General features: G+C 39.2%; 49 protein-coding genes (1 of these 49 running past the window's edge). 23 read left to right on the top strand and 26 right to left on the bottom strand.

What is annotated here, in order from left to right; genetic code table 11:
* The 4 genes in view from HQN86_RS02505 to HQN86_RS02490 are tightly spaced (at most 48 nt apart) and all read left to right on the top strand, a layout consistent with a single transcriptional unit that may run on beyond the window.
* Positions 1-35, top strand: the 3' end of a protein-coding gene (locus HQN86_RS02505; protein ID WP_172659465.1) for a hypothetical protein. Its footprint begins 1,195 nt before the window's first position; 35 of the gene's 1,230 nt are visible here — the last part of the coding sequence; the start codon falls outside the window, past its left edge; it ends in the stop codon at positions 33-35.
* A 48-nt stretch (positions 36-83) separates the two neighbouring features.
* Positions 84-1,034, top strand: coding sequence for a hypothetical protein (locus HQN86_RS02500; RefSeq protein WP_172659463.1), 951 nt, complete (start codon positions 84-86; stop codon positions 1,032-1,034).
* An 18-nt stretch (positions 1,035-1,052) separates the two neighbouring features.
* Complete coding sequence (locus HQN86_RS02495; RefSeq protein ID WP_172659461.1) at positions 1,053-2,141, top strand: winged helix DNA-binding domain-containing protein; 1,089 nt, start codon at positions 1,053-1,055, stop codon at positions 2,139-2,141.
* A gap of 29 nt (positions 2,142-2,170) precedes the next feature.
* The gene (locus HQN86_RS02490) at positions 2,171-2,722 is read left to right on the top strand and encodes a YfiT family bacillithiol transferase (protein WP_172659459.1); all 552 of its coding nucleotides are present in this window, start codon (positions 2,171-2,173) and stop codon (positions 2,720-2,722) included.
* Here HQN86_RS02490 and HQN86_RS02485 read toward each other — a convergent pair.
* Both HQN86_RS02485 and HQN86_RS02480 read right to left on the bottom strand, forming a co-directional pair.
* Entirely contained in the window at positions 2,715-3,935 is a 1,221-nt protein-coding gene (locus HQN86_RS02485; protein WP_048907082.1) for an ABC transporter permease, read from the bottom strand. The genes HQN86_RS02490 and HQN86_RS02485 overlap by 8 nt on opposite strands.
* Positions 3,936-4,039: 104 nt before the next feature.
* Complete coding sequence (locus HQN86_RS02480) at positions 4,040-7,504, bottom strand: patatin-like phospholipase family protein (RefSeq protein WP_216854306.1); 3,465 nt, start codon at positions 7,502-7,504, stop codon at positions 4,040-4,042.
* A 337-nt stretch (positions 7,505-7,841) separates the two neighbouring features.
* Between HQN86_RS02480 and HQN86_RS02475 the strand changes: the two genes are divergently transcribed.
* The 3 genes from HQN86_RS02475 to HQN86_RS02465 are packed head-to-tail and all read left to right on the top strand — an operon-like array spanning position 7,842 to position 11,552.
* Positions 7,842-8,921 (top strand): AI-2E family transporter, encoded by a 1,080-nt coding sequence (locus HQN86_RS02475; RefSeq protein ID WP_172659457.1) that lies wholly within the window; start codon positions 7,842-7,844, stop codon positions 8,919-8,921.
* Complete coding sequence (locus tag HQN86_RS02470; protein ID WP_246269389.1) at positions 8,918-10,243, top strand: paraquat-inducible protein A; 1,326 nt, start codon at positions 8,918-8,920, stop codon at positions 10,241-10,243. The genes HQN86_RS02475 and HQN86_RS02470 overlap by 4 nt, the downstream gene beginning before the upstream one ends.
* Positions 10,230-11,552 carry a paraquat-inducible protein A gene (locus tag HQN86_RS02465; RefSeq protein ID WP_172659456.1) on the top strand — a complete coding sequence of 441 codons (1,323 nt, stop codon included), beginning with the start codon at positions 10,230-10,232 and terminating at the stop codon, positions 11,550-11,552. The genes HQN86_RS02470 and HQN86_RS02465 overlap by 14 nt, the downstream gene beginning before the upstream one ends.
* A 2-nt stretch (positions 11,553-11,554) precedes the next feature.
* Here the strand turns inward: HQN86_RS02465 and HQN86_RS02460 are convergent, their stop codons facing one another.
* The 7 genes from HQN86_RS02460 to HQN86_RS02430 form a co-directional block, all read right to left on the bottom strand.
* Entirely contained in the window at positions 11,555-12,091 is a 537-nt protein-coding gene (locus HQN86_RS02460) for a pyridoxamine 5'-phosphate oxidase family protein (protein ID WP_172659454.1), read from the bottom strand.
* 87 nt (positions 12,092-12,178) lie between these two features.
* Positions 12,179-13,405: a PAS domain-containing sensor histidine kinase gene (locus tag HQN86_RS02455; RefSeq protein ID WP_172659453.1), complete on the bottom strand. Its 1,227-nt coding sequence runs from the start codon at positions 13,403-13,405 to the stop codon at positions 12,179-12,181.
* A 6-nt stretch (positions 13,406-13,411) separates the two neighbouring features.
* Positions 13,412-13,708: a circadian clock KaiB family protein gene (locus tag HQN86_RS02450; RefSeq protein WP_172659452.1), complete on the bottom strand. Its 297-nt coding sequence runs from the start codon at positions 13,706-13,708 to the stop codon at positions 13,412-13,414.
* Positions 13,698-14,006: a circadian clock KaiB family protein gene (locus tag HQN86_RS02445; RefSeq protein ID WP_172659451.1), complete on the bottom strand. Its 309-nt coding sequence runs from the start codon at positions 14,004-14,006 to the stop codon at positions 13,698-13,700. Before HQN86_RS02445 ends, HQN86_RS02450 begins: the two co-directional genes overlap by 11 nt.
* Complete coding sequence (gene kaiC, locus HQN86_RS02440) at positions 14,006-15,730, bottom strand: circadian clock protein KaiC (protein WP_172659450.1); 1,725 nt, start codon at positions 15,728-15,730, stop codon at positions 14,006-14,008. The genes HQN86_RS02445 and kaiC overlap by 1 nt, the downstream gene beginning before the upstream one ends.
* 274 nt (positions 15,731-16,004) lie before the next feature.
* Positions 16,005-16,778, bottom strand: a complete 774-nt coding sequence (locus tag HQN86_RS02435; RefSeq protein ID WP_172659449.1) for a DUF72 domain-containing protein — start codon at positions 16,776-16,778, stop codon at positions 16,005-16,007.
* Between the two features lie 31 nt (positions 16,779-16,809).
* A complete protein-coding gene (locus HQN86_RS02430; protein ID WP_172659448.1) occupies positions 16,810-17,091 on the bottom strand; it encodes a hypothetical protein in 282 nt (93 codons plus the stop codon).
* A gap of 239 nt (positions 17,092-17,330) precedes the next feature.
* Between HQN86_RS02430 and HQN86_RS02425 the strand changes: the two genes are divergently transcribed.
* From HQN86_RS02425 to fmt, 4 genes are all read left to right on the top strand, one after another.
* Complete coding sequence (locus HQN86_RS02425) at positions 17,331-17,882, top strand: YciE/YciF ferroxidase family protein (RefSeq protein WP_172659447.1); 552 nt, start codon at positions 17,331-17,333, stop codon at positions 17,880-17,882.
* 227 nt (positions 17,883-18,109) lie between these two features.
* A complete protein-coding gene (locus tag HQN86_RS02420) occupies positions 18,110-19,384 on the top strand; it encodes an exo-beta-N-acetylmuramidase NamZ family protein (RefSeq protein WP_172659446.1) in 1,275 nt (424 codons plus the stop codon).
* A 35-nt stretch (positions 19,385-19,419) separates the two neighbouring features.
* Positions 19,420-19,632 (top strand): hypothetical protein, encoded by a 213-nt coding sequence (locus HQN86_RS02415; RefSeq protein WP_172659445.1) that lies wholly within the window; start codon positions 19,420-19,422, stop codon positions 19,630-19,632.
* 60 nt (positions 19,633-19,692) lie between these two features.
* Positions 19,693-20,601 (top strand): methionyl-tRNA formyltransferase, encoded by a 909-nt coding sequence (fmt, locus tag HQN86_RS02410; protein WP_172659444.1) that lies wholly within the window; start codon positions 19,693-19,695, stop codon positions 20,599-20,601.
* A 5-nt stretch (positions 20,602-20,606) separates the two neighbouring features.
* Here fmt and HQN86_RS02405 read toward each other — a convergent pair whose 3' ends face one another.
* The 6 genes from HQN86_RS02405 to HQN86_RS02380 are packed head-to-tail and all read right to left on the bottom strand — an operon-like array spanning position 20,607 to position 29,321.
* A complete protein-coding gene (locus tag HQN86_RS02405) occupies positions 20,607-21,590 on the bottom strand; it encodes a 2-hydroxyacid dehydrogenase (RefSeq protein ID WP_172659443.1) in 984 nt (327 codons plus the stop codon).
* 59 nt (positions 21,591-21,649) lie between these two features.
* The gene (locus HQN86_RS02400; RefSeq protein WP_172659442.1) at positions 21,650-22,018 is read right to left on the bottom strand and encodes a YybH family protein; all 369 of its coding nucleotides are present in this window, start codon (positions 22,016-22,018) and stop codon (positions 21,650-21,652) included.
* Positions 22,019-22,068: 50 nt separating this feature from the next.
* A complete protein-coding gene (locus HQN86_RS02395) occupies positions 22,069-23,310 on the bottom strand; it encodes an alkaline phosphatase family protein (RefSeq protein WP_172659441.1) in 1,242 nt (413 codons plus the stop codon).
* A 6-nt stretch (positions 23,311-23,316) separates the two neighbouring features.
* Complete coding sequence (locus HQN86_RS02390) at positions 23,317-24,240, bottom strand: metallophosphoesterase family protein (RefSeq protein WP_172659440.1); 924 nt, start codon at positions 24,238-24,240, stop codon at positions 23,317-23,319.
* Positions 24,241-24,273: 33 nt separating this feature from the next.
* Positions 24,274-26,064: a RagB/SusD family nutrient uptake outer membrane protein gene (locus HQN86_RS02385; protein ID WP_172659439.1), complete on the bottom strand. Its 1,791-nt coding sequence runs from the start codon at positions 26,062-26,064 to the stop codon at positions 24,274-24,276.
* A gap of 35 nt (positions 26,065-26,099) precedes the next feature.
* Positions 26,100-29,321, bottom strand: coding sequence for a SusC/RagA family TonB-linked outer membrane protein (locus HQN86_RS02380; protein WP_172659438.1), 3,222 nt, complete (start codon positions 29,319-29,321; stop codon positions 26,100-26,102).
* A gap of 190 nt (positions 29,322-29,511) precedes the next feature.
* Between HQN86_RS02380 and HQN86_RS02375 the strand changes: the two genes are divergently transcribed.
* Entirely contained in the window at positions 29,512-30,138 is a 627-nt protein-coding gene (locus HQN86_RS02375; protein ID WP_172659437.1) for a TetR family transcriptional regulator, read from the top strand.
* On the opposite strand, the gene HQN86_RS02370 is transcribed toward HQN86_RS02375, so the two are convergent.
* From HQN86_RS02370 to HQN86_RS02350, 5 genes are all read right to left on the bottom strand, one after another.
* Complete coding sequence (locus HQN86_RS02370; protein ID WP_172659436.1) at positions 30,106-30,369, bottom strand: CBU_0592 family membrane protein; 264 nt, start codon at positions 30,367-30,369, stop codon at positions 30,106-30,108. The two genes, HQN86_RS02375 and HQN86_RS02370, sit on opposite strands and share 33 nt — an antisense overlap.
* A gap of 63 nt (positions 30,370-30,432) precedes the next feature.
* Complete coding sequence (locus HQN86_RS02365) at positions 30,433-33,801, bottom strand: gliding motility-associated C-terminal domain-containing protein (protein ID WP_172659435.1); 3,369 nt, start codon at positions 33,799-33,801, stop codon at positions 30,433-30,435.
* Positions 33,802-33,931: 130 nt separating this feature from the next.
* A complete protein-coding gene (locus HQN86_RS02360) occupies positions 33,932-34,888 on the bottom strand; it encodes a sugar phosphate isomerase/epimerase family protein (RefSeq protein WP_172659434.1) in 957 nt (318 codons plus the stop codon).
* Between the two features lie 61 nt (positions 34,889-34,949).
* A complete protein-coding gene (locus HQN86_RS02355) occupies positions 34,950-35,981 on the bottom strand; it encodes a fasciclin domain-containing protein (protein ID WP_172659433.1) in 1,032 nt (343 codons plus the stop codon).
* Between the two features lie 71 nt (positions 35,982-36,052).
* Entirely contained in the window at positions 36,053-36,973 is a 921-nt protein-coding gene (locus HQN86_RS02350) for a DUF6263 family protein (protein WP_172659432.1), read from the bottom strand.
* A gap of 155 nt (positions 36,974-37,128) precedes the next feature.
* On the opposite strand from HQN86_RS02350, the gene HQN86_RS02345 reads away from it, so the two are divergent.
* The 5 genes from HQN86_RS02345 (at position 37,129) to HQN86_RS02325 (ending at position 44,942) form a co-directional block, all read left to right on the top strand.
* Positions 37,129-37,713 (top strand): TetR/AcrR family transcriptional regulator, encoded by a 585-nt coding sequence (locus tag HQN86_RS02345; protein WP_172659431.1) that lies wholly within the window; start codon positions 37,129-37,131, stop codon positions 37,711-37,713.
* A gap of 42 nt (positions 37,714-37,755) precedes the next feature.
* Positions 37,756-39,102 carry a TolC family protein gene (locus HQN86_RS02340; protein WP_172659430.1) on the top strand — a complete coding sequence of 449 codons (1,347 nt, stop codon included), beginning with the start codon at positions 37,756-37,758 and terminating at the stop codon, positions 39,100-39,102.
* 21 nt (positions 39,103-39,123) lie between these two features.
* On the top strand, positions 39,124-40,290 hold the full coding sequence (locus HQN86_RS02335) for an efflux RND transporter periplasmic adaptor subunit (protein WP_172659429.1): 1,167 nt from the start codon (positions 39,124-39,126) through the stop codon (positions 40,288-40,290).
* A 19-nt stretch (positions 40,291-40,309) separates the two neighbouring features.
* Complete coding sequence (locus tag HQN86_RS02330) at positions 40,310-43,483, top strand: efflux RND transporter permease subunit (protein WP_172659428.1); 3,174 nt, start codon at positions 40,310-40,312, stop codon at positions 43,481-43,483.
* 136 nt (positions 43,484-43,619) lie between these two features.
* Positions 43,620-44,942, top strand: coding sequence for a sulfatase-like hydrolase/transferase (locus HQN86_RS02325; protein ID WP_172659427.1), 1,323 nt, complete (start codon positions 43,620-43,622; stop codon positions 44,940-44,942).
* Between the two features lie 96 nt (positions 44,943-45,038).
* Here the strand turns inward: HQN86_RS02325 and HQN86_RS02320 are convergent, their stop codons facing one another.
* Both HQN86_RS02320 and HQN86_RS02315 read right to left on the bottom strand, forming a co-directional pair.
* Positions 45,039-45,878, bottom strand: coding sequence for an aminotransferase class IV (locus HQN86_RS02320; RefSeq protein WP_172659426.1), 840 nt, complete (start codon positions 45,876-45,878; stop codon positions 45,039-45,041).
* Complete coding sequence (locus tag HQN86_RS02315) at positions 45,879-46,910, bottom strand: RluA family pseudouridine synthase (RefSeq protein ID WP_172659425.1); 1,032 nt, start codon at positions 46,908-46,910, stop codon at positions 45,879-45,881.
* 299 nt (positions 46,911-47,209) lie between these two features.
* Between HQN86_RS02315 and HQN86_RS02310 the strand changes: the two genes are divergently transcribed.
* From HQN86_RS02310 to HQN86_RS02300, 3 genes are all read left to right on the top strand, one after another.
* A complete protein-coding gene (locus HQN86_RS02310; RefSeq protein ID WP_172659424.1) occupies positions 47,210-48,085 on the top strand; it encodes a 1-aminocyclopropane-1-carboxylate deaminase/D-cysteine desulfhydrase in 876 nt (291 codons plus the stop codon).
* A gap of 147 nt (positions 48,086-48,232) precedes the next feature.
* Positions 48,233-49,564, top strand: a complete 1,332-nt coding sequence (gene lat, locus HQN86_RS02305; RefSeq protein WP_172659423.1) for an L-lysine 6-transaminase — start codon at positions 48,233-48,235, stop codon at positions 49,562-49,564.
* The gene (locus HQN86_RS02300) at positions 49,564-49,968 is read left to right on the top strand and encodes a hypothetical protein (RefSeq protein WP_172659422.1); all 405 of its coding nucleotides are present in this window, start codon (positions 49,564-49,566) and stop codon (positions 49,966-49,968) included. The genes lat and HQN86_RS02300 overlap by 1 nt, the downstream gene beginning before the upstream one ends.
* Here the strand turns inward: HQN86_RS02300 and HQN86_RS02295 are convergent, their stop codons facing one another.
* The 4 genes from HQN86_RS02295 to HQN86_RS02280 all read right to left on the bottom strand — a co-directional run bounded on the left by HQN86_RS02295 (position 49,969) and on the right by HQN86_RS02280 (position 53,243).
* A complete protein-coding gene (locus HQN86_RS02295) occupies positions 49,969-51,330 on the bottom strand; it encodes an acyl-CoA dehydrogenase family protein (protein ID WP_172659421.1) in 1,362 nt (453 codons plus the stop codon).
* 69 nt (positions 51,331-51,399) lie between these two features.
* Positions 51,400-52,116: a bacillithiol biosynthesis deacetylase BshB1 gene (bshB1, locus tag HQN86_RS02290; protein WP_172659420.1), complete on the bottom strand. Its 717-nt coding sequence runs from the start codon at positions 52,114-52,116 to the stop codon at positions 51,400-51,402.
* A 27-nt stretch (positions 52,117-52,143) separates the two neighbouring features.
* A complete protein-coding gene (locus HQN86_RS02285) occupies positions 52,144-52,620 on the bottom strand; it encodes a glutathione peroxidase (protein WP_048907111.1) in 477 nt (158 codons plus the stop codon).
* 5 nt (positions 52,621-52,625) lie between these two features.
* Complete coding sequence (locus HQN86_RS02280) at positions 52,626-53,243, bottom strand: DUF4294 domain-containing protein (protein WP_172659419.1); 618 nt, start codon at positions 53,241-53,243, stop codon at positions 52,626-52,628.
* A 314-nt stretch (positions 53,244-53,557) separates the two neighbouring features.
* Here HQN86_RS02280 and HQN86_RS02275 point away from each other — a divergent pair, with 314 nt between their 5' ends.
* The 3 genes from HQN86_RS02275 to HQN86_RS02265 all read left to right on the top strand — a co-directional run bounded on the left by HQN86_RS02275 (position 53,558) and on the right by HQN86_RS02265 (position 57,635).
* Positions 53,558-55,765 carry a RelA/SpoT family protein gene (locus tag HQN86_RS02275; protein WP_172659418.1) on the top strand — a complete coding sequence of 736 codons (2,208 nt, stop codon included), beginning with the start codon at positions 53,558-53,560 and terminating at the stop codon, positions 55,763-55,765.
* A 63-nt stretch (positions 55,766-55,828) separates the two neighbouring features.
* Positions 55,829-56,320, top strand: coding sequence for a Fur family transcriptional regulator (locus HQN86_RS02270; RefSeq protein WP_048907113.1), 492 nt, complete (start codon positions 55,829-55,831; stop codon positions 56,318-56,320).
* A gap of 37 nt (positions 56,321-56,357) precedes the next feature.
* Entirely contained in the window at positions 56,358-57,635 is a 1,278-nt protein-coding gene (locus HQN86_RS02265; RefSeq protein WP_172659417.1) for an adenylosuccinate synthase, read from the top strand.
* The last annotated feature ends 36 nt before the right edge of the window (positions 57,636-57,671 follow it).

Here is a 57,671-nt window from a genome sequence, read left to right as displayed (position 1 = left end):
TGAACCTGAAATTAAGTTTGGGTGGCAAGAAATAGTTGTTAAATTTGATAGTAGATTTACCATCTATCTTAAATTACATCTATATGAAAAAGACCTCTCCAATCCTGATCTTGCTATTACTGGTTTGTTGTGTTAATGCCAATGCACAATTCGGCAAATTAAAAGATGCGTTAAACACCGCCGCAGGTAGCATCCTTAATAACAAACAACTTAAGCTACTTCAAAGTGACCCTATAACCACCAACTTTGACGATTGCAACAAGACCGAAACAATGCCTGTAGACTTTGGCGCTGACTCGGTTAAAAAGAAACTTTGTGATTTAACCTCAAGCTATACATCGGCACAGGGCTTTACTTTAAAACCGGGTTTTTATACCGGAACTTTTAAAAGTTTTTGTTTAAAAGCAGGTACCCACGGGCCGGGTAATGGCGATGGCTACTTGTATGCACCTTTGGCAGGCCCAAAAGAAACGATTGCCAGAACGCTTATCTCGAATTGGGAGCAGCATCCAGAGATTGAACAAAGCAAAGTACAATTGCTTTTATGGGCAATAATTGCAAAAACTAACTTCAGTAAGCTCTCGCCTGATCTTCAGCTTGTAGCCGCTAAATTGCTTAACAAAAATGATTTGTCGGCCTTAAGCAGCAGCATAATGGATTATTTATCAAGCGAAGCGATGTTAAAGATAACTGCAAACCTACCTGAGCCTGCCAAGACCATTGTAGAAATTGAGAACAAAATGAGAGGTCTGTTATATCAGGCCAATTCATCGTACGATCAAATTGAGCAATTGGCAATGCTTAGTGGCAGTGCTGCTCCAAATACAGATTTCCCAAGGGGGATATGGGGTCTGCATCCTGATGGTTATTACATTAAATACCTGCCTCATTCTTATACCAGAACGGAAGTGGTTATTTATGTACCTAAAACAATTGCAACAGTAAATTATCTGCCTGTTGGCATGGTTGCCGTGCCTGCAAGCAGGGGTTGTCAGCGTTTAGGGCAATCTAATTTATTGGCCTGCGAGAATTAACATCGTACACATTTCTATATGATTGTTTCTGACATTATTAATTACCGGCTCTTTAATCAGCAAATTGCCAAAACTTCGTTTAGTACTCCTCAGGAAATCGTGAGATGGATGGTGGCCATGCAGGCGCAGGAATATGCGATGTCGAAATGGGCAATTGGTTTGCGGTTAAACAATGTTACCGATGCGGATGTAGAAAAAGCCTTTAATGATGGCCAAATACTAAGGACTCACTTGCTTCGCCCTACCTGGCATTTTGCAACTCCAGAGGACATTAGATGGTTGCTTGAGCTTACTGCTCCCAGAATTCGTAAAGCCATGGCTTATTACGAAAGGGAGCTTGAACTTGACAGCAAGCTTTTTAATAAATGCAATGATATTATTGGTAAGGCATTAACCGGTGGCCATCACCTTACTCGACTTGAGTTGAGTGATCTGTTTCAAAATAATGGGATCAGTTTAAATGGCAGACAAATGGGTCATGTAATGATGAATGCGGAGATGGACTGTTTGGTGTGTAGTGGCAGGCGCGAAGGCAAACAATTTACTTATGCTTTATTTGATGAAAGAGCGTCAACTGCGATCTCGATAGCTAAAGATGAGGCTTTATTATTGCTAGCCGAACGATATTTTACAAGCAGAGGGCCTGCTACACTTAAGGATTTCTCAGTGTGGTCTGGCCTAACCATTACCGATGCAAAAAAGGCTGATGCTATGCTTGATAGCAAGGTATTTACCAAAGAGGTATTTGACGGTAATGAATACCTGCTAAAAAGGGAAACATTAGAGTTGGCATTGGATGCTTCTTTAGCTAAAAAGATTCAAAAGAGTTTCCTGATGCCTGATTACGATGAGTATGGCATGGGATACATTGATCGCACTGCAATATTTAATCCGATAAAATTAACCAGTGAGTTTAGGAAGAAAAACCCTGTGTTCGACAGAATGATTATTGTTGACGGCATAATTGAGGGGACATGGAAAAGGACTATAAAAGGCAAATCTGTAGTTGTTGAGACTTGTCTTTTTAGGGAATTAAACAAAGCAAAATCAGAGGCTGTTAAGAAATCGGTAAACAGATTTGTTAAGTTTACTGGTAGTAGTGAATGATTTGCATTAGATATAAATAAACCGCCAAAATGACTTCAACTGAGTTAGAAAAATTACGTTACCCAATTGGAAAGTTCGAGCAACCTGCTCAAATCACTAAAGCTTTATTGGATGGTTATATTGCTACTATTGCTTCGTTTCCTGAAGCTTTAAGGAAAGAGGTAGCTCATTTAAGTGATGCACAACTAGACACTCCTTACAGGCCAGGAGGCTGGACAGTTAGACAGGTGGTTCATCATTGTGCCGACAGCCATATGAACAGCCAGATAAGACTGAAATGGGCTTTGACCGAAGATAGCCCTGTAATAAAGGCTTATTATGAAGAAAGATGGGCTGAACTAGCGGATAGCAGGGGGTTGCCAGTTGAATCGAGTCTGAGGATTTTGGAGGGACTTCATCAGCGATGGGTGTTTCTACTAAATTCACTTACTGCAGAAGAATTGGAAAGGGATTTTATACATCCGGAACATGGCAGAAGTATAAAGATTAATGAAAATACCGGTTTGTATGACTGGCATTGCCGTCACCACCTTGCTCATATTACTGAATTGAAAAAGAGGCAAGGCTGGCTTTCTATTTAAACCTGATTGCTTTTAAAGGACTTATCCTGCTCACCAATAACGAAGGTATAATAAGTACCACAAAACAAATTACAATTGTAGAGATGTTTAACAGTAACACATCGGTAAATTGTATTTCAATTGGCACATACGCCAGGTAATAAGACGTTTGATCTAATTTAAAAATATGGGTATGGGTTTGCAGAAAGGCTAAGCCAAGCCCCAGAACATTGCCCAATATTACTCCAATTCCTACCAGGTAAAGGGCATTATAGAGGAATATTTTCATTACACTAAAATCTGTCATACCAAAGGTTTTTAGCATACCGATCATATTGGTGCGTTCCAGTATCATGATTAATAAAGCGGTAATCATATTGATTACGCCTACTACCATCATTAATGCAAGGATAATTTTTGTGTTTACATCTAACAGGGATAGCCAGGTAAATATTGCCGGAAAATAGTCTTGAACGGATTCTGACTTCAGCTTTGTTTCCAGTTCTGTGTAAATATTTGTTGAAACGGTTTTAAGATTGGCAAAATTCTTAATTCTGATCTCTATACCCCCTATTTCATTAGGCTTCCAGTTGTTTAAACGGCGGATCAGATTAAGATCGCCCATTACAAAGCCTTTGTCGATCTCTTCTACACCAATATCATAAATTCCGACTATTTTAAATGGTCGCCTGCGAGGAGGATCCTGTACGAAATGCATGATAAAGTCGTCGCCTGTTTTTAGTTTAAGGCGGTTGGCAGTAAATTGAGAGATCATGATCTGCTTGGTGGCGGCAGCACTATCGGCAAAGTTTATAACTGTTCCGCTTACCAGGTGTTTACGTATATAATCCCAGTTAAAGGTCTTATCTATGCCTTTAAAATTTATGCCTTCAACTTCATCATTAGCAGAAATGATGGCTGGTTTTGTTGCATAGGGTTGAAAATATTCGATATCGGGATTGCTTTTAAGCTTGGCTATAGTTTCGGGTTCAGGTACAAAAGGCGACAGTTCAAATGAATTGTTAAGATCAAACTTAAAGATTCTCACATCGCCAATGTAACCTCTTACTTTTTCCTGTATCTCGCTTTTAAAGCCTTTAATAATCGCAACAGAAAGCATCATTACAGCAAGACTGAGCATTACCCCTGCTATAGCAATACGAACTATTAGTTTTGAGAATGTGCGCTCAGATTTTACTGCTATGCGCCCTGCTATGAAATATTCTGTATTCAACCTCTTGCAATAAATTGTAACGTAGCAAAAATGCATTTTTTATTTCATTAATATTCTGTTTATTCTTTAATGAATAAAAGACATGAAGGTTGACTTGTTATTGATTATCCATTGGGAAGGTATAGTTCCTTCAGATCGTCTATGGAATGATAGCCCAGTTTTCGGTAACTTTCAAACTGAGCCTCGTCAAAAAACTGGTCGCCTGTTGATTGGTGGGGGAAATCCGTATTTGCTAAGGCATATTCGCGGATATCCACCGGTTCATCGCCTGTCAGTGATGCTTTGATGTAAATCAATGTTCCTTTCTTCTGCGCATATCCGGGATAGGTGATATAGCCTCTTGCAATGTGTGCCGAATCCCTGTCTTTTAACTTGCTGGTAATGTTTTTCAGGTCAATATTGATCTCTACACCAAAATCAATACGACAACGCCTGATTGCATTTGCAAATCCTTCACAGGTTCCTTCCTGATCCTGTTCTCCATCTCCTATCAGGATATAACTACATCGCCTGCGTACCAGTTCATAAAGCCCCATGTTGTCAAAATGGCCCCCATCTGATAGGCATACGTATTTCATATCTATATCGGACTTCCCGACCAAGTCTCTCAACAAGTACAGTAACCCGAGTTTCGGATCCTGCATTTTCCAGCGATCACGTCTTGGATTGCCTATCCACCAGCCCAGCCGTACATTGAACAGGGTCATTAAAAATGCCATGGTTGCAGAGGAATGATATCCCCAGTTTGGGCTTACCGCAGCACCTGATATGGCCATGGCTGTTCCCAGGGTGGGTCCTCCGTTTTTATTGGAAAATTTTTCAGTCGGCCGGTAACCATATTCATACACATTGTCAATGTTATAGGTCGATGAGCGGGTTGGACTAAAGTCATAGCCGCAATATAATGGAGAAAAGATAAAGGACTCAGCCATCCGGTCCTGACGGTCCAGCGCTGATACCACTGTTGAGTTTAACGCGGCATTGATGATCGGAAAAGGACCGAAATAGCCGTTTTCTACTTTCATAGAGGACAATATGATGTCATCGTTGGTATCAAACCCGGTAAATGGATTGGCCGTTTTAACCCGATCTTCCCTTGTACGGGTTGCACCAAGGAAAGCCCTGATCAGCCGGTTGCGGTAAAAGTGATGCAGAGAGAATTCATTGACACCCACACGCCAGCTTAAAACCAGGGTCAATGCTGCCAGAATAACAGTAATATAAAGGTTTTGCCCGTAGAAATCATTTGAATATGCGCTGGTCTCATGTCTGATCCCTTCGTTAATCCAGGAGCCGATCAGCAAAATACCAATCATAAACAGAAAGGGTACAACCTTGATCAGTACACTGATAATGTTCGCAGACTTACCGGATTCTTCATCCCTGGATTCAAATGCCTTTTTCACCCCCCAGCCAATAATGCCGGCCCATCCTCCCCAAGCCACGGGAATCATTGCACTGGGTTTTTCGGGCCATAGGTCAGGCATGATCAAACAGGCAAAGGTTACAATTATCCAGAGCAGCATGAAACGGTGGATGTAACCTCCTAACCTGCCCCACCATTCACGCCTGTAATCTGGAAACAGATTGCCCATCAGCGCCATCCTGGTGATCACTGCGACAGAGAAGATTTCCATTACTATTGGGGCGCCCAATACCAACATTATTTTTTGAGGTGCAATCTTGGTGAATGAAGGCGCAACACGGTAAAAGTAAGCGACGAATTCCCAGAATAATATTATCAGTAAGGCGAACAATGCAGAGGCCACTGCCGATGAAAGCAGTATGGCAATGACCGTTGGACTGGAAATCCGGGGCACATTTTCTGTTCTTCCTTTAACATTGGCTTTACCCAGCTCGATCAGGTCTTCCCGTTTATGATAATTACCCCAAATCGCAAGCCATAAAAAGGCCAGAAAAGCGCCTAAAGAAAGTGCCAGCATCAACCATTTTCGCTGCCCGGTGTCATCAGTATATGGGTATATCGCATTAAAATAGATGCTGATTGCCAGAGCACAAATGCTCGCCCAGGCAACTAAAATATTTGGAATGATTCTTTTTATTTCGGTTAGTGAGGAGAAGCTAAGCGACAGTTTCTCCCAGATGCTTCTGAGCACCCCTTTATGTGCCTGCTTATCCCTCTGGTAAAAAGAACGCATCGCAATTGCGGCCAGTACCGACCCAATAGCGAGCATGATAAAAGTGGAAATCAGAATGTTTCTTGGACTAAGCATAGTAACCTTGCCTTTCAGCAGATTCCAGGTATCATACAGATCAGAAATTGCTGACAAGACAGTCAGCAGGATCAGCAGCAGTACAACCTGGTTGATGACTGTGTTTCTAAGCCAGGTCATCCCCGATCCCCAAGCATCGGGTGACATAATCCCCACATTAGGAGACAGGTAGTTGCTGAACATTCGCAGCCAGCGGACCGGACGGACTTCATCGGCCAATGGATCTCCGGATCTATCAGGACATAGGCGATCAGTAACTTTGCTTAACGAGCCGGATCGCTTGATCCAGGAGTTTAACCAGGCACCGATATACCCTCCGCCAGAGACGGTAGACATATAATCAAATTCTTTCAGGACATTCAGATTGGCCAGCCGCTGCAAGATGCCCAAATTGAAAGTAGCCGAGCGGATTCCACCACCGGAAAGTGCAATTCCCATCAGGCCCATCTCGCCTGCTTTACACATCGGATCAAAGACCCCATCATCCAACGCATCGCTGTCTGTGTTTTCTCTTTTATCCTCCGCAGGGTTTTTGCTTGCTATATCGTATTCTGCTTTTCTTGCTCTTCTGGCTTTTGTGATTTCAACCAACTCATCGCGGAAAAGTGTTTCAAAGGGCAAAGCCCTTTCTTCCTTAAGCATAGTCAAAAGCTTCCGGTCATTAATCAGGTATTCTTTGGCCAGCTCCGTTTTTCCCTTCCACCACCCCAGATAGGCTTTTCTGTCAGAGGTACTCAATATACCTGGTCCATGTTCTTTAATGATCGGGTGTTCGCGACTTTCATCAGAGAATTCATACAACTGATAAAGTCGTATCCGGTATGGACTTGTTACCGTTCCTGCCAATACTGAAACGACCTGAAGCGGCATGTAACGAAGTTTTTCCACCAGAACAATCCGCTCTTTTGGTTCATTGTACAACAAGGCCCTGATCTGCTGCCTCCAGAAAAAAGGTGGCTGAAAAAGAATCAGCACTTCATTTTCCTCCTTTTTACCAACAAAGGGAAGCCAGGAAAACAATCTTTTTTCAGGATGATCTTCACCGGGTATTTTAGTTGACAGCCATTGTAAAAGACCTAGAGTACTTGTAAAATAACGATGTGAAAGATTTGCCGGGTCCTCCATGGCGGGACTATGCCAGATTAAATCTTTAATCTGCTCCTGTTGATTGGGTGTAAGCTCCTCAACTTCGATGTCTTCAACAGTAAGGTTTAACCAGCTTTTCTTGGTCAGCAGCTTTTGATCTAGATGATCGGAGGCTTTGCCTTTTAAAATGTCCTGATAGAGGATAATATAACAAACAGCTTCTGCTGTAAGGTCAGTAACAATGTCCATATCAATTAAACTCCCGGTTTGGTTAAACGCTAAAACAAGGCAAATTTTGAAAAGCGGCCAATGGTATCAGCCAGAGTGCTATAAATAATTTGTATGCATTTTTTTATTAATCAGTATTATATCAGTGTTGGTGCAAATCAATGCCAAATACAGCAATTGCCCATAGTAAGAATATTGAAGTTAGAACTCCGCATCGTCAATTGCAATAGTTAGAAATAGTCATTTTTAGCCACGGGACCTAATGGAATGATTTAATGGCTGATCCGCAACAAATAATTGAGTATTGATAAAACTACTTGGGTTAAATATTGTTAGGTGAAGGAAGCACTCAACAGCTATGCAAAAAGACTACCCCTTTTATATCAAAGTCCCGATTATACTATTAGGCATAGTGATCGCAGTTTTTATTTTATCAGTATTAAGAGACATTCTTGTCCCACTTGCATTTGCCGGACTGATTGCCATTCTTCTAAACCCATTGTCTAACAGGCTGGAAAGAAAAGTGCCCAAAATTATCGCCATTATCATCTCCATGTTAATTGCAATCATTGTGCTGGCTGGCGTGCTGTATCTTCTTTCCTCCCAGGTTGCTCATTTTTTTGATGATCTGGATGCCATCAAGCACAAATTAAGCACGTTACTTCACGATCTTCAGATATGGGTCCAAAAATCCTTCGGATTTTCGGCAAGCAAGCAGACCAAAATGATCACCGAAGCGGCTAACAGCAGCAAAGGCATGATCGGCCAAACGCTTACAGGCGTAATGGGCATTTTAAGCGTGATCTTTTTGATCCCGGTATATGTTTTCCTGCTTATGCTCTATAAAACACTTATCCTTAATTTCCTTTATGAAGTTTTTTCTGAAGAGAATCAAACTAAAGTGGCTGAAATCCTTAGCGAGACAAAAGGTGCTATCCAGAGCTATATTGTAGGGCTCCTCATCGAAACTTCCATCGTTGCCGTACTCAATTCAGCTGCATTGTTAATACTGGGTGTACAGAATGCAATTCTTATAGGGGTGATCGGGGCTATCCTGAACCTGTTGCCCTATATCGGTGGCATCATCGCTATTGCCTTACCTGTATTAATGGCAACCTTGACCACTGATGGTTTTACCACACAACTACTGATTATTGCCGCATATGCGTTTATCCAATTTTTGGACAATAACATACTTGTCCCAAGAATCGTGTCCTCCAAGGTTCAGATCAATGCGCTGATATCAATTGTGATCGTGTTGCTAGGGGCAGCCCTATGGGGAGTTCCGGGTATGTTTTTATCGATCCCTGTTATCGCGGTACTAAAAATAATATTCGACAGGATCAACGGACTTAAACCCTGGGGGAAACTGCTTGGAGACAATGTGCCAACCGAACATATGGGGCAGCTTAAAAGGTTCACCAAAAGAAAAAAATGATGGACCTTGAAAAAACGATTTTGAAGAAGGGATCAATTGTTCCAAGGTTGCTGCTCATACTAGGCCTTGCTATATTTTTGTGCGGGGAAGGATATTTTGGCTATCAGCTGCACAAACTCTCAGGCCAGCAGGAAGAGATCAAACAGGATTATTCCGATGTGAATAACATTACCCTAGGGGTTTTTTCCGTAGAGCAATGGCGGGACAAAGTAGCTGGCATTGTGAATCACCAGATCCGTGATTTTACCCTGACTCCAAAACAGAAGAAAGAACTACGGAAAGAGGTTGAGCAAATCATTCTCGCACTGATCGACAAGGCAGAAGCACTGGTAAATAAACCTAAGAAAACCATTGATGGTAAAATAAAAAAGTTCGTTATCAAAACCTTTGTTAATACAGACAAGATTCGGGAGCAGGTTCCAGGCTTCGCCACAGAAATACTTGCAAAGGCTTATAACCCGGCTAACAAAAAGCAGCTTAGCAAAATGGCCATGTCAAAGTTTGATGCCCTGGAACGTGCGGAATATTTAGACAGTACGGTGGCGGCAACTAAAGCGGCAACTGATAAGGTCTATAAAAGATATAATGTAAATTCAACTGAAGAATTAAACGATAAACTGATCTCATCACTATCACGCATCAGGACAGCAACTTACAATTATTCATTCGCCATGCTAGGCTGCATTGTGGTTGTACTATCCTTGTGGTGGATATTCAGGAAACGGGTAGAGTTGCATGCCACCCTCTTTATCATGTCACTGATGTTTGCATTCATATTGCTTGCGGTAGGGTTAACTGCATCCATGATCGAAGTTGACGCACGCATTAAATCACTGGACTTTGTGTTACTCGGCGAACATGTCACCTTTGAAAACCAGGTGCTGTTTTTTCAAAGCAAAAGCATTCTTGATGTGGTAAAAGTGCTTATTGCGCAACCGGCTGTAGATTCGGTATTGGTGGGTATTTTGATACTGGTCTTCAGCATCTTGTTCCCGGTAATGAAGCTGAGCGCTACCGGAATCCATCTGCTAAGCAAAAGGAAAATTGCTGAGAATAAAATCATCAAGTACTTTGCCTTTCAATCGGGCAAGTGGAGCATGGCTGATGTTATTGTCATTGCGATACTGATGGTATACATAGGCTTGAACGGCCTACTGGACAGTCAACTAAGGAGCCTGAATATAAAGAGTGACGATCTGACTGTGCTGACCACCCACAATACTGCGCTGCAGCCAGGCTACATTATATTCATCAGCTTCGTGCTATACGGGCTTATTTTGTCGACCATACTAAAATATATTACTCCTTATGACGCCCACTAGAAAAACGATGTTGCTTAAAATCCTGCTTATCGCCGGGTTAAGTGTCCTACTCTGCGGAGAGGCCTATTTTGGTTACCGGGTATCTACACTTTCTAAGCATCAGGAAGAGATAAAGGAAGATTATAGTGTGGCCAATAACATTACCTTTGGCATTTTCTCGGTAGATCAGTGGCGGGAGAAGATTGCCAAAGTGGTGGACGGAAAGATCAGTGACTTCGACATGACGGCAGAACAGAAAAAAGACCTTCAGGAAAAAGTTGAAAAACAGCTAAACGGTCTTGTCAATAGGGCAGTAGCCGAAGTGAATAAACCCCAAAAGAGTATTGGCGGTAAGCTCAAAAAATTGGCCTTCAATGCATTAGTGGACACCGATGACCTTCATGCACAGGTACCCTCATTTGCCAGTACCATTGTGAATAGGATCAACAGACCAGCAAGTAAGAAAAGGCTCAAAAGTATCGTGACCAGTAAAGTAGATCAGTTGGAGAAGGAAACCTACGACAATACCAAGCCAGCCAGTGCTACGGTTAGCAGTCATATCTACAGTAAATACCGCGTTTCAAATGCAGGAGATTTTGAAAAAACGATCAATTCAAAGCTGATCACAATACGTAAACAAACTTACAATTATGCATACGCGATGGTTGGCTGCGTCTTATTGGCCCTTTGCCTTTGGCTGTTGATGAAAAAACAGGTAAGCCTTCATACTCCGCTTTATATTCTCTCCCTTTTATTTGCTTTTATCCTCCTGCTGGTGGGTATCACCGCTACGATCATAGAAGTTGACGCCCGCATCCAATCGCTTAATTTTACGCTTCTTGGGGAGAAATTAGCTTTTCAAAATCAGGTCCTATTTTTTCAGAGCAAGAGTATACTAGGCATCATAAAGGCACTAATTGATCAGCCAAAGCCGGACGCAATATTGGTTGGCATATTGATTCTGTTATTTGTTGTCATCCTCCCTGTACTGCGAATGATTGGAAAGGGCATCCAGATATGGGGCAAAGATAAATATGCAGAGAATAAGGTGGTCAGGTACTTGGCTTTTGACTTGGGTAAATGGGACATGGCCGATGTCATGGTTGTCGGTATTGCAATGACCTATATTGGCTTGAACGGAATCTTAAAGAGTCAGCTCTCGAACCTGAATATACATGAAGAGGTCTTATCCACTGTAACGCAAAACAACACCTCGCTGCAACCCGGTTATTTTATTTTTGTGGGCTATGTCGCATATGCAGGCATATTATCCTTGATTTTAAAGCGCATAACACCAATAGAGACAAAATCCGGTACAGCAAAAATGTGATTTTATACTTTGAGCTGGCCTTCTATGGAATCGTCTAATGTCTTACCTATTGCGGCACCGATCAGCATTTTAACGCCTGCAACCAAGTTGCCGTTTTTTGTATCCCAATAATAACCATCACCAGGACTTACTTTAATTAATGATATCCTAGGATCATTTTCTCCTTCTGTAAACCAGGTTTTCATGAGCGGCTTCCAGAGCGCCTTGATTTTTGCCTTATCATCATGAATGGTTGCTGTACCGGTCAAATACAGGAAGTCCGAATATTTGGAGCCTTTAAAGTAGAGCTTTACTTCAGGCGCCATCTTAATTTCCAGATTGGTATGACTATCATTGGCACTAACCAACCAAAGGTCTCCGTTATCTTCTACTTGCTGTATACTCATTGGCCGAACCCCCATAGAAGGCCCTGTTTCTGCCTTTGTACAGAAAAAACAAATGTCCGACTCCGCAATGAGTTCTCTGATTTTTTCCACTGCGTCCTTGTTATTCAAGTTTTCGTAATTTTCTTCCGGCTGGTTTTGATTAATGCTATTCATAATTTTTGGCTTTGTTCTTTGGTTAACAAGCCCCCCCCGTAAATGTTTGCATTTTGTTAATGTTCTTGATCATTCCGAACACCTTGCTTAACTTATTGATGGTAACAATACATAGAAGGTTGACCCTTTGCCGAGGTTACTGACAACTCCCATTTCTCCCTCATGAGACTTTACAATTTCCTCGGAGATATAAAGGCCCATTCCTAAGCCCCCTGCCAGAACACTGGCTTCATCCACGCGATAAAAACGATCAAAAATTTTCCCGAGCTGCAGCTCAGTCATACCAATACCGTAATCCGTAACGGCAATTCTGACCATATCGCCATCCGCGGAGACCTTAATAAGAGCATTCCGATTTTCAGGAGAATATTTCACGGCGTTGCTGATCATATTCATCACTACCTGTTCCAACCGCTCCTGATTGCCCAATACAAAAAAATCACCTTCAGCGTCGAGTCTCAGTTTAAAATCAGGAAACATATAACCAGCATTTTCTATGCATGTTCTCACAAGGAAGCTTATCTCAACTTTGGTTTTACTGAAGTTTAGTTTGCCCGCTTGTATCTTACTCACATCCAGCAGGTCGTTCACTAATATCTCCAGTTTATTTAAAGAACCAGAAGCCTTAGTGATTAGCATGGTGAACTGGTCCGGGATACTGTCATTACTGTACCTGGAGATTAATTGTAAATACGCTTTCAAACTGGTCATGGGTGTTTTGAGTTCATGACTGGCAATGCTGATAAATTCATCTTTTCGCTTAATCATTTCGGTCTTGGCCGTTAAATCTGCAGCTTTATTTTGAGCCTCTATCTGCTGTGTCAAATCTGTACAAATGATGCTTAAGGCCGTACCATCTTCCATATCGAGATTGGTAAATGAAAGCTGAACGGGCATTTCTTTACCACTATTTGTAGTTAGCACTTCTTTGGTTTTATAATCACGCAGCCCTTCAGCGGATAAAACAATGCTTAATTTTTCAGCGGTATACCCACCGATAAATTCATCAAAGTGCCTTCCGATAATCTCATCCAAGGTTATGGCACACATGTCCGCAAAATAGCTATTGCAGTAAAGTATGACACCCGAACTGTTCAGTGTAACCGCTCCCTGCTGCATTTTTTCGATTAAGACCCTAAAGGTACGGTCGGCACTTTTAAGTGTATAGATCTGATGGCCGGATGTGCCCTGCACCACTAGGGCATCTACCATTCCAGTTCTGATGGCCTCTATCGTGTCAGTGGCTTCCTCCAGTTGATGCCGTAATTCCGCCAATTCGGCTTCCAGTTGCTCCTTTGTATTTTCGTACTGCATAACTATTTAGATCGCTATATCTGAGGGATTAATGCCCAGTCCGCGCAAAACTCTGGCCCGATCAGACATGTCGCCTATCAAATGCCGCGTGGGGGTCGGATTTTTTCTGATTAAAGTGGGGAGGGCAATGATCTGCTCTTGCTTTGCTAGCTCCGGTTGCTGATATACATCCACCACTTCCAGTTTATAATTTCCTTTAAGGTGTATTTCGCAAATTTGCTTGAGGTTATTTAATGCGCGCACAGAATTCGGCGACGCGCCAGAAATAAACAGCACCAGTTGATATTGTGAGCTATTTGACATCTACACTCGATTTTACAGAGATGATATTTAAACCGACAAGAACTTTCTCCTCATTACTGAGATCCCCGATAATTTTACGGATCGGCACCGGAACTTTTCTTACCAGGGTTGGCACGGCAAAAATCTGGTCGCCTTCGGCCAATTGTGGCTTCTCTAGCAAATCGATCACTTCTATTTTATATTTGCCATGTAAATGTTCTTCACAATACTTCTTAAGATTGCTTAGCGCACTTACAGACTTTGGTGTCTTACCGGCGATGTACAGCCTTAATTCCCAGGTTTGTTCCGTCGTCCCCATTATTTCTTTGCTTTAATGCTCTTGCGTTTTTCAATCATCTCCCTTCGGTTATCTTCTTGTATTTTATGTTTCAATTCTTCTTCAAGATATACCTTGTTTAGTTCCTCTTCCACAGATTCGAATTCGGTCTGCAATCCGGCGATCTTCGCTTCCAGCAACTTACGTTTTCTGCTAATTTCACGATCTTTACGACTAACCGCCTGACCGTGCAGGGCCTGTCCCGTTTGCTCACGTAAAATATGTGCTTCTCTTGCCGAACCGACCAGAACACCATCTGGACCCAGGTAAACATCTACCAACTCCAGACCTTCGTCTGCGATGATAAATTCCCTGATCTGGTTAGAGTGTCCCATACCTCTCGATTTCATCACATATAAACCACGGTTGCGCTCGCCATTTGACTCAATATCCCGGATGAGCAGCCAGGCGTCTACTAAAGAAGATATTCCCTCATCTGTCTGCTCATTGAAAGTGTTATTTAAGGAAAGTGCGGTAAACATTACCGTGATACCCTCGTTTTGCAGGTAATCCACCAACCTGATCAACATAGACTTTACTTCACTTACTGATCCTACAGTAATAAGATTGGTAACCGGATCAAGGACCACAATATCAGGTTTAAACCGTTTAATATTCTTATGGATAGCGACCAGATGCATCTCTAGCCCATGTAAGGTTGGCCTGGAAGCATGGAATTCCAGGAGGCCAGATTTTATATGGTTATTCAAATCAATGCCAATAGAACGCATATTTCTAATGATTTGATGAGGTGACTCTTCAAAAGCAAAATAGATGCATTTTTTACCATCCAAACAATTGGCGTTTGCAAACGAAGATGCAATACTGGTTTTACCTGTACCGGCAGTGCCGGAAATCAGGATGCTGCTTCCCTTGTAAAATCCAGCGCCGCCCAGCATTGTATCAAGGCTGGCGATCCCTGAAGAGATCGATTCTGTAGAAACTGCGGAATCCAGTTGTAAGGAAGTGACGGGCAGTACAGAAATGCCGTCTTCGTCAATTAAAAAGGGATATTCATTAGTACCATGTACAGAACCGCGATATTTAACGATTCTCAGCAACCGCGTTGAAATCTGGTTACTGATCCTGTTCTCTAACAGAATTACACAGTCAGATACATATTCCTCTAAGCCCTGCCGGGTTAAAGAGTTGTCACCTCGCTCACCGGTAATGATTGCAGTAACACCTTTTTCTTTTAACCACTGGAAGAGTCTGCGGATTTCAGACCTTAATACAGTTTGGTTGTCTAATCCTGCAAAAAGATTTTCAATGGTATCTAATACAACGCGCTTTGCACCTATACTGTCTATCGCATAACCGAGCCTAATGAAAAGGCCCTCGAGATCATATTCACCCGTCTCTTCAATTTCGCTCCTTTCAATATGAACGTGGTCTATTCTGATCAGCTTATCGTCAATCAACTGATTCAAATCAAAGCCCAGGGAAGCAACGTTCACGGCCAACTCATCTGCTTTCTCTTCAAATGCCATAAATACACCTGGCTCATTGTAAATTAACGCCCCCCGCACAATAAATTCTATAGACATAAGCGTTTTACCACACCCAGCCGAGCCGCATATCAAGGTAGGCCTGCCAGCTGGAAGACCACCCTCGGTTATCTCGTCCAAACCATTAATTCCTGTTCGTGATTTCGGCAGTAGCCCTGCTTTTTTCTGATCCTGCAGTTTATTTATTTTCTTAGTCATTATAATCGGACACTTTTCTAAATCTATCAAATAATTATTAAATTTCAGGATTAGCTAGTTGCCTTAAGCCTCATCCTTTTAATTCGCTTAATTCGCATTTCTTAACCCATAACACCAGTTACAATCCCCGGAGATTCCACGCATTACCAAAGCATATCTTACTCTCTTTGTTAAAATATTAATGAAAAACAGTTAACCACCCATATTGTTTGCAATACACCAAACACGTAGTAAGGATGGGATGAAGTGATGTCGCTTAAACACACTACATCGATCAATTGTTATTCAGAGCCAGAGTCCCCACCAAATCACTAAGCGTAAACAGGTTACCTATCGCTTCTCCCATGGTGTTGTTAAAATAGCTGTACACGGTTTTTCCTTCTGAAATCCAGTCATTAATGTAGGCTGCATACTCATAAAGCAGCTCATCCTCATAACTTCCCCTATAACTGCCTCCCGGTCCATGAAAGCGCAGGTATACGAAAGGAAGCTCGCTTTCCATCATGGGTGTTACCGCTGGCGGCTTATCTTGGATCACCATCGCCATTCGGTAATCTTCCAGTAGCCTGTATACTACATCACTATAAAGGGAAACGTGCCGGAATTCCAGAGCGATGTTCCAGGTGTAATGCGGATCACTTTTACGCAGGACACTCATTAGGAGCTCCAGCTGCTTTAAATTACCTATTCGCACACTCGGCGGAAACTGGACCAAAACACAACCTCTTTTATCCCCCACAAATGCGATAACTTCCATAAAAGCACTTACCGCCTGCGGATCAAAAGCCAGCTCCTTGTTGTGAGTAATCTCTTTGGAAAGTTTAAAAGTAAATCTGAATGTTTCGGGTACATCCTCAGCCCATTTCTTCACCGTAGAAGCCATCGGAACTTTGTAAAAAGAGCTGTTGACTTCTATACTGTTCATGATCGAACTGTAGAAACATAATCTACTTTTATCTTTAAATTCCTCCGGATAGAAAAGTTTATTGCGAACCGGCAGCAGTAAGCCACTGGTTCCTGAATAATAATTTGCTAAGTAGGACTTCATAAAAAGTATTTTTAACTAAGCAGGTTTACTGCTACTCCTCCAAATGAAGCTCAATCTCTACACCGATGCGGTCTGCAATTTGTTCAGTGAGCTCTATTTCGATACGGTCTTCTCCATGTTTTGGTTCATAAAAAGGCAGGTCCTCGCCTGCAACTTCATCTAAAGAAAGTAGTTCCCACTGTTTTCCCTGCTTTTTAACTCCACCCAGAATTCCGTTGTAATAAATGATTTTAAATACATCATCCTCCAATGGAAGAATGGTTAAAGTAAGCTGCCGACTACCATGGCTGATCTTTATGTTGAATGGTTCCATTTTGATTGAATTTAGGTTTAATTGTTTTCATAGCTTATGTAAATAACGCTATTAACAGTGGCAGGGATAAAAGGTTTTAAGCATGGACTTCAAAAAAAATAAAAAATGGCTTAATATGATTGAATAATAGCCCTGGGCAGTATTATCTGTACATTTTGTTTATAAAAATACAAAATAAATTAAACAAAATTATCTCTTTAGTGTTAAGAACATACATTTAACCCATAAAAAACATCATCATGGCAACTACAAAAACAACAGCTAAAAAAGCGGTAACTCCGAAAACAGGAAAAATGGAAGATTCTGAATTTCATGAATTCTTCGTGGATGAATTGAAAGACATTTACTGGGCGGAAAAGCACCTGGTTAAAGCCCTCCCAAAAATGAAAAAAGCAGCCACGAGTCCTGAACTTGCCGCAGCATTTGAAAAGCATGCTGAGGAAACCAACACTCATATCGCAACTCTGGAACAGGTTTTTGCTCTGCTTGACGAAAAAGCACAGGCAAAAAAATGTGATGCGATGGAAGGATTACTTAAAGAGGCAAACAGCATCATCGAAGATACTGACGCGGGAACACTGATCCGCGACGCAGGACTGATTCTGGCAGCGCAAAAGGTCGAGCATTATGAGATCGCAACTTATGGCACCTTGGTGGTCTTCGCAAAGAACATGGGACACAGTGATGTGGCTGAACTGCTGCAGTTCACCCTGGATAATGAAAAAGCAACTGATGTAGCTCTGACCGAAATCGCTGTTGGTGCGATCAACGAGCAGGCTGCTGCTGAATAGTACTACCGCCCGGGCCATCCGTCCCGGGCGCCTTTTTTGCACGCTTTGAATTTATGATCAGCCATTGGTAACATGTAAGCTGAACCGAAATATACAATGAGATCTCTAATCAACCATTTTTTATTACCTTTAACTTTATAGAGTTAGGGTTCTTCAAAAGTTAACGTTACCTAAACAACTCATTTATTTTTTGTCTCGTTTTTTTATTAGTTAGAAAAAATTACTAAATGACATCATCCATTATACATATTTTAAGTACTGCATTGCTTACGCTTTCTCTTCAGGCTTGTGGATCATCGACCAAAATAGCGCTTAACCCTGCCGTGCCAAATCCATATAAGGTAAAAGCCGAAAACTTTGACAAGCCCAAAGCAGAGGAGCTGCGTACTGGTGCAGAACAAACGGAATTGTATGTGCCTTATCTAAAAGGAAAACGAGTAGGTATGGTGGTAAACCCAACCTCCATTATTGGAAAAGAAACAACGGTTGATAGCCTACTTGCGCTTGGTGTGAAAGTGGTTAAGATATTTGGACCCGAGCATGGTTTTAGAGGCGATGCCAGCAATGGTACTAGCGTTGATGATGAAATTGATAAAAAAACAGGCATTAAAGTGGTTTCATTATATGGAAAACACTCGGCCCCTACAGCTGCAGATTTAGCTGATATTGATGTGATGATATTCGATATTCAGGACGTTGGTGTTCGTTTTTATACTTACATAAATACTTTGCAACATGTAATGGAAGCCTGTGCCACTAATAAAAAAGAAGTATTGATTCTTGACAGACCAAATCCTAATGGTTTTTACATTGATGGGCCTATATTGGAGCCGCAGCACAAATCGGGTATTGGTTTAAAACCTATTCCAGTTGTACATGGATTAACTGTAGGCGAATACGCTCAAATGCTAAATGGAGAAGGCTGGCTTGATAATAAATTGAAATGCAAGATCAAAGTAATTAAGGTTGCCAACTATACGCATGATACTCCTTATGAACTCCCGATAAAACCATCACCAAACTTAAATACTGCGCAGTCGATTTTACTATACCCTACTACCTGCTTATTTGAGGGCACTTATTTAAACCATGGGCGCGGCACTATGTTTCCATTTACTATAGTGGGTTCTCCTTTTTTAAAGGATAAATACACCTTTTCGTTTACCCCAAAAAGCATTAAAGGGATGTCTGAATCTCCATTGTTTATGAACCAGCTTTGTTATGGGTTGGATCTTAGGGAATACGATGTAAACGAGTTTAGAAAGGAAAAGAAAATAAAACTGAGCTGGTTAATTGAGTTATACAAGGCATCTCCAAACAAAGCAGATTTCTTTAACTCTAAATTGAGCAAACAAATGGGCACTATTGAAAAGCTTATTGGCGTTTCGAGCTTTAGGGCGCAGATTATTGCCGGTAAATCTGAAGAAGAAATAAGGGCAAGCTGGGAGCCGGGATTAAGTAATTACAAAACAATGCGCAAAAAATACTTGTTATATCCATAAGCAGCCGCTAATGGCAGCTATTAAAGACTTTGGATATGAATAGCGAACCTAAAAAGAAAAATGAAAAGCCAAGTAGTAACTTCAGAGAAGAAGTTTCTAAAGACAAGGTTCCTGCTGGAAATAAGGCTGTAAAAAAGCCTGAGGATAAGGATTATAACAAGGAAGAGGCAAACTTTAAGAACCCTGCCAAGAAAAGGGAAGAAAGCGAACAACCCGTTCATTCCGTAAAAAAAGCCCCTAAAGAATAGCAGGCATTAGCTTTATATGCGCTAATTTTTTAGTTATTTTGCCACCTAAAACACTGGTTGATGAAAATAGTTTTTATGGGTACGCCCGATTTTGCAGTTGCTTCTTTAAATGCTTTAGTTGAAGCCGGATTTGATGTTGTTGGTGTGGTTACTGCAGCAGATAAGCCCGCTGGTCGCGGACAAAAACTTCATGAAAGTGCTGTTAAACAGTATGCAGTATCAAAGGGGATAAAGGTATTGCAGCCCTTAAAACTGAAAGACCCTTTGTTTATTGATGAACTAAAAAGCCTAAATGCCGATTTACAGGTAGTAGTAGCTTTTAGAATGTTGCCTGAAATGGTATGGAATATGCCGGCAAAGGGAACGATTAACCTTCATGCATCTTTGCTGCCGCAATATCGTGGAGCGGCTCCGATAAATCATGCGATCATTAATGGAGAAAAAGAAAGTGGCGTTACTACATTCTTTTTGAAACATGAAATTGATACAGGTGATGTAATATTTTCTGAAAGCGTATCGATCAATAATGATGACACTGCGGGAGATTTACACGATAAGTTAATGAATGTAGGCGCAGGATTGCTGGTGAAGACCGTAAAGGCTATAGAAGCCGGCAACTATACAGAGCAGCCTCAACCAAAAAGTGATGAGCTGAAACATGCGCCAAAGATATTCAAAGAACATTGTTTAATAGATTGGAACCTGTCTGGCGATAAAATATACAACCTGATTCGTGGATTAAGCCCTTACCCTACTGCTTTTACTAAACTAAATGATAAAACCCTTAAGGTGTTTAAAGCAGAGTTTGAAGAAAAAGAACCTGGTATCTCGCCTGGAAGTTTTTTATCTGATGGCAAAACTTATTTAAAGTTTGCCGCCAGAGATGGTTTTATCAAATTCACTGATCTACAGTATGAAGGCAAAAAACGCATGCAGGTTGATGAATTTTTAAGGGGCATGCGTTTGTAAAATCTCTATTTTACACGGTTTACCAATTCTTCTCCTTTCGAAAATGCATCTATATTTTTAAATGTAATTTGAGCTATTTCTTCCATTGCCTCTTTGGTAAAAAAGCCTTGATGAGAAGTAATTAGTACATTGGGGAAAGAGATAAGACGGGTAATCAGATCATCCTGAATAACATTTTCTGAGTGGTCGTGAAAAAACAAGGTGCTTTCCTGCTCATAAACATCAAGGCCCAAATACCCAAGTTGTCCGGTCTTTAAAGCTTTGATAACTGCTTTTGTATCGATCAGACCTCCCCTGCTCGTATTGATCAGCATTGCACCCTCTTTAAAAAGTTTAAGGGTTTCCTTGTTGATCAAATGTTTGGTTGTTTCGGTAAGCGGACAATGAAGCGCTACAATATCCGCATCATTTAATGTTTCCTGTAAAGTACCATATTTAACGCCAAGGTCCTGAAGTTCTGTAGATGGATAAGGATCATATGCGCTTATTAAACAACCAAAACCTTTTAAGATTCTACAAAAAGCCTTACCTATGTTTCCAGTGCCTATTACGGCTACCTTGTGTCTATGTAAATTAAAACCCATGAGTTTCTCCAGGGAGAAATTACCTTCACGAATCCGGTTATAAGCTTTATGTGTTTTACGGTTCAGGGTAAGAATTAGGGCTATCGCATGTTCTGCCACTGCCTCTGGCGAATAGGCAGGGACTCTTAAAACAGGAATACCCAATTCATTTGCTGTTTCAATTGCCACATTATTGAAGCCAGCACAGCGCAAAACAATTAGTTTTATTCCTCCTTTATGCAGGGTCTTTATGATCTCAGAATCAACACGATCATTTACAAAAATGCATATTGCATCGAAACCTTCGGCTAGCTTAACGGTTTCTTCCGTTAAGGCAACTGTAAAAAAAGATAACTCATGACCGGTATTGAATCGGCTTAAAAATTCTTCATCATATCGGTAAGTACTAAAAACAGCTATCTTCATATCTATTGGGTTATGTGCTCTAAGTTAATGACTCGGGATTAATTTATGCTATAACCAAACTAGTTTAGTGAAACATAAAGTTCGCTTTGTGTAAGCCATTTTCCTTTTATCTTACGCCACATTGCGGCATAATTACCATGATACTTGTCATTTTTGTAATTCCATTTCCCGTTTTCCCATGCCAGATCGCCACTTTTACTGATCACAATTGTTTCGGGGATGCGCTCAAAAAGCGGACTGCTTTTGGAAAACATGTATTTCCAGTCGGCAGCAATTTCGGCTTTGCCAATGGTATGGCTACCGTCGCCAGCGATTTGTACAAAATCGTCAAGCCAATATTTAGATACTCCGTCTACATCCTTTTTTGCGATGCAGTTGTTTGAATCTAATCTTGCTTGCTTTATTAATAATGCTTCTGGTGAATTCATAATGGTAAAATTACAAGTTAGACTTGTAATTTTACCATTGCTTATCGTATCTATTTTGCCGGAGAAAGGACTACCCATTTGTTAAGGGTATTATCTTTAGCCTGAATAACAACCTTATAAAACTCTGATGGATAAGCTTTAACATCGGCAAAAAAATGCTGCTGACTAAGATCTGTTTCACCTAAAAGATGATAAGTATCTTTTCCTTCTGTTTTAAAATTATTTGTTGTTGCCAGCCATATTTTAACCTTTCCGGTTTTTTGCAAGGCTTTCCAGCTGATATCAATATGATTCTGAGTAAAGATTGTTTTAAGCGCTGCAATAGATACCGGACCAATGAAAGAAGTGCCATCTACTTCTTGTGCTACACTGTCAGGCAGTTTTACATTTAAATAATTGGCTATTGAAGGCATTATGTCAACTACGCCAAGATCAAAATATTGACCATAAGTGTTTAGGTTTTTATAATTGCTTACCATCCAGGTTGATCTTTGCCTGTCGGATTGTCCACCATGTCCTTTTCCACTTTTTTCATCACGACCATGATCCGTTGTGATAACAATTAACCAGTCTTCTTTAAAGTTTTTCTGACGATAGCTTATTGCCTCCCAAACTTTACCTACCTGCTTATCCAGCATCGCTACAGCATTATAGAATTCAGGACTATCGCCATGTGCATGCCCCATATCATCTGTATATTCCAGATAAATCCAGGAAAGATCAGGCGCTTTATCATGAATGGTATTCGATGCATCAGCAATTACCTGTTCATCAATACGGTGCATATAATCTGCGTTTTTATCATGCTTAAAGCGAACGGTATCTAGTTCATAGCCATCAAAAAAATAATCAACCTTTAGGTTTCCCGCTTCCGGTAAATTATGGCCAAGTAATTTGGTACGGTTATCTGTCCAGCTAGAGAAAATAGCAGATTTCTTATTTGGATATTGGGCTTTAAACAACCTGAATATGTTCTGATAGTTATAATTAGGCTCCTTAATATCATTGTCGGGCACATTGTGCTTATTTACCCAGGTGCCGGTTAGCAAGCTGTTATAACCAACGGCAGATATGGTAGGGGTTTCATTGTAAGTACCTTTGCCACCCCCAACATACATCCGGGAATAAGACCCTGCTTGTATGATCTTCTTAAAATTGGGAAGATTTTGGGTTTCAATTACATCGGCAGGAATGCCATCAGCAATAATGTAAACCACTTTTTGTTCTCTCTGCTGGGCATTGGTTACTACCGATAAGAAAAAGCAGATTGTTAAAATAAATGGGATTCTCATAGTTTGTTAATAAGTGTGTGGAAAATATTCGTTTTCAACTGTTCCATCTTCATATAGATTCAGCATTGCATAACCGGGAGGGGTTTCTAAATAATAACCAGGGCTGGCAGATTCAGCATCGCCTATACCCCACCAAAAGCCACTCATTGCTCCATTGCAGCAATACAAAACATCATTATAATGAGTATTATCTGATAAGTGATTATGCCCGCTTAAGCAAACTCTTACTTTATCGCGATGCTTCTGAAACAGGTCTTTTAGCTTCTTACAATCGGAGTGACCCCCACCTACAAGAACCTGAGTAGTTCCTAAAATTGGATAATGCGACATTAGCAATGTTGGTGTAGATGCCGGTAATTTCTCCAATTCTTTCTCCAACCATTCGTATTGTTCCTGATCTAGTGAGATATTGGCATTGTTACCATCAAGTACAATAAAATGCCAGTTCTTTTTTGAAAAGCTGTAATATCTGTTAGGAATCTTCAAGCGTTTAACCACATAGTCTTTCCCATACATTTCATGCTCTTTAGATGGAGCCTTCCACCATGAATCGTGGTTACCAATGCAGCTGTGAACTTCATATTTATCCAATGTTTTTATGCAATCGTCCCAAATACTCCATTGCTTAATTACCTGATCATATACAACATTATCGTAGGATGCATCACCAATAGAATCACCACCATTCAAAAAGAAATCTGGTTTGTGCTTAGTAATTATATGTTTTAAGCATTTTTTAAACCGTTCGGGGGCATTTTCACCTTCTCCAATATGCACATCGGTTATATGAGCAACAGAAAGAGCCAGTTTTTTGGTTTTCTTATCCTGCTTTTCCGGATTGGAAGCAAAGGCAGACAGGCCGCTGGTTGCTACGGCGCCAACAGCTAGTCCTGCTGCCTTTAGTAAAGATCTTCTTTTCAGTGTCGTCATCTTGTTTTTATTTCTAAATGGGCATATTGGTCATTACCACCCAAATACTTGTTTTAGGTTCGAATTTAATATAATCTGTTGCTGAGGAATAGGACGATAATAATATTTCGGATCCTCAAACTTACGGGTAACATTTTCAGTTACGATCGCTCCTCCATTGGCACCATTTTTCAGATATACAGTAGCATCGGCTCCTATCTCACCAGTACGATAATAGGTAAGCACTACTCCTAATGAATTTTTTTCTTTCTTGTCTTCTGCCGGAATGGTAACAGACTTATCAATCAAAATAATATCTTCAACTCCATCTCCCGTTAAATCATACTTGCCTAAACCTGGAAAATACATTCCTTCCGGGCTTTTGGTCAATAATTTCCCTGCTTTCCACCTCATCAGATCGTCGTACCTACTGTTTTCAAAAGCAAACTCAACCCTACGCTCTCTTCTGATTTCCAGAATTACTCCCTGGTTCGATTCAATATTATCAAACTGTTGTTGCAATAATGGATCGGGAGATGCATTTGCCTGTGCTAAATTAAGATCAGGCATGCCAACTCTTCTTCTAATCAGGTTAACAGACTCATCTAACTGCGATTGGTTAAGTGTACCCAATTCAGCCAACGCTTCTGCATAGGTTAACAGTACCTCTGCATAACGATAGACAGGAAAATCAACGCCATTTAAAATTGTCTGATCAGTACTGTTTACATATCCTTTTAGTTGATGATAGCCCGTAAAATTTTTATTTAGTTTTTGAACATAAGGCTGCGCGTCTGGAACTCTAATCCAACCGGGATAAACCATTGTTTGAGCCAGGCGCGGATCACGGTTTTCGAACTCCTTAACAAAACTGGCCTTATCATAATTAGCAATGGCAGTAAAACGGCTTCCATCCTTCATTAAATAGGTTTGGATAAGGTCTCTTGCAGGTGCCTGTTCATAATCCCCAAATACTACAGAATTTACGTTTTGGCTTATTTTTTTATCCATATCAAAAACATTGGCTAAAATCACCTCGGGGTTAGTAGTCAAATCCTGACTTGAAAACAAAGTTGCATAATCCTGATTTGGTAATCCCTTACTAAAAATTGAGAATTTTTTAGACGCAATTACTTCCCCAGTTATCTTAACAGTAGTTTCCAGAAAGGTATTTGCGGTTGCTTTTAAATTAAGCTCTGAATGGTACTTGCGGTAAGTTCCTTCGTAAAGAGCTGCTCGTGAATAAAATACAGCTACTGCCCACTTTCCTGGAGTTCCGGAAGGTACACTTTCTCTAACATTCTTATAGGCAAAATCAAGATCAGCCATTACGCTATCCATAACCAGTGCACGTGTATCGCTTGGTTTAAATAATTCCTTATCATCTGGATTTAATGTGCCAGAATACCAAGGTACATTAGAAAAACGCTTTACTTTATCCAGATAAAATTGTGCACGATAGTACTTTGCTAAGCCAATGTAATGGTTTTTTATTTCGCTGGTAACCTTTGCTTTATTGTAGTTTTCCAGAAAGTAGTTGATATCTCTTAGTCTGGTCCAACTCCACCCACCGGTTATATTTTGCGCATTGGCATTACCTGCCATTATATTCTTTATTTCTACAGCGGCAGTAGTTGCGACATTGTCACTACTTTGATCATTCAGATAACTGTCCCTATTGGGCATTAATAATAATCCATTTACATATAGAGCAAGATCTTCCTCTGTATTAAAGAAAAGACTTGGTGATATCTCTGTTTGCGGAAAACGATCCAGGTTACCCTTTTTGCAAGCAACAGTAAAAACTGCAATTGTTGCCAGCAGGATGTATATATTCTTTTTCATAACTGATTTTTAAATGATTGTTAACTCCCTAATTATTAAAAGTCCAGATTTAAACCAACTGCATATCTTCTTTGATATGGATACGCCCATGCACTCGATCCTTGGTTTACTGCTTCAGGATCAATATATTTTTTAATGGCAGAGAATTCATAAAGATTCTCGCCAGTAACAAATACACGAAGGCGACTAACCTTAAAGCGATTGGTAAACTTAGCAGGCAAGGTATAACCCAATGAAACATTTTTTATTCTTAGATAAGCACCATTAAGCAAGTATTTAGTTTGTGGAATATCTAACCCTGAACCATAATTAGCATCCGCTAGCCACGACTGCATAACTGGATAATAAGAATTAGGATTCGCATCAGCTAAGCCTGCAGCTATATAAGAAGCCGAATGCTTTGCTCTTTGTTCGGGGGAATCTCCTGTCGCCCTGTAAAAATCAAGATTCCAAGGGTATACATTTGCATAAGGTTGTTGATAAGGCCCCCAGAACAAATAATGATGAGGATAAAAATCTCTTTTCAATACACCCTGAAGGAATACTGAAAGATCAAATCCATTCCAATCCATATTCAGATTAGCACCAACACTGTATCTGTCAGTGCTATTACCAATAATTTTAAGGTCTTTTGGATCATCTGCACTTAATCCCTGTTCTATTTTTTTGTTTCCATCCAGATCCTTGTATTTAGGCCATCCCTGAATAATCTCAAGAGCACCCCATGGAATTATACTTGATTCATCAAGCGCATCTATTTCAGCCTTATTCTGGAAAAGCCCATCATTCTGTAGTCCCCAAATCTCACCTATTGTCTGTCCTACACGGTAAGTAGATAATAAGTTTTGTTTGTTCTCAAATTTAGTAATCTCAGAACGGGAATCGGAAACAAAGAATTTAGTTTCGAAACTAAACGGTTTTGAACCTAAATCAAACCTATCTCTATAGGTAACAGACAGCTCCCACCCCTTTGTCCTAAGATCGGCAGCATTTTGTTTTGGCACGTCTGTACCAAGTACTCCTGGTAATTCCTGACCACGAACAAGCATGCCAGTTGTATTGCGTATGAAATAATCAAAAGTGAATGACAGTTTATCATTAAAAAAACCTAAATCCGTACCCATATTAAGCGTAGAAACCCGCTCCCATGTATAGGTATTAGGATCAACATACAATCTTGGTGCTCCGGTAATAACTTGCTGTCTTGTGCCACCGATCAAATAATTGGAAGGATCTGTCGGTAAAGTTTGTATGTAGCCAAAGTCACGTAAATATGGATCGGAATCTGCATTCTGATTGCCCAAATCGCCATATGATGTACGCAGCTTAAATGTTGATAAAACAGGGGCCAGAGGTTTAAAAAATTCTTCTGAGCTCGCAATCCAAGCCAAAGAAGCTGAAGGGAAAAATCCCCATCGGCGGCTTACAGGAAATCTGGAAGATCCATCATATCTTCCTGTAGCCTCTAAAATATAGCGATCTTTATAGGTATAATTCAGCCTGCTAAAAGCACTTGTACTAGCATAGGCATTATATTTTGTCCCAAGTGTTATTTCACCTGTAGTTAACTTAAGGTAGGGCACAGAGGAAGACATAAGTAAATCTCTCTGCGCATCTACAGTCGAATAATTATAATCCTCATAATTATATCCCACCATTGCACTAAAAAAATGGTCGCCTATGGTTTTTTTATAAGTTGTATATAAGTTAAAAGCATTGTTATATAAATATCCATTACTCTCATATACATAACCATTGCCGCCTTCTTCCCGGATATCAGTAGGCCCGAAGCCAATTTTAAACTTTTTCGAATCGTTATGGTATTTCCATAACTCCCGCTTAAATGAAGCATCGCCATTTACCTGAAGATCGCCGTTTAAAAATGAAGCAGTTGCACCGGTGATATTTTGAAAGCCAAACATTGTTTCAAGGTTTTCTCCTCCATCAACTAATCTCGCTGCCAGTCTGCCTGTTGCAGTGTTTGCCCATGTTCCATCAGGATTCGTTGCCACATCTGTTGGCTGCAAGTAATATAGATCGGTAATACTGGCATTTGGACGTGCCCTCTTGGTTTGATAAATGTTAAGATTGTTATCTATTTTTAACCAAGATAGAGGAGCAAAACCTACTCTTGATCTTAGGCCATAGCGATCCCAGAAATCATCAGCAAGCTTATTCAACCCATTTTCCTTGGTATAATCCGCAGACAAATAATAAGTTAACGGAGAATTATTTACCTGAGCTCCTCCGGAAAAAGTCAATGTATGATTTTGAGATAGACTGGCCTTGTTAAAGAAGTAATCATACCAATTGTTGTCACCCATGTATGCCCATCTGTTTGGATCGGTTGGATCGATGCGTGTATCAGGAAGTGAAGGGTCATCAGATCTTTCTTTTGCCCACTTATAGTGCTCATCTGAGTAATTTACATAATCCCATGGAGTATTGTCAGTAGAAGTCTCTAAAACCCTTGAATAGATATATGGATCTGTTACAGGTTTTGGAAGTACTGTTGGCTTGCCCCAAGTGGTTAACGCGTTATAACTGATTAATGTTCGCCCTTCTTTACCCTTTTTAGTAGTGATAAGAATTACTCCAAAAGCAGCTCTCGCACCATAAATAGCTGCTGATGCTGCATCCCTCAATACTGTAAATGAAGAAATGTCTGAAGGAGTTAATCTTAGCATATCATCATTACTTGCTGCCGGAATCCCATCAATTACGATTAAAGGTGAACCGCCGTTTATTGAAGTATATCCCCTGATATTTATTACGGGTACAGTTCCGGGAGCACCGCCTCCATATGTAATATTTAAGCCTGGACTAATACCTTGCAATCCTTGCATTACATTGGAAACTGGCCGTGATTCTAATTGCTTACCTGAAATCTGGTCTATCGCGCCTGCAATGTTAATTTTCTTCTTTGTCCCAAAACCAACTACCACCACCTCTTCAAGGTTACCAAAGTCTGAAGTTAGGGTTACATTTAATTGTGTTTTCCCGTTCAGCTCAATTTCTTGCTGCTTATATCCAATGTAGGAAAAGACAAGAGTTGCTTTAGGGTTTACATTAGTTAAGGTATAAATACCATTTACGTTTGTCGCCGTACCCAGGTTCGTGCCCTTTACACTGACGTTAACTGATGGAATTGGCCCTTTAGTTTCGGCGTCCAAAACCACACCCTTTACGGTGACATTTTGGGCAAAACTCTTTGCTGCAAAAAACATGAAGCAAATTAGTAGTAGCTTTTTTTTCATAATTGCAATAAGATTAAGTTTGTTTGGTTTGGTATTCTAAATACTATTCGGAGCGCGGCTAAGATCCTGTTATAATGTTAACAGTAGGTTAGAACTAAATTAATAAATTAATTGAACATACATTCAATCTATAAAAATAAATTTGCGAAATAAGATTACTTTTGAGTAGTTTGGATGAATAAATTTTATCATGGGTAGAAAGAGCCTTAAAGAGGCAAGACAATTAGAAATTGTTAAGATATTTTATAAGGTTGCTAAAACGGAAGGCTACGAAAATACCTCAATAGCCAAGATTGCGAAAGTGATGGATATCAATCCAAGCCTTATTATTCACTACTTCGAAACAAAAGAAGATCTGACCTATGCCCTTATTGATTATATACTTGAAAGGTATCTGTTAATCTATACAATTAAAAATAAGGATGGAGTTACACTTGCTGATCTAAGAAAAACTATTGAAATGCTTTTCTCAAAAAAATGGAATCTGCTTTTTGATGATGGGTTGTTCTATACCTTTTATGCTCTGGCATTCAGAGAAAAAAAGATTAAAGCAAAGTATAAGACCATACTTGACTCACTTCGATTTGCTCTTGCTTCAATGATAGCGCGGTGCAATGAAAAAAACTTGATTAAAATAGAGGATTCTAAAGCAGCTGCAGACTTAATTTTTGTGCTGGTTGATGGGGCTTATTTTTATCTTTCTTTAGAAAACGATAAAAAGGCCTATGCAGAAAGGCTGGATTATTATAAAAGTAAAGCTTATCAGATTTTGGGAATGGATACGTTAATCTTTTCTGACAGTACTCTGAGTCCTTAACTGGCGTCCTAAAGCATACACTCCAATGAACATCCAGAGTACATTAGCAACAGCGTTTGGCATATCATTGCTGTCCACCGCTGTTGCCACTAAGCATAGTCCGCCAATTATATTCAGCAACTGAAAAGTAAGTGACTCAGCGGTTATCAGTTTTATGCTTAATAATAAATAGCCTACAGTACATAAGACCACACCCAGCCAGCCAATGCTCGTTAATATAATTTGCTGCATACTTGAAACTTGTTTAAAGAGTTAAAAGTAAAATTGCAATTTTAATATGATACAGAGGAAATTTTATCGAATAATAGTTATACTGCCTTTTAATAAACCACATGCTCGTTTTAAATCAATTATGTAATAATAAGTACCCACTGGCAAATCTTTTCCATTTTGTCTGCCATCAAACGGTTGCTTATATCCTGTCGATGCAAATACCTTCTGTCCGTAACGATTAAAGATCAGCACAGTCCCTTCAGGATAATTTATCATATCTGGTATTTGCCAAAAGTCGTTAAGCCCATCGTTATTAGGAGAAATAGCATTTGATAATTTAGACAAGCCTTCATTTTCTATAGTAACTCTTATTTTTGCAGCCGGACTCTCACATAATCCTACAATTTGTTTAACAAGATAGTTTTGGCTATTTATAATATTAACCTTAAAAGTCCCAGAGGCACTTTGATCTAAACGGATTCCATTTTCATTATATAAGACATAAGTGCCGATTCCGGGTTGCATTACCTGAATAAAAGCATCACCAGCGGCACAAATCTTTAAATCATTTAATATTGGAGGGGATAAGATTTTATCTTCATTTAAAACAGTATACAGAATGGTTTGTCTCGAACAAGTAAGTGCATCACCAATCATAAGCGAATAATTACCTGCGGAAATATTTTCAAGAACTGATCCAGAACCGATTGACTGACCATTACTGTCTGACCAATAATAATAATATGGAGGCGTTCCGGAAATACCAGGAGCTTTAATACTTCCCTTGCCTAGATTACATTGGTCGTTTGTGACTTTTTCTTCGCCACGATTTATCACAGCTTCAGCAACGTTTAATATTGAAAATTCTCTGTAGAAGGATTCGCAGTTATTATTATCAGTAAGATATAATTTATATTTTCCGTCAGTAGCAGTTAAAATCGACGAGTTTCCAACTGTTACTCCTGACGAGTTAACCCATTTAAATTTTAGAGGCTGAATACCTTTAACCTCGACAATAATTGATCCATTCGGTTCATGACAATAAGAGCTGCTTCCGCCAATAGCATATACATCAAACGGTGTAGTAGCTAATTCCTTTATCTCATACATCTTACTTTGCTTGGTGCATCCACTATTATTGCTTGCTAACAAACGATATTTTCCAATACCAACTCCCGTAAGATCCAGAGAATGCCCTACCTCATGATTGCCTTCATCCACCCATTTGTAAGTAATTGCCCCGCTAACTAATATACCCCTTACTCCACCCGTTGATGCACTACACGCAATAGGCACAACTACAGCCTTGGCTTCATCAATAATAATTCCATTTATCTCTTTGACCTGAACGGGAGCAGATCCTAAAACAGGGCATGCCGTTCCGTCTTTCACTTCGAGAGCATACCAGCCTGATTGAACATTTATTAGGTCTCTTGTATTACCTACAGTTACTCCTGCAGCATTTTTCCAGGTGTAAGTAATATTTCCAGTTCCTGTTACTTTAACGTTGGTTATAGAACCATTAGAGCCATCGCAGGTTGCATTTTTAAAAATGACGCTGGATAGGTCAATGGAGGGGCCGCTTTGATTAGTTAAAATAACAGGGCCGTAAGTTTTAGTGCAATTCTCTTTGTCCTTAGCAATAAGTCTATACTCCCCAGGCCCGAGATCTGAAATAGTGCTTTCCGTCCCTACCTCAATATTATTTTTATCGAACCACCTTAACTCTAACTCTTTTCCGTCAGTAGATCCCGCTATTAGTCCTTCAATTGAGCCATTTTTAATTCCACAACCAGGATTTGTAATTTGTAAATTTTGGTCATCAAAAAATGGTTCCGAATTGATTAGCGAAATATTATCATAATTGACAAAGCACTTTCCATTAGATAATTTTGCACGGTATTTACCAGGGCCTAATTCTTTAATTTCCGCTCCCTCACCTATCTTTAGATTTTTATCATCAAACCACTCAATTTTCAGCACATGTTTTATACTCAACAATTTTATTGAGCCATTTTTCAATCCACAGGTTGGGTTAATGATGGAATTAGGATATTCAGAACTATTAGGTAAAATTGCTGGCTGGGTGTACTCCGAAGATGATTTAATTAATGTGCTATTTGCAACAAATCGATTTCTGCTAAAATCTCCGATAATTTTCCAATTGCCCATTGCATCTGCTCTTATCTTTTTATAAAATTCTACAGGATTGCAGATTTCACAGTTCGTATTGTCATTATAAATATAAATATCAGCGTTGGGGTTAGTTTTTCCAGAATATTCTGCATCATTATTAACAAGCACCTCAATTTCGGGCATTTCGTCATGAACAGCGGCATATGCGCCTTTAGTGCATATAATGCTATTTTTTCTAATTTCTATATTTTTTCCACCAAAAGAACTTATCGCTGTTAACGAGAGTCGAAAAATATTTTTGTCAGCATCATCATCAGTTCCTATTTGACCATTTTCACAAAAATACAATTCAAGATCAGATGACAATACACCGATATTAACTAAATCCTTATTTCCTGTAACCTTAAAATTTTTAAGATAGCTCAATTGAATATAAAAACTGCTAGCCACATTATCTTTAAAAATCAACCCCTCGCCACTCCCTTCAATTCTTACAACACCCTCAGTCTTGCCATTAATATCTATCCCAAATTTATTGTTACTAGCTACAATTCCTTCCCCTCCAAGGCCAAGGCCAAGATAAAAATATCCCCCAAAAATATTTCCCTCTTCTTCTGTGGATCCACCAACCTCAGTGCCCACGCCTCCACTGATTAACATCCCGGTTGGATTAAACCATGGAGGCGAATAAAAATTACCCATTTCCTCTAATCCTATCCAATTTGAACGAACTTTAATATTTGTAGAGAGTTGCATTGAATATGAATTATCGTTAACAGCACTAACAAATAATCCGTAATCATTATATGTGAATATGTTGCCCTTATGTGGCGCTCCAATTATTATGTTATTACAAGATATTATGAACACACCACAAGATTGTGCATTAGAGAAATTACCATACTGATCTCGGATGTAAAAAAAACCTGTAAAATAAAATCCATAAATTTCAACATCGTGTGCCTCCGCGATAAAAAATGCAGCTGTAGATAAAAGTGAGGCCTGATAAGTACTTCTATCTGGTTTAATTATAATTTTCGAAGAACTAACTCCCAGGAATCGACCAGGTTGCGTAGTAGCGTCAATTATTAAATTTGATGTAACTCTAGGTAGCTCTGCACTTAAGATAATTGTTCTCTGAGCATCCGTTGAGCCCGGCAAATTAAAATGAATATAATCTTTCTGGCCCACACCGTTTGCTGCAGCCTTCTGAAGGGCTTCCCTTAACGAACCAGGACCACTATCAGCATTGCTGGTCACTACAAAAATTTCAGAAAAAGCACTAAAATTTAAACAGAGTAAAATCAACAGCAATATAAACCTCATAATAAGAGCGCGTATTTAATGGCAAAAAAGCATTACTAGCTTATCCAACAATCAAATCTAAGCTTTTATTAATATTGGTATATATCAATTTAAGATAAAATTTTTACAGATAGATGCTCTATACTCCTGCTTTCTTAAGCACCTCTAAAGTTTTTCTTAATCCTGTTTCTGCTACTTTTTGCAAATCCTGCTTATAATATTCGGGATTATAAAGCTCCAGAGAAATGCAGCCTTTGAAACCTGTTGATTTAAGGTCTTTGAAAATCTGTGGCAGAGGCAGAATTCCATCACCGGGAAAAACACGGTCTTTATCTCCCAAGTCGGCAACCGCTGCCGGGGAAGAAGGAACGTCTGAGAATTGGAATATAGCAATAGCATCGCCATTGATGAGTTTCAGCCCTTCAAAACCACCTTCAGATATATACATATGATAAGTATCAGGAATTACCATCGCTTTTGGATGATTAGCATCTAAAGCAATCCCCATTGCCTGGCCCAATGTTTTTACGGGTTGATATTTTACAAACACAAGGGCAGGGTGAATGTTAAATTCCTTTAAGCCAATTTCAATAATATCTTTATATCTATTCGCTATCCATTTCTGATTAAAGTTATCTCCAGCTGTATCAGGAATGGTTTGAATATGCTGAGCGCCTATATCTGCAGCCATGCGCATTCGATTGCGTGTATCTTTCAAAGATTTGTCGAACAATTCTTGTGTGGGAGGTAGTGAGTTCCATAAACCAATCACACTTGGCACAAACAACCCTAAGTCTTTTATTTCTTTTCCAAGGTCCTTCAAATTACCGCCCTTTGCTTCGTACTCTTGCAATTCTCCATCCCATGGTTCAATTGCATCGTAACCGGCTTTAGCAGCTATTTTTACTTTATCTTTTAACGATGCAGGTCTTATAGTAGCAGTATCCAGACAAACAGGCCACGGACTGGCACCTTTTTGATATCGTTTTTCTTTTTTGTCTTTTGATAATCCTGATTCTCCAAGCACATACGTAGTTGGCGCAACAGAAACTGCTCCTGCAATAGCACTAAGATTAATAAATTTTCTGCGGTTCATACAATTAGCTAAAGGTTTTATAATTCGGTTTTCACGAATATAAAAATATTCCGGCTTTTTTTTAAGGCTTCTTATTGTTTAAAAATCCAATGCTAATCTCTGTTTTTCTTGTAAGGGCACTAATAGTTAAAGTACTTTCATATGGTAAACCATAATAATCCTTGCCATCAATTATGCCATCATTGTTAAGGTCTACCCATTTAAAATTCCCTGGAGCTGCATTATTCTGTTTTGCTGCAGTATTTACATCAGTATCTGATTGAAAGATTCCCGAAATAGCGTACCCCATATAAAAGCCATTGTTCGGTTCAACTGCATTTCTAAATGTATTCGTTTTGTTACTATAAAAGGCTTCAATATAGTACCTTCCTGGAGCCAGTCTCTTTAAGCTTGCTTTGCCCGTAGCATTTGTTTTTTCGCTATAAGCTACCTTCCCATTGGCATAATCCCTTTGCGAAGCATAAAGATTCACTGTTGCTCCAGAAATTACCTCTCCTTTAGGTTTCGTAATACTCCATTTAGAACCATCCCATACAGTAACTTCAATGGTTGTTGTATGCAGTTCATCAGTTGTGGTTGTAGGACTCAGCGATGATTTTATTGCATGCACTGCATCATTATCGTTGTATATGATTTGCTTACCACCCACCTGCACTCCATTTACCCATATGGTATCGGCAACACGGGTAATCTTTAATTCCTTTCCACTCAAAGCACTAAAGATTCTTTTGTTGTATAATTCATAATGGTTCAACGACCCTTTTATAATATGATCTCTAACGATAGTTGGAGTAACCGGTACTTCATCATTTAAAAATGCGAACACGGTAATTCCATCTGATACCTCCTCTTTAGTAAGTGAAAGTTTTTTAAGCGCATTGATGAAATTACTTATGCTATCAGCATCAGCGAGTTCAGAGGTAATATTTTTAATTAACTGTTGGGGTTCAAGCGAACCATCGTCCGCAGATACAGGTTTTTCTTTTTTACATGAGAAAATAAAAGCAAATAACAAAAGAGCACCCAACGGCTTACAGATTCCTTTTTTGATTGAACAAAGATGTCCTTTAAAGGAAAAGAAATGATTAAACATAAACGAGAGAATTAAAAGTGTTAATTTATAAGTTGAATAAAGGTAGGTTCTTACAAGAATAAATCAAACAACTACTTATCTGTAAACACCATATCACTGGTCATTTCCATAGGAATCGTCACACCTTCAGGCATCTTATCATTTGCTTTAATCTCCATACTGCCTTTAATATTCTGATTAATCTTTCCTTCAATTATCCAACCTGTATTCTTATCAATCTTAATAACTGAATTCATAGTGCCAGCCAGATTATACTTTATTGGCATTCCATTAGTTTCCGTATAAACATCCTTATTTTTTGTGGCAAACATAGATGCGCCACTAACAACAAATTCTGTTGCTGTAATTTCATCAAGCTTATAAACGCCGTCTAAAGTTGCAGACATTCCAGCTTCCAATTCCGTTTTTACATTCCAGGTATCACCTTTTGCTACTGCACGATCTGGGAATACCGCAGATAGCATTTCCAGATTACCTTTAAAAGCCTTATCGCCATACGACTGCATAATCTTACTCCGCATTTGTTCTTTCTGTTCAGCAGTGAGTTGGGGGAACTTTTCAAACACTCCTGCATATAGTGCCTCCACATTCTTTACCTCTGTTATTTTACCTGCCTTGGTCATTTTAATTTGGAAAGATTTATTTTTCATCATACCGAAAACAGAAGACAAAATATCTTTTTCATCATTCTTTTCAGAATCAAAAGTAGACTCGCCACCTGGATGAACTATTTTCATTGACAAGTTTACATAGCTTACATCCATACTATATATGCCTGCGATATCATCTGTAACAACATATTTCATTTGACCGGTTATGGTCATATCAATATTTATCGCCTGACCATTCATTGTTTGTTTTACGATGGTATTGGCTACAGTTTTCTGGGTATAAGTTTGTCCTTTAGTTAGCTTTAGCTCAATCTTTTGAGTTTGCGACAGACAAGAAAAACATACAAAAACAGAAAGTAAGAAACTGAAAATAATTTTCATAAGGCGTTAGTTTGATTTCAAGAATTAGTTGCAATAACTAATGTAAAATTACAGGAAAAAGTGATATTTCTCTATATCAACAATAAATCATTTATATGTAACATTCTGCTTATATATTTATATATCTGTCAAATATTCATCTTCTTTGCAACCGAATGAACGTTCAATTAAACAATTTCAACAGCAAACGCGAGGCTATTTTAAATAGCACATTACTACTCGTTAAAGAGTACGGGTTTCATGGTGCACCTATGAGTCAGATTGCGAAACATGCTAATGTAGCCGCAGGAACCATATATCATTATTTTGATTCAAAAGAAACACTAATAGTTGAGCTTTATATAAGAACCAAAGATCAACTGGCAGAAGCCATACTTGAAGGCTACGATGAATCAAAATCTTATAAGGATCGTTTCTTCAGATTCATGATCAACCAATACAACTTTTATATAAAAAATGAATCTGCAATGGTCTTTCTTGAACAATATATAAACTCTCCTTTTGCAAAGAATTTCCCCGAAAAAGACAGTGTTTTGTTTAAAGAAAAAGTAATCGCTTTTTTTCAAGCTGGAATAGATGGAGAATATTTTAAAAAAATAGACCCAAGATTGCTCGGACCAACAATAAGAGGCACGTTAGTTGCGGCTGCAAACTTCAGATTATCAGAGCATATGATATACTCTGAAGAGGACATTACGGAGGTGGTGCAGATTGTTTGGGACGGAATTAAAAGACAATAATATATATAATGGCTTTAACTATACTCAATTCCCCTTTTAAATATGAAAATTCATAAATTACTCGTAATGCTTCTTATAGGTTTACCTGCCTTGCTGCCCGAAAAATTAGCAGCACAAACGGTAAACAATGATAAACAGCTCAGCAATGCTACACTTCAGGAAGTGATAGATTATGCACTAAATAACAGACCGGGCGTGAAGCAATCTCAGATCGATGAAGAGATTGGCGAACGCGATATCAAATCTGCACTATCGGGTTGGTTCCCCCAGATTAGTGGTAATGCAAATTATAATAACAACCTAAAGCAACAGGTAAATGCGCTTACTACGAATGGTGAAACCAACTACATTACCTTTGGTACCAAGCATACCTCAGCGCTAACTCTACAGGCCGACCAACAATTCCTAAACGCAGGTCTTATCCAGGCATCAAAAGCATCTAAATATTACAGACAACAGTACAAGCAAAGTACAGAAAATACTAAAATAAATACCGTTGTAGATGTAAGTAAAGCCTATTTTGATATCCTTACAAGCGGAGAGCAGTTAAATATTATAAATGAAAACATAGCCCGTTTAGAAAAACAACTGAAAGATGCTTCTGCTCAGTATGAACAAGGCTTGGTAGATAAAACAGATTTTCAGCGTGCACAAATTAGCTTAAGCAACTCCAAAGCAGATAAAAAGAGAACTGAGGAATTGCTTAAATATAAATACGCTTATCTTAAAGAGATCATTGGATATGGTACTGATAAAGACTTTAGTCTTAACTTAAAGTCCGACAGTATGGAACAGGGCATTCTTATAGACACTAATGCACAACAGGCTTATGAGAACAGGGTTGAGTATCGTTTATTGCAAACCCAAAAGCAATTGCAGCATTTAAATACGAGCTATAATAAATGGAGCTACCTGCCCTCAATTTCTGGGTTTATAAACTATAGTTACAATTATTTAAATAATGACTTTAGCAATCTGTACGATAAATCTTTCCCTAGCTCTGTATTCGGGTTAAAATTAAGTATCCCAATTTTTCAGGGAACCAAAAGAATTCAGGAAATCAGAAAATCTGAATTGCAGGAAAAAAGAATTGACCTTGATCTATTGAACACTAAAAACCAGATCAATACACAATATGAGCAAGCAATGGCTACTTATAAAGCAAATCTGAACGATTGGAAAACAGCAAGGTCAAACGTTGATATCTCCAGACAGGTGTACAATACCATTAAACTTCAATACGATGAGGGGATTAAAACTTATCTGGATCTGATGACCTCAGAAACAGATCTGCGCACTGCACAGCTTAATTATTTAAACTCATTATACAGCCTGCTTTCTTCGAAACTAGACGTACAGCAAGCATTAGGAACAATCATCGCAAATTAACGTAATTTAATAAGAACTCAAATGAATACTACTAACTACATAAAACTAGGCATCGTAATACTTGGAACAGTTACATTAGCCTCTTGCGGTGGCGATAAAAATGCCGGACAACAGCAAGGTCCTCCTCCCGCTACACCCGTAACCACTTACACTGTATCAGATCAGGAAGTAATCACTACAGATTCTTACCCTGGGGTAGTGGTTGCTTTAAACGAAGTGGAACTACGCCCACAGGTTGGCGGTTACATTACCGCCATCTATGTAAAGGATGGTCAGAAAGTATCCAAGGGTCAGAAACTCTATGAAATTGACCGCACAAAATATATTGCAGCAAACAATACGGCTAAGGCAAATCTTGCTGTTGCCAAAGCAAATCGTGATAAAGCAAAAAAAGATGCTGATCGCTATACCCGACTTGCAGAGCAAGATGCAGTAGCAAAGCAACGTGTTGATTATGCACTAACCGATCTGGCAAATGCAGAATCGCAAGTTGCTGCGGCACAGGCACAATTATCTTCTGCTACTAATGACTTACAACGCTCGATCATCGTATCGCCGTTAAACGGAACAATAGGGATCTCTCAGGTTAAATTGGGCGCATTAGCAACACCTGGTACAACTTTATTAAATACGGTTTCGAGCAACAATCCTATAGCGGTAGACATTGCTGTTAACCAGGCCGAGATTCCTCGTTTTTTACGTTTACAAAAAAACACTGCAGCAGTAAAAGATTCTCTTTTCAACATTCAATTGCAGGATGGTAGTATTTATACCGGTCAAGGCCACATAACCGCTATCGATCGTGCGGTTGACCCTCAAACAGGAACCATCAAAGTAAGGATCAGTTATCCAAACGCAGAAGGTAAACTCTTTGCGGGTATGACTGTAAATCTAAGAGCTTTAAATAAAGCATCAGAACATCAACTGGTAATTCCATACAAATCTGTTATAGAGCAACTGGGCGAATTTAATGTTTTTGTTGTAGGTGATAGCAGCAAAGCCGAAGCCCGCATTGTCCAACTGGGAAAACAGTTTGACAAAAATGTAGTGGTAAAAAGCGGTCTAAAACAAGGGGAAGTAGTTGTGGTAGATGGTGTACAAAATGTACGTCCAGGTGCTGTAGTTACAACCGCTCCGGCTGATGCAGCCCCTGGAGCACAACCAGCAGCAGGCGCAGTTAAAAAATAGATTTAAAGAATTCAGAGATATGATATCAGAAGTATTTATAAAGCGACCCATCACAGCGATTGTGATTTCCCTTTTGATTGTTCTGGTTGGTACAATTGTGATTACCACATTACCGATCAGTCAATACCCGAATATAGCACCCCCAACGGTTACTGTAAGTGGCACCTACACCGGTGCAGATGCGCAAACTGTAGAGCAAACTGTAACTACGCCAATAGAAAGCCAGATCAATGGTACTCCGGGCATGAAATACATGTCATCGAATAGTACATCCGACGGCCGTTCGGCTATAACCGTTACTTTTGATGTGGGTACAAACATAGACGTTGCCGCCCTCGATGTTCAAAACAGGGTAGGCATTGCAGAACCGGCTTTGCCCGAAGCGGTAAGACGTTTAGGAGTGACCACTAAAAAAGCAAACAACGATATTTTGATGGTGCTTGGACTTTACTCCCCTAATGGCACTTACGATCAGAAATTCATTTCGAACTATGTAAACTTATACGTAAAAGATGCTTTATTAAGGATTAAAGGTGTTGGAGATGTGCAGGCATTTGGTCAGCCTTTTAGTATGAGGATCTGGCTTGACGCCAATAAACTTGCAAGATTGAACTTAACTCCTGCTGATGTTTCGGCTGCAATTGCAGAGCAAAACTCAAGAATTCCAGGTGGTACGGTAGGTGGCCCTCCTCAAAACAGCAACCAAACTTTCGAATTCTCGGTAATTCTTGATGGTGACCTAAGTACTGAAGAACAGTTTAGAGACATTGTAGTGAAATCGGGCGCCGATGGTTCTGCAGTTTATCTAAGAGATGTAGCCAGAGTAGAGCTTGGAGAGTTTGCTTATTCAACCAATTCAAAGATAAACGGTAAGGTGTCCTCTATGATGGCCATCAACCAAACTCCAGGTGGTAATGCTGTGCAAACAGCTGATGGAATAGATAAAGCCATGCTGGAGCTAAAAAAATCTTTCCCTAAGGATTTGGATTATGTTGTAGCTTATGAAACAGTATCTATTGTAAAGGTTTCCATCAACGAGGTGGTTCACACCCTTGTAGAAGCATTAATACTGGTAACGCTGGTTGTGTTTTTCTTCCTTCAAAGCTGGAGAGCAACACTGATCCCAATTCTGGCGATTCCCGTTTCCATAATAGGTACTTTTATCTTCTTTACCCTTTTTGGATTTTCTATTAACGTACTTACCATGTTTGGTTTCGTACTGGCCATCGGTATTGTGGTGGATGATGCCATTGTGGTGGTAGAAGCGGTGCAGCATTATATGGATCACGACGGACTTTCGGCACCCGATGCAACACGTAGGGCGATGAAAGACATCACTGCACCAGTAATTGCCATAGCATTAATACTTGCAGCTGTATTTATTCCGGTAGGATTTATACCCGGCATGGTTGGTCAGTTGTATCAGCAATTTGCCATCACCATTGCAGTTTCGGTATTGATCTCGGCATTTATCGCGTTATCATTAACACCTGCATTATGTTCATTGCTGCTGACCCCAATGAACCTGAACAAAGATTCAAGGGGATTAAACAAGTTCTTCTTTAAGTTTAACATTTGGTTTGCCAATGTAACCAGCAAATACTCAAACGGTGTAAAATGGGCCTTAAAAAAGGCTCCTTTAATGGTGATAATTCTGATCTGTCTGTATGTTGGAACCATTGGGCTATTTGCTAAGAAGCCATCTGGATTTATTCCCAATGAAGATGCTGGAGTATTTTTGATGGGTGTTACTTTGCCAGAGGGAGCCTCTGCAGTGCGTACTGATGCATTAATCAAAAGAGTTACCGAGACCATACTGAAAAAATACCCGGAGGTAAAAAATGTTACATCAATTGGGGGTATCAACATCCTTAACAGATCATTCAAATCTAATGCTGCCACATTCTTTGTACAGTTAAAAGACTGGGATGACAGGCCGGGTGATGTAGCTACCACGATTGCCAGCATTTCGCAGGAGTTTAAAGGCGACAAAGACGGTAGTGTAATAGTTGTCGCGCCACCTCCCATTCCAGGATTGGGTATTAGTGGTGGTTTCTCGTTGCAGATCCAGGAAAAACAAACCGGCGATATAAAACAATTTGAAGCCAACGTAGGGAAATTTCTTGCAGCTGCCAATCAGAGACCGGAAATTGCGATGGCCTATACCCTATTTAACGCCAGAACTCCAAATTATCAGGTCCATGTTGATCGTGACCAGGCTAAGAAAATGGGTGTTTCAATAGGCACCGTCTATAGCACTATTTCCGCATATCTTGGAAGTAGCTACGTAAACGACTTTACTAAGTATGGACGAAATTTCCGCGTTGTTACCCAAGCCGACACCAATTTCAGAAAAGGTATTGAGAGCCTGAATGGTCTGTATGTTAAAAATTCATCGGGAGTCTCTGTTCCCTTAAGCTCTATAGTAAGCTACAACATAGTAGAGAAAGCTTCCATTATTAACCACTTTAACTTATTCAGATCTATTGAGGTAACCGGAGCTGCTAAACCCGGCTTTAGTTCTGGCGATGCCCTTACGGCAATGGAGGAAGTGGCAGCACAAACCCTACCGGCAAATTATTCCTATAATTTCTCTGGTTTGAGTTTAGAGGAAAAGGAAGCGGGTAACAGTACCACATTAATCTTTGCACTGATTATTGTTTTCGTATTCCTGCTACTCGCCTCACTATATGAAAGCTGGTCTGTTCCATTCTCTATCCTTCTGGCGGTGCCACTTGGTTTGTTTGGAGCTATTCTGGCACTTACATTTTTGCCAAAACTCGACAATAACATATATGCACAGGTTGGTTTGATTACGCTGATAGGTCTTTCTGCAAAAAATGCGATCCTGATTGTCGAATTTGCGAAAGAACGTGTGGATTGGGGTATGGAGTTAATTGCGGCTACAATTGAAGCAGTAAAGCTTCGTTTACGTCCAATTATCATGACATCTCTGGCCTTTATATTAGGAGTTATTCCATTGATTATTTCTCATGGTGCAGGTGCAGTCTCAAGGATGACCATCGGCTGGACAGTTGCTGCCGGTATGCTTTCGGCAACCATCCTTGCCATATTTATTGTTCCTGTGTTATTTGTGCTAATTACCAAGCTAGCTTATGGTAAAAAGAAACTTGCAGAATTGCAGGCTTCTTATAAACCAGAAGAACATAAAGATACTTTACATGCTGATTAAGCTGTAAAGAGCAAGGTTTAAACACGGAAAAAGCTGACCATATGGTTGGCTTTTTCTGTATACAAGTATTTGATAATGGATGTATTTTATTACATTACCTACCTGTTTAATCAGCATCCATATAGTTAGTTTTATTATGCGAAAATCAACACTATTAAAAACCTTGTTTAGTATCGCAAGTTTTACCCTTGCATCATTTCAAAATATATCCGCTCAGCAAAAACCCAATATTGTTTTTGTATTAACAGATGATATGGGCTACGCTGATTTAAGCTGCTATGGTAATCCGGTTATTGAAACTCCTTTTTTAGATCAGATGGCTGCCAAAGGAGTTAAAGCAACCAATTTTGCACTGGCATCTCCAACCTGTTCGCCATCACGTGCGGCCTTTCTTACCGGTCGATACCCTACCAGATACAATATCCCTGCGCCTTTAGGGCCTGGTTCCAATCAGGGTTTACCTGCCTCAGAGCTTACAATGGCCGAAATTTTAAAAACAGGCGGGTATAAAACCAACATGATTGGTAAATGGCATTTGGGCGATAAAAAGGCTAACCTGCCAATGGAACAAGGTTTTGATAATTATTACGGATTGCTATATAGCCACGATTACCGCAGCCCATATGTGCAAACCGATACTACCATCAAACTATACCGGAACTATAAACCCGAAGTTTATCAACCTGCCGATAGCTCGTTGACATCACTATACAACAATGAAGCTATAAAGTACATTAAAAAACAAAAAAAGGGAGAGCCTTTCTTTTTATATCTTGCCTACAACATGCCTCATTTGCCTGTATATTTTGCTGCCCACAAGAAAAACAGCGACTTAACACATGGCGGGGAACTTGGTTACGTTATAAACGAAATGGATAGGGGTTTAAACCAAATCTGGAAAACATTAGAGCAACAGGGCTTAGCCGACAATACTATTTTTATTTTTACGAGCGATAATGGACCCTGGACTAACTATCCTGAAAGGATGGCTGGAGATGGTAAAACCCGACAGAACCATGCCGGGTTTGCCGGAGTATTTCGAGGCAGTAAGGCCACTACTTATGAAGGTGGCACAAGGGTTCCATTCATTTTATACTGGAAAGGGCACACCCAAGCGCAGGTTCAGAAACAACTTTTTAGCAGTGTTGATTTATTACCTACCCTGGCCGAATGGAGTGGCACTAAACTGCCCGATGGTCTTAAAATTGATGGGCAATCAGTAGCTCCATTATTTACTAAAAAAAATGCTTCGTTCCAGCATCAGCCGATTTACTACGTCCATTACGGTGTTCCGGAAGTAGCCCGCGTGGGAGATTGGAAACTTAGAAGAACTAAAGAAAGCGGAATAGAATTATTCAATCTGGCAGAAGACCCTTCAGAACGGGTAAATTCAAATAATGATTATCCGGAGGAATCCAAAAAACTATTAAAAATATTAGACAATTATCCTGACAGGTAGGGTTTTAGCGTGGGTTGAATAAACCTTGCTAGGGCCTTTGGAGGGCCTTTAGCCCCATCAAGGCCCTAGCAAGGCCCTGTCAACTACAGTCTATAATTAAAGTGCATTTAGTTTGTCGCTCAGCAACTTAGTCACTTCGTTAAAATAGCGTTTACGGCCATAGCCCATTACCCAACGAATACCACCTAAAGCATTCGTAATAAAAACTTCTTCAGCTTCTTTCAACACTTCTGGGTTTATTTGTGCTTGTATTACAGGAATTTCGTTGGTTTTGGCAATATTCATTACCACATTTCTCATTACTCCTGCAATACAACCTTCTGTTAAAGCCGGTGTATAAATCTGTTTATCGTAAACCACAAAAATATTAGAACTGATGCTTTCGCATAAAAATCCATTTTGATTCAAGATAAAGGCTTCGTCCAGGTTATATTGTTTTTTATACAACCCAGCCATTACATAAACCAAAGAATTACATGTTTTATAATTTGAGAGCTTGTCAACAGGCTTAGTAAGTTCATCAAATACGTCTACAATTAATCCTTTTTTATTGAGTTCGTATGTGCTTTCGATTAATGCTGATGCCTCCAATACATATCCCGATTTGTTGCTGTTTGGCGTATACAACCCATCGCCTGCCCTGTAAACAGACAATCGGAACCTTACATTATCTTTAAGCTTGTTCTTTTTACAAAGCTCATTTGTTTTTTGTTTCAGAAAATATTCATCGAACAAGGTTGCTCCTTCCATTTTAAGGGCTTTCATCCCTGCCCTTAACCTATCGGCATGTAATTCGGCAAACTTGAGTTTGCCGTTACTCATTCTCATGGATTCAAAAAGACCATCGCCATACCTGAAACTGCGGTTATCAGCAGTAATAATAGGTTGATTTTTTAATATAAATTCGTCGTTATGTAAAATGTACTCTTGCTGCATTTATTGAGGCTCTACAATATAGTTTCTCCATTTATTTAAAGCTGTATCGAAATCGGGTGGCAAAGGTGCTTCAAATTCCATATACTTTTTAGTAGTTGGATGAATAAAACCTAAAGTTTGCGCATGTAAAGCCTGACGCGGTAAAATATTAAAGCTGTTTTGCACAAACTGCTTGTATTTATTAAAGGTAGTGCCTTTTAATATCTTATCCCCTCCATAGTTTGCATCATTAAATAATGGGTGCCCTATATGCTGCATGTGTGCCCTGATTTGATGTGTTCTTCCCGTTTCAAGTTGACAACTAATTAATGTTACATATCCTAAACGTTCCAGAACGGTATAATGTGTTACAGACCACTTACCTTTTTCTTCATCATCATAAACATCCATCACTATTCTATTCTTAGCACTACGGCCAATATAACCCGTTACAGTACCATCCTGCTCTATATCGCCCCAGGCTAAAGCAACGTATTTACGGGTAATGCTATGATCAAAAAACTGCTTGGCAAGTTTGGTCATAGTGATTTCGTTCTTACTAATAAGTAATAAACCTGATGTATCTTTATCAATACGGTGCACCAAACCGGGCCTACCCTCATTACCTGGTAATTGTGGCAATTGCTCAAAATGAAAGGCAAGCGCATTTACCAATGTACCTGTATAGTTATTATATCCGGGGTGAACCACCATTCCGGCTGGTTTATTTACTACTAAAAGATCAGCATCCTCATAAACAATATCTAATGGAATATCTTCCGGATAAACTTCTGTGTCTCTTGGAGGATGTGGAAATACAACAGATATTTCATCTGCCGGCTTAACCTTATAACTTGGTTTTACTGTTTTTTGATTAACAAGAACATTTCCGGCATCTATTGCGTTTTGAATGCGGTTACGGGAAGCATTTTCTACCCTATACATTAAAAACTTATCAATGCGCAATAAAGACTGTCCTTTATCAACAACAATGTTCAAATGTTCATACAGATCCTGCTCCTCTAATTCTACCCCGCTATTGTTGTTTTCCATTAAAATTGTGTTTTATTTCTATTAATTAATCATTAAATGCTCCTGCATTATCCCTCAATTTTAATATTTCGGGGTTTTAGTGATTTCGTTTTGCAAAACTAATCTTTAGCAACAACATATTTAGAAAAGAAATTGGCCTATTATTTGAGAAGTGCATGATCCAGACTAAATAATTTTACTATGAAAAATTTTACTGAGAACATAAAAGTAATTCTTAACTTCTTTCCTTATTTGATTAAAAAAATCTACTTCAAGCATTAATTAACACTGTTTAATAAAAGGCTATTTATATTTGTACAATGTTTACAAATATTTATAGCCCTATACATCAATTAAAGCACACTGCGAGAAACCAGGTCTTGGTTAAAAGAGATGATTTAATTGATCCTTATATTTCTGGGAATAAATGGCGTAAGCTAAAATACATCTTAAAAGATGTACAGAAAAGTAATAAAAATCACATTGTTACCTTTGGTGGAGCTTTTTCTAATCACCTCGTGGCAACGGCAGCTGCTTGTGCGAGGGCTGATCTAAAAAGTACAGCCTTTGTGCGTGGCGAAGTGGTAAGCAATGAAATGCTATTGCTTTGCAAGCTGTTTGGTATGAATTTAATTTTTACCGACAGAGACAGTTACAGAAACAAACGTTTACTATTTGATTCTCATTTTGGAACGGATCCCGATGTCTATTTTGTTGACGAGGGCGGGGCCGGCACGGAAGCGGTTAGGGGCTGTGCAGAGGTTATTGCTGAATTGCCTCAAGAGGTAGATCACCTATTTTGTGCTGCAGGAACAGGAACCACTGCTGCAGGTCTGTTAAAAGGAATTCATCAGCGTAAGTTAAAAACCCAACTTCACGTAGTGCCCGTTTTAAAAGGCGGCGACTTTATTGCGGATGAGATTTATAAACATACCGGGAATATTGAACAACTGGTTATGCATACGGATTATCATTTTGGTGGATATGCCAAAACCCCTCCTGCTTTGATTGAGTATATTAAAAATTTTGTAGCTGATGAGGGGATGCTTATTGACCCGGTATATACCTCAAAAATGTTCTTCGCTATTGATGACCTCATCAGTAATAGATACTTTAAAAAAGAAGAGAAAATAATTGCCATCCATACCGGTGGTATACTGGGAATCTGGGGTATGAAAGACAAGTTTATTTATTAACACTTGTTAGACCGAAATAGATTCTATTTCAAAAACATACTTTAAACTGTTTAAACCTAGTTTTTAGTTCTAAGGGTTCAAATAGTGCCCGCATTTGTTAATTTGGGGGTTTTTATTACATTTGATACATATCAAAACATAGAAATTATGTATCAACTAACTGTAGCTCCAGACCAGGTAAATGAAACTTTAAGCAAACACATTTTAGCAGATGGTTTTGACCTTACCTACGATATGGAAAAAAGCCAGGGGGCTTATATTTATGATTCGAAGTATAATCGTTCTCTGCTCGATTTTTTTACTTGTTTTGCGTCTGTTCCTCTAGGCTACAACCATCCCAAAATGGTAAACGATGAGGCTTTCAAAAAAAACCTTCTGCAGGCGGCACTAGCCAATCCTTCTAATTCTGATGTATACACGCAACAATACGCTCAGTTTGTAGATACCTTTGCAAAAATTGGTATCCCTTCCTATTTACCTCATGCTTTTTTTATTGCAGGAGGCGGACTCGCGGTTGAAAATGCCCTTAAGGTAGCTATGGACTGGAAGGTTCAAAAGAATTTTGCTAAAGGATATAAAGAAGAAAGGGGTTTTAAAGTACTTCATTTCGAAAAAGCTTTTCATGGCAGAACCGGTTATACTTTAAGTTTAACCAATACGCTTCCTGATAAAACCAAATGGTTTGCTAAGTTCGATTGGCCAAGAGTATCTGTTCCGGTAGTAAAATTCCCATTGGAGGGCAATAACTTAAGTACGGCTGTTGAAACAGAAGAAACATCAATTGCTCAGATAAAACAAGCTTTTGCCGATAATAAAGACGACATCTGTGCAATTATTGTTGAGCCAATTCAATCTGAAGGTGGAGATAACCATTTACGCGAAGAATTTTTAATACAGTTAAAAGCATTGGCAGATGAAAATGATGCATTCCTGATCTACGACGAGGTGCAGACCGGAGTTGGCCTTACAGGTAAATTTTGGTGCCATCAGCATTATAGCGAAAAAGCCCGTCCGGATATTATTGCATTTGGTAAAAAGATGCAGGTATGTGGAATTCTGGTAGGAAACAAAGTTGATCAGATAGATAGTAATGTATTTAAAGTACCTTCCAGAATTAACTCAACCTGGGGTGGCAATTTAGTAGATATGGTTCGCTCCTCGCAGATCCTTCAAATTATTGCTGAAGATAACTTATGTGATAACGCTGCAGTTGTTGGCCAATATTTAAAAGAAGGCCTGCAAACACTAGCCGGAAAGCATGATAAAGTAACCAATGTGCGAGGTAAGGGTTTACTTTGTGCTTTCGACTTTCCAAACAAAAACATGCGCGATGAGTTTATCAAAAAAGGAATGCAGCATAATGTAATGTTTTTAGGCTGCGGAAATCAGACCATCAGATTCAGACCTGCGTTATGTATGGAGAAAAAACATATTGACGAAGGTTTAGCTATCATGGAAACCATTCTACCAGCGTTATAATGCAGAGAAAATATTTCAACATCCTGCTGGGCGTTATTGTTTTGGTTTTAGTGGGTTGGATGTTAAAAGGTACGTTTACCCAACCTGGAACAGATGGATTAAAAGGCGAATTCAAGGAAATTGCACACTATAGGAACGACAACAATACAGGCCCTATACAGTATGTATTTGCTGTTACCGTAAAAGACTCGGTTTGGAATGAAATGATAACCTATGGCAACTTTAAACCTCATCATAAAGGAGGAAATACTAAAGTCTATTATTTTTTGGAGGGCACACCAGTGCCAGACAAATTATATGCAGGTAAAGTAAATTTCGACACCAGTTTTAATAAATATTGTATTGCCCTTTATGAAAAAACTGCCATGGGCAATACAAGTATCGAAAAGGCTCCTTTTAAGTGATTACACAAAAGCTGAAAAACCGGTTATAGCACGCCCCACAATAAGGGTATTGATCTCCTTGGTTCCTTCGTAAGAATAAATAGCTTCTGCATCAGCTACAAAGCGGGCTACATCGTATTCCAGTAAAATACCGTTACCTCCCATAACTTCACGTGCTCTGCTTACCACATCGCGTGTGCGCATTGAACAGAAAACTTTGGCTAATGATGCATGCTCATCTGTAAGGAGGTTCTGATCCTGTAATTGAGACAACCGGAAACAGAGTGTCTGCATTGCCGTAAGATTGGAGAGCATTTCTACAAGGTGGTTTTGTATCAATTGGTAGGATGCAATAGGTTTACCAAATTGTTTTCTTGTTCTGGTGTATGCAAGCGCACTTTCATAAGCACCTCTGGCACACCCTACGGCTTGCCATGCCACTCCTGCCCTGGTCATCTTTAACACCTTTGCGGTGTCTTTAAATGAATTGGCATTTTGTAAACGATCTTCTTCGTCAACCTCACAATTGGTAAGTGTTATAAGCCCGTTTTGTACAATCCTTAACGCCATCTTGTCCTGCATTTTCTCAACAGCAAATCCTTTTGTACCTTTTCTAACCAAGAAACCTTTTACCTCATTATCGTCTACATCTCTTGCCCATATTATGGTAACATCTGAAAAGGTAGAATTTCCTATCCATTTTTTTTGTCCATTCAATATCCACTTGCTGCCTTGTCGCTTAGCTGTTGTGGTTAACCCGCCTGCAACGCCAGAACCCACTTCCGGCTCAGTTAATCCAAATGCTCCAATTATTTTCATCTGTTGCATATCTGGTAACCATTGCCGCTTTTGCGCGTCGGATCCTAAAAGATATATCGATCCCATGGCCAACCCGCTCTGTACACCAAAAAAGGTAGACATAGAGGTATCTACTCTGGCCATTTCCATTGCCAGCATACCTTCCATAAGGTTTGATTTGTTGGGACATCCGTAGCCTTGATAAGTCAAACCACAAATATTTAGTTCTGCAATTTTAGGAATAAGCTCAAAAGGAAATTCGGCTTTAAGCCAGTATTTATTAACTACCGGCTTTACTTCTTTTTCCAGAAATGCTCTTACTTTTAACTGCAGAGCTCTATCTTCATCTTTTAAAGCTTCATCACCCAGATGGTAAAAATCGCCTTCAATAGGAGGTAGTTCTCTTTTTTTATGAGGTGTTCCTATCACCTTCATGAGCCCCTGCAATTGGGTTTCATCAAGGTTAGACACGGATTCTACAATTTTAGGTAAGTCTACCTTTTTAGAAAGCTCTTCAAGTTTTTTAAAATCTACACTTTTAAAAAGGGTATACGCGTTCTTTAGAGAAGAAAATATATTGGCCATATTAAACTGTTTATATATAAAACAGAAATTAAGTGTTTTTGTTGGAATATGGCCAATAATATATGTTGATTAGATAAGATCGAAAAGACTGTTTACGCCTAAAAGTTTACGACAGGTAAAGCCTTCGGCGTAGGTTGTGCCAATAGACTTACCAAACTCACGCGCCCGCCCAATTACACTTTCAAAAAAATCCGGAGAAGAAATATAGGTATCTGGTCCGTCCAGTTCAGGGTTGAAGAATTGAGTTTTAAATGCCTTTATTGAGGCTAACTTGGTTTCAATATATGGGGTAATATCGATAATGATATCTGGTTTAATATAACGATCCTGAATGTATTGGAATTGCAATCGTGGTCGCCATGCTTGTTGTTGCACTCCGTTAAGCTCGGTAGCTATCTTTGGCAATCCCGACAGAAAGCACGCATCATTAGCAAGATCTCCGGCCCTGCCATGATCGGGGTGTCTATCGTGCAATGCATTGGTTAAGATAATCTCTGGCTGATACTTGCGGATCATTTTAACAACTTCGAGTTGATGTTCTTCATCATTCTTAAAGAAACCATCTTTAAATCTTAGGTTTTCACGCGCCTGGATACCAAGTATTTTAGCCGAATCAGCGGCTTCTTCATCTCGTGTTTCTGCTGTACCTCGTGTGCCGAGCTCTCCTCTGGTAAAATCGACTATTCCTACTTTTTTACCTAGGGCAATGTGTTTGGCTATAGTTCCTGAACATCCCAATTCTGCGTCGTCTGGATGAACGGCAAGCACCAATATATCTAACTTCATGATGTGTATAGTTTATAAAAGATTGCTTTAAAGCAATTTCTGTATTTTCTTTTTTACTTTGGATGAAAGTGGTGTGGTAAATGGGAAAAAATAATCTACTACCTCACCATCTCTATTGATTAAATACTTGTGGAAGTTCCATCTCGGGGTTGATTTTTGGGTCAGAAATTTGAAAAGTGGATGCGCATGGCTTCCACGAACCATTATTTTATCGAACACAGGGAACTTAACGCCATAGTTAACCTCGCAAAAGGTATCTATTTCTTTTCCATCCAGAGGTTCCTGCCTGCCAAAATCGTTCGACGGAAAACCCAGTACTTCGAAACCCTGGGCATTATATTCATCTCTTAAATCTTGTAATTCTTTTAGCTGAGGCGCAAAACCGCATGCAGATGCAATATTTACAACCAGAAGTACTTTATCTTTATAATCAGAAAGGTTTTTGTCGGAACCATTAATCAGTTTTGCTTTAAATTGATGTATACTTTTGGATTTATCAGCCATAGGTTCTATTGATAAAACCCTGAAGAAATAATGATGGATTCGATATCTCTCTCTTCTTGCGGGTTATACGTACTTTTCAAATTATGCCCTACTACCCTCGCAACAGATTGGTAAAGGAACGCGGTAAAACCTCCCTTAGTTTCTTTCACAATATCGTAGGTTGTTCTGCCCAGTTCACGATCGATCAGTTTGGTAAGTATTTGACCCTGGGTTATGGTAAGTTCTTTTATTTCTCTGTTAAACATGTCTTTAATTTCTTTGTCACATTGTTTAACAAGCTTTTTCTGTTCCCTTTTTTCTTGTGTTAGTGCCAAATCCTTTTCCAGTTGCTCATATCGTTGTTTTGCATAAAGAGCATAAGGCATAACCTTCATCACATTATACCTCAATCTGCTATAGGCAGCACGCTCGGCCGGGGATTTGAATATTCTGACACCATATATAACAACCTCATGTAAAGGTATCCATGGTATCATCTCCCCATTATCATTAGTTCCGGCAACACGAATCGTATCATTTTTTCCAAGTACAGGCATTTTTATGGTAACGCCATTAACCTGCGCCCTAACCTGGGCACCGCTAATAATGACAATTAACAGAATAAATAACCTATAAAATTTCATAAATTTATACCCCTATAAAGGTAAAGCTAATTTATATTTTAGTTTTCATTTTCAACTCTAATATAATCTTTTAACGATAAAGAGCCATATTTTTTACGTAAATAATACAATACAAGTCAAATAATGACAAACTTAAATTTGGAAGAATTATTGCTCATATTAGTTACATCTTTATAAAAAACTTATATTGATAAAAGGGAGCGTAATCAACCGGGCAAACCAGCTCAACCGTTAATTACAAAAAACTAGTAGTAAAGCAATAACATGGAGGCTGTAGCTGGCAGAATTCATAACAACCAAAAAAGGAAACACGAATGAAAAACGCTTTAGTGATTGATTTAGAAGCAGAGAAGCAAGAGATCCTAAAAAGATACAGGGCACTTTTACGCGCCTGTAAGCCGACACTTCAAAGGGGGGATAAAAAGGAAATCAGAAAAGCATTTGACATGGCTTTGGAAAGCCACAAAAACATGCGTAGAAAATCTGGAGAGCCATATATTTACCACCCTATTGCCGTGGCTCAGATTGCAGCAGAAGAAATTGGACTTGGAACCACCTCCATAGTATGCGCATTGCTACATGATGTGGTAGAAGATACAGACATTACGCTTGAAGATATAGAACGTGAGTTTGGAAAGAAAACAGCAAAAATTATTGATGGGCTAACCAAAATATCGGGCGTATTTGATTACAATAGTTCTTTGCAGGCAGAGAATTTCAGAAAAATGTTGCTTACCCTGGCCGATGATGTAAGGGTAATTTTAATTAAGCTGGCCGACAGACTGCACAACATGCGGACTATGGATTTTATGCCAAGGCAAAAACAATTAAAGATTGCTTCTGAAACCATTTACCTCTATGCCCCCCTTGCGCACAGGCTGGGTTTATATGCCATTAAGTCTGAACTGGAAGATCTTTCAATGAAATATCTTGAGCCAGATACTTATAAATACATAGCAACTCAGTTAAATGAGAAAAAAGCTGAACGAACTTTATTTATTAAAAGGTTTGTTGAGCCTATAAATGAAATACTGGCAGAACAAGGTTTAACAGCTGATATTTACGGCAGACCGAAGTCTATCCATTCGATATGGAATAAAATGAAAAGTAAAAACATTCCTTTCGAAGAGGTGTATGATCTTTTTGCCATCAGAATTATATTAGACAGTGCACCTGAACATGAAAAAGCGGATTGCTGGAAAGCATACTCTATTGTAACGGATCTTTATCGCCCTAATCCGGATAGGTTGCGCGACTGGGTTTCTTCTCCAAAAGGAAATGGCTACGAATCGTTGCACACTACTGTTATGGGGCCTAAAGGTCAGTGGGTAGAAGTACAGATCCGTACACAGCGAATGAATGAAATTGCCGAAAAAGGATTTGCTGCACACTGGAAATACAAGGAATCCTCTAACGACAATGGTCTGGACCAATGGATCATGAAGGTAAGAGAGATGCTAAATAACCCTGAAGCTAATGCTTTAGATTTTCTCGACGACTTTAAGATGAATTTATTCTCTGATGAGATCTTCATTTTTACTCCAAAAGGTGCGTTACTACAATTACCGCTAGGTGCAACAGCGCTTGATTTTGCCTTTGAGATACATACTGACGTAGGTGCAAAATGTATTGGAGCTAAGGTAAATCATAAGCTTGTACCGCTTTCATATAAGCTGCAAAATGGCGATCAGGTAGAAATTATCACTTCTAGCAAGCAAACACCAAAAGAGGACTGGCTTAACATTGTTGTAACAGCAAAAGCTAAATCTAAAATCAAGTCGTCTTTAAAAGAGGAAAAAAGAAAGATAGCAGATCTGGGGAAAGAAACTTTGGAGCGAAAGCTTAAATCTTTAAAAATCACTTACAATACAGATAATTTAAACAAGCTTACTTATTTCTTTAAGCTACCATCAACCCAGGAGCTTTTTATAGCCGTTGCAAATGGCAAAATTGAAGTAAAAGACCTAAAAGATTACCTTGCAAGCGAGAAGGAGATTGAAAATAGAGGCGCTGATAGAAATGATCACCAGAAGATTGAAACCCTGCTCAACAAGGTAAAAGGTCCTGAATCTGATACCTTATTGATTGGAGAAGACCTGCAAAAAATAGATTATACTTTGGCTGCATGTTGTAATCCAATACCGGGAGATGATGTATTTGGATTTGTAACCGTAAATGAAGGAATTAAAATCCATCGTACAAATTGCCCTAATGCAGCGCAATTAATGGCTAACTATGGGTATAGGGTTGTTAAAGCAAAATGGAACAAACAACAAGAGCTTACATTTTTAACGGGCTTACACATTATTGGAATAGATGATGTGGGATTAATTAACAATATTACAAAAGTTATCTCTAATGATTTTAAGGTAAACATGCGTTCTATCACTGTAGATACCGATAATGGTATTTTTGATGGTTCAATAATGATCTTTGTAAATGATAAGGAGCACTTAGACAACCTGATCGAAAATCTGCTTCGGGTGAAAGGTGTAACGGGAGTTACTCGCTTTGACGCCTAAAATTGCTAAAAAATCATAGAGTTTTATATAAAAAATGGTACCTTTGAAAGGAGTTTAAAAACTATGTCTACAAACCACAACAGCGAGTTGGTAAGAAAGATTTTCGAAGCCTATCTCGAAAATAAAAGCCTGAGAAAAACACCGGAGCGTTTTGCCATCTTAGAAGAAATCTATTCAAGAGATGATCATTTCGATGTAGAGACCCTCTATATCCATATGAAAAACCAAAAATACCGTGTTAGCAGGGCTACAGTATACAATACTTTAGAGTTATTGGTTTCATGTGATTTGGTTACCAAACATCAGTTTGGCAAAAACATGGCTCAGTTTGAAAAATCATACGGTTATCATCAACATGATCACATCATCTGTATTGATTGCGGTAAAGTTGTAGAATTCTGCGACCCGCGTATTCATCAGATCCAGAGTATGGTTGGCGAACTGTTAAAGTTCGAGATCAAGCATCACTCTTTAAATCTTTACGGCGTTTGTTTTGATTGCTCTGCTAAAGCATCAATGGAAAATCAGAATGCCGCTATTAAACATGCAAGTTAAAATTCAATTATTATATTTCCATTTTTAAATTTAAATAATGACGCAAGTAGACGTGCTTCTTGGCCTGCAATGGGGCGACGAAGGCAAGGGTAAAATTGTTGATGTATTAAGTCCACAATATGATTTGATAGCTCGTTTCCAAGGCGGTCCGAACGCCGGACATACTTTAGAGTTTGATGGTAAAAAATTCGTTTTGAATACCATACCATCAGGTATCTTTAACGAAAAAACAATGAATCTAATTGGAAATGGTGTGGTTATAGACCCAATCATTTTAAAAAGAGAATTAGATAACCTACAGAAAGCCGGTCATGATCCGGTTGCAAAAGGTAAACTTGTTATTGCACGTAAGGCACATTTAATTTTACCTACTCACCAATTGCTGGATGCAGCAAATGAGCAAAAAATGGGTAAAGATAAAATCGGTTCCACTTTAAAAGGAATTGGCCCAACTTATATGGACAAAACAGGCCGTAACGGACTGAGAGTTGGTGATACTACTCTTCCTGATTTTAAAGAGCGTTATAACAAATTGGTTGAAAAACATAAAGAGATACTTTCTCATTATGATTTTGAATATGACCTTACTGAAAAAGAGGCTGCTTTCTTTGAGGCAATTGACTTCATTAAAAATATTCCTCATGTTGACAGTGAGCACTTTGTTAACGGATATTTAAAAGAAGGAAAAACTGTTCTTGCTGAAGGTGCACAAGGAACCTTATTAGACGTTGACTTTGGATCTTATCCTTTTGTAACTTCTTCTAACACTACCACTGCAGGCGCTTGTACTGGTTTAGGTATTGCTCCTAATAAAGTTGGAAGTGTTTATGGTATTTTCAAAGCTTATTGCACAAGAGTTGGTGGTGGTCCGTTCCCTACTGAACTGGATGATGAGGTTGGAGAGACTTTACGTCAGGTTGGCCATGAATTTGGTGCAACAACTGGTCGTGCCCGTCGTTGTGGATGGATAGATCTTCCGGCACTTAAATATGCAATTATGCTTAATGGTGTTACTGAATTAATTATGATGAAGGCTGACGTATTAGATGGTTTTGATACCATTTATGCCTGCACACATTATGAGCATAATGGCGAAACTATTGATTACATGCCGTATGACATTATCACAGTAAAACCTACACCGGTTTTAAAAGCTATTGATGGCTGGAAAACTGATGTTACTAAAGTAAGTAAGATTGAAGAGATACCAGCTAAACTTAGCGAATACATCGCTTTCTTAGAAAAAGAACTTGAAGTTCCTGTTAAATATCTTTCTGTAGGACCCGATAGAGTACAAACACTTATTTTGAATTAATTTCTCTGAAATAAAATTGAAAAAGGCGGCTATTTG

It is taken from the genome of Pedobacter panaciterrae, from assembly GCF_013204795.1.
Taxonomy (GTDB): Bacteria; Bacteroidota; Bacteroidia; order Sphingobacteriales; family Sphingobacteriaceae; genus Pedobacter; species Pedobacter panaciterrae.
Note: the sequence above shows the minus strand (reverse complement) of the source record. Positions and strands in the feature narration are given on the sequence as shown.

Coding starts and splice junctions, on each gene's coding strand:
- HQN86_RS02330 (WP_172659428.1), top strand. CDS start 40,310: ATGATATCAGAAGTATTTATAAAGCGACCCATCACAGCGATTGTGATT.
- HQN86_RS02315 (WP_172659425.1), bottom strand. CDS start 46,910: ATGGAAAACAACAATAGCGGGGTAGAATTAGAGGAGCAGGATCTGTAT.
- HQN86_RS02360 (WP_172659434.1), bottom strand. CDS start 34,888: ATGAACCGCAGAAAATTTATTAATCTTAGTGCTATTGCAGGAGCAGTT.
- HQN86_RS02430 (WP_172659448.1), bottom strand. CDS start 17,091: ATGGAACCATTCAACATAAAGATCAGCCATGGTAGTCGGCAGCTTACT.
- HQN86_RS02490 (WP_172659459.1), top strand. CDS start 2,171: ATGACTTCAACTGAGTTAGAAAAATTACGTTACCCAATTGGAAAGTTC.
- HQN86_RS02325 (WP_172659427.1), top strand. CDS start 43,620: ATGCGAAAATCAACACTATTAAAAACCTTGTTTAGTATCGCAAGTTTT.
- HQN86_RS02500 (WP_172659463.1), top strand. CDS start 84: ATGAAAAAGACCTCTCCAATCCTGATCTTGCTATTACTGGTTTGTTGT.
- HQN86_RS02300 (WP_172659422.1), top strand. CDS start 49,564: ATGCAGAGAAAATATTTCAACATCCTGCTGGGCGTTATTGTTTTGGTT.
- HQN86_RS02285 (WP_048907111.1), bottom strand. CDS start 52,620: ATGGCTGATAAATCCAAAAGTATACATCAATTTAAAGCAAAACTGATT.
- bshB1 (WP_172659420.1), bottom strand. CDS start 52,116: ATGAAGTTAGATATATTGGTGCTTGCCGTTCATCCAGACGACGCAGAA.
- HQN86_RS02340 (WP_172659430.1), top strand. CDS start 37,756: ATGAAAATTCATAAATTACTCGTAATGCTTCTTATAGGTTTACCTGCC.
- HQN86_RS02420 (WP_172659446.1), top strand. CDS start 18,110: ATGACATCATCCATTATACATATTTTAAGTACTGCATTGCTTACGCTT.
- HQN86_RS02460 (WP_172659454.1), bottom strand. CDS start 12,091: ATGAATAGCATTAATCAAAACCAGCCGGAAGAAAATTACGAAAACTTG.
- HQN86_RS02450 (WP_172659452.1), bottom strand. CDS start 13,708: ATGTCAAATAGCTCACAATATCAACTGGTGCTGTTTATTTCTGGCGCG.
- kaiC (WP_172659450.1), bottom strand. CDS start 15,730: ATGACTAAGAAAATAAATAAACTGCAGGATCAGAAAAAAGCAGGGCTA.
- HQN86_RS02370 (WP_172659436.1), bottom strand. CDS start 30,369: ATGCAGCAAATTATATTAACGAGCATTGGCTGGCTGGGTGTGGTCTTA.
- HQN86_RS02270 (WP_048907113.1), top strand. CDS start 55,829: ATGTCTACAAACCACAACAGCGAGTTGGTAAGAAAGATTTTCGAAGCC.
- HQN86_RS02310 (WP_172659424.1), top strand. CDS start 47,210: ATGTTTACAAATATTTATAGCCCTATACATCAATTAAAGCACACTGCG.
- HQN86_RS02280 (WP_172659419.1), bottom strand. CDS start 53,243: ATGAAATTTTATAGGTTATTTATTCTGTTAATTGTCATTATTAGCGGT.
- HQN86_RS02375 (WP_172659437.1), top strand. CDS start 29,512: ATGGGTAGAAAGAGCCTTAAAGAGGCAAGACAATTAGAAATTGTTAAG.
- HQN86_RS02455 (WP_172659453.1), bottom strand. CDS start 13,405: ATGCAGTACGAAAATACAAAGGAGCAACTGGAAGCCGAATTGGCGGAA.
- HQN86_RS02320 (WP_172659426.1), bottom strand. CDS start 45,878: ATGCAGCAAGAGTACATTTTACATAACGACGAATTTATATTAAAAAAT.
- HQN86_RS02480 (WP_216854306.1), bottom strand. CDS start 7,504: ATGGACATTGTTACTGACCTTACAGCAGAAGCTGTTTGTTATATTATC.
- HQN86_RS02495 (WP_172659461.1), top strand. CDS start 1,053: ATGATTGTTTCTGACATTATTAATTACCGGCTCTTTAATCAGCAAATT.
- HQN86_RS02415 (WP_172659445.1), top strand. CDS start 19,420: ATGAATAGCGAACCTAAAAAGAAAAATGAAAAGCCAAGTAGTAACTTC.
- HQN86_RS02395 (WP_172659441.1), bottom strand. CDS start 23,310: ATGAGAATCCCATTTATTTTAACAATCTGCTTTTTCTTATCGGTAGTA.
- HQN86_RS02295 (WP_172659421.1), bottom strand. CDS start 51,330: ATGGCCAATATATTTTCTTCTCTAAAGAACGCGTATACCCTTTTTAAA.
- HQN86_RS02380 (WP_172659438.1), bottom strand. CDS start 29,321: ATGAAAAAAAAGCTACTACTAATTTGCTTCATGTTTTTTGCAGCAAAG.
- HQN86_RS02465 (WP_172659456.1), top strand. CDS start 10,230: ATGACGCCCACTAGAAAAACGATGTTGCTTAAAATCCTGCTTATCGCC.
- HQN86_RS02345 (WP_172659431.1), top strand. CDS start 37,129: ATGAACGTTCAATTAAACAATTTCAACAGCAAACGCGAGGCTATTTTA.
- HQN86_RS02405 (WP_172659443.1), bottom strand. CDS start 21,590: ATGAAGATAGCTGTTTTTAGTACTTACCGATATGATGAAGAATTTTTA.
- HQN86_RS02350 (WP_172659432.1), bottom strand. CDS start 36,973: ATGAAAATTATTTTCAGTTTCTTACTTTCTGTTTTTGTATGTTTTTCT.
- lat (WP_172659423.1), top strand. CDS start 48,233: ATGTATCAACTAACTGTAGCTCCAGACCAGGTAAATGAAACTTTAAGC.
- HQN86_RS02445 (WP_172659451.1), bottom strand. CDS start 14,006: ATGGGGACGACGGAACAAACCTGGGAATTAAGGCTGTACATCGCCGGT.
- HQN86_RS02385 (WP_172659439.1), bottom strand. CDS start 26,064: ATGAAAAAGAATATATACATCCTGCTGGCAACAATTGCAGTTTTTACT.
- HQN86_RS02425 (WP_172659447.1), top strand. CDS start 17,331: ATGGCAACTACAAAAACAACAGCTAAAAAAGCGGTAACTCCGAAAACA.
- HQN86_RS02400 (WP_172659442.1), bottom strand. CDS start 22,018: ATGAATTCACCAGAAGCATTATTAATAAAGCAAGCAAGATTAGATTCA.
- HQN86_RS02390 (WP_172659440.1), bottom strand. CDS start 24,240: ATGACGACACTGAAAAGAAGATCTTTACTAAAGGCAGCAGGACTAGCT.
- HQN86_RS02475 (WP_172659457.1), top strand. CDS start 7,842: ATGCAAAAAGACTACCCCTTTTATATCAAAGTCCCGATTATACTATTA.
- HQN86_RS02275 (WP_172659418.1), top strand. CDS start 53,558: ATGAAAAACGCTTTAGTGATTGATTTAGAAGCAGAGAAGCAAGAGATC.
- HQN86_RS02265 (WP_172659417.1), top strand. CDS start 56,358: ATGACGCAAGTAGACGTGCTTCTTGGCCTGCAATGGGGCGACGAAGGC.
- fmt (WP_172659444.1), top strand. CDS start 19,693: ATGAAAATAGTTTTTATGGGTACGCCCGATTTTGCAGTTGCTTCTTTA.
- HQN86_RS02435 (WP_172659449.1), bottom strand. CDS start 16,778: ATGAAGTCCTACTTAGCAAATTATTATTCAGGAACCAGTGGCTTACTG.
- HQN86_RS02335 (WP_172659429.1), top strand. CDS start 39,124: ATGAATACTACTAACTACATAAAACTAGGCATCGTAATACTTGGAACA.
- HQN86_RS02470 (WP_246269389.1), top strand. CDS start 8,918: ATGATGGACCTTGAAAAAACGATTTTGAAGAAGGGATCAATTGTTCCA.
- HQN86_RS02355 (WP_172659433.1), bottom strand. CDS start 35,981: ATGTTTAATCATTTCTTTTCCTTTAAAGGACATCTTTGTTCAATCAAA.